Origin of the sequence: Salinisphaera sp. (assembly GCF_002729955.1) — a bacterium.
Lineage (GTDB): Bacteria > Pseudomonadota > Gammaproteobacteria > Nevskiales > Salinisphaeraceae > Salinisphaera.
This window is the reverse complement of record NZ_PBYA01000018.1, coordinates 1-57,671: the sequence shown is the minus strand read 5'-3', so window position 1 is coordinate 57,671 and position 57,671 is coordinate 1. Positions and strand designations below refer to the sequence as shown.

Here is a 57,671-nt window from a genome sequence, read left to right as displayed (position 1 = left end):
CGATGTTGATGGCCTATGTCGTGGCCCTGCTGGTTATTCTTGGCACGTATGTCTCGCTTCATGGCAAGACCAGGCCGTTGTACATGGCCAACGGCATACTCGGCGCGATGACGCTGGCGTTGCTGGTCACCCTGTCCTGGCAGGGCATCATCTGAAAACGCGGGGGAGCAGACGTATTGGCCCGCGCGAATGCCCCGAGCCTTCGCCCCAGGGGTCGATCGCCGATGCGCATGCGCGCGAAAGCGCTTAGCCCTTATCGGGTTGGTCCTCGGCCGCGCTCAGAAGAAGCGCCCGAGCCATGAGCGTCAGATCCTCGACGTGGGCGTCTGCGGCGAGCGTATCCCGGCCCAGGATATGCGCATAGCGCATGCTGCCCCAGACGGTCTGTACGAGGGTGTCGACATGCCGCCGCGACACCGCGCCGGGCCGATCCGGCCAGCCTTGAATGAGCTCGTAGACACAGGCGCTGCATTTTTCGAAGGCGTGCTGCTGGCGCCCGGGGTTGGCCACCAATGATTCCCGGGTGAGCATTTCCCGATCGAAGTACGGGCTATCGGAACTCTGCCCGTAAAGCCGCTGTACGAGCAGCCTCAGGCGCGCCGGCCACGGCCTGTCGGCACTGTCCGTGTCGGCCGCGACCAGCTGCTCACACAAACGATCAATACAGTGCTCGTAGTAGCCGGCCAGCAGCGCCGTTCGGTTGGGGAAATAGTCGTAGATCGTGCCGACGCTATACCCCGTTTCGGCAGCAATGGCGCGCGTGGTTGCAGCCGCAGGGCCGTCCCGGCGCCAAATCCGAACAAAACCGTCGTAAATGGCCTGCACGGTGAATACCGCACGGGGCTGGGTGGGCTTTTTACGTGGCCTGGGGAGGCCCGAGCCTGGTTTGGAAGCATGCATGCTAAAACCGAACCCCCGTATCGCACGCCGTTGCTAGCATTGTGCCTAAAGAAGCTTTGCATAACCTGTGAAGAGGTTATGCAGAGCTTCCCAAGTGTATTCCAGTCGCCGGATGCGCCGGCAAGCAGGGGCCATGACCGACACGATCACGCAGTTGATGACAGACAAAACGGACCTCGGGCGAACCGTCACCCAGGCGGTGCCCCGGCATCGGCCACTCGCCGACGGCGAAGCCGCCCTGGCGATCGAGACCTTTGCCCTGACGGCGAACAACATCACCTACGCCGCCTATGGCGATGCCATGCGCTATTGGGATTTCTTCCCGTCCGGCCACGACGGCTTCGGCATGATGCCGGTGTGGGGCTTTGCCACCGTCACGGAAAGCCGCGTCGACGGGCTGGCCGAAGGCGCACGCCTGTACGGCTACTACCCGATGGCCGAAGAGTTGATCGTACAACCGGTCCATGTTACCGAGCGCGGCTTCTTCGACGGCTCGCCCCACCGCGAGGCACTGCCCACGCCGTACAACCAATACAGCCGCGCCACCGAAGCACTGGGGTATGCGCCGGATCTGGCCGATCACCAGATGCTCATGCGGCCGTTGTTCTTCACCTCTTGGATGCTCGCCGATTTCCTGATCGACAACGACCATTTCAACGCCCGCCAACTCATTCTATCCAGCGCATCGAGCAAGACCGCCTATGGCTGCGCCTTCGCGTTGCAGCAGTCGGGCGTGCGCCTGATCGGCCTCACCTCGCCGTCCAATAAAGACGCGGTCGAAAGCCTCGGCCTGTATGACGAGGTGTTGACCTACGCCGAGGTCGAGAAGGTCGACGCCACCACGCCGAGCGTCTACCTGGATTTCTCCGGCCGCGGTGCGCTGGCCGAAGCACTACATGACCATCTGGGCAGCGAACTCGTCCATCACGCGTCGGTGGGCTCGGCCTCCACCACGGATACCGATGCCGTCAGCGACCAGCTCGAACCCAAACCCACACTCTTCTTCGCACCGGACCAGATCCGCAAGCGCGTCGGCGACTGGGGCTCAGTAAAGCTCTATGCCCGTTATGCCCAGGCCGAGCGCGCGTTTCTCGAACGCGTCAGCGATGCCAACGACCCGTGGATGCAGGTCGAAGAGCACCACGGGCTGGACGCCGCCGCCGGCGTGATTCGCGAGCTGGTGGATCACGGCGGCTCCGCCCGCGCGGGGCATGTGGTGAGGCTGCGCTAGCAACGGCGTCATCCAGGCCAGCCAGCTCGCAGGCTGGCCTGGCGCCGCCCCAGCGTGTTTCCCGCCGACCCGACGTATCTCCACGGCCCGGCCAACAGTACCGAGCATAACAAGGCCTTGCCCATGCGCTGACCTGCCGGCGACTCGCCGCCCCGCTCTACAATGGTGCACCCTGCCGATCCGAACAGGGTGTTAACCAATAAAAACAAAGGAGCGCGAGATGCAGACCACGGTGGGAGAGTTTCTGTTCACACGGCTACGCCAGGCGGGCGTGAGTGACGTCATCGGCGTGCCGGGCGACTTCAACCTGAACCTGCTGGAACAGATCGAAGCCCTGGAGGGCATCCGGTTTGTCGGCGCCTGCAATGAGCTGAATGCCGCCTATGCCGCAGATGGTTATGCACGACGCCGTGGGATCGGTGCCTTGCTGACCACCTACGGCGTGGGCGAACTCAGCGCCCTGTGCGGCATCGCCGGTGCGAACTCCGAACACCTGCCGGTCTTTTCGATCGGCGGCGCGCCGCCGTTGTTTGCCACCCAGAACCGTTTCCAGCTCCACCACTCGCTCGCCGACGGCGACTTCGACAACATGCTGTTGAGCATGGCGCCGTTCACGGCAACCGCCGTGCATATCGACTCCACCAACGCCGTCGAGGAGATCGATCGCGCCCTGCACCTGTGCCTGCGCAAACAGCGCCCGGTGCATGTGCAGGTGCCCTCCGATGTATCGCATCTGCGTATCGAGGCGCCGGACACACCGTTCAACATCCACATGCCGCCCAGCGACGCCGAACGCCTCGACGCCGCGCTTACCCATGTTCAGGCCAAACTCGCATCCGCCAGCCGGCCCGCCATCCTCATCGACATGGACGCCGACCGCCACGGTTTGATCGACGGCCTGCGCGCACTCGCCCACCGCGGCGGTATTCCCTATGCACAGCTGCCCACCGCCAAGGCGCTCCTGGACGAAAATGATCCTTTGTTCCTGGGCACCTATGCCGGCGCCGCCTCGAGCGCCGACGTACGCGAGCGCATCGAATCGGCAGACTTTCTGGTCATCACATCGCCGCGCTTCATCGAAAGCAATTCCGGCAACTTCACGGCAAAGCTGCCCTTCGAATCGGTCGTGGACGTACGCAACCACCGCGTGACGGTCGGCCCGGATTATTACGAAGGCGTGGTCGGGGCCGAACTGCTGGATCGCCTCGTGGACGCCATGCCGCAGCGCCCTGCGGCAGACACCGCTACCGATGCGGTAAAGCCCACCCCGGCCGAGCAAGACACGGGCAAGCCCGACGACGCACTAACCCACGCAAAACTATGGCCTCGAATGGCCCGGTTCATGCGTTCCGGCGACGTGGTGATCGCCGAAGCCGGCACATCGAATATCGGCCTGTCCGCCCAGCGTCTGCCGGCGGATACGGCCTACGTGGCCTCCAACATCTGGGGCGCGATCGGCTACACGCTGCCCGCCCTGTTCGGCAGCCTGCTCGCCGCGCCCGAGCGCCGGCACCTGCTGTTCATCGGCGACGGCTCGTTCCAGCTCACTGCACAAGAGCTGTCATCGATTCTGCGCTACGACCAGCGCCCGATCATCGTGCTCATCGACAATGACGGCTACACCATCGAACGCTATATCCTCGGCATGGACCGCGCCTACAACGACATCGCCGCCTGGGACTACGCCCGCCTGCCCCAGGTGTTCAACGCCGACGCATCGATGGCGTCGTACCACGCCTCCACCCACGGCGAACTCGAAGACGCACTCAGCCTTATCGAGTCTTCCGACCAAGGCGCGTTCTTGATCCTGAAGCTCGACCCGAAAGATGCACCAGCCGGCTTGAAGACCTTCGGCCCGGCCGTCGCAGACTTCGACTACGGGCCCACGGGGCCTCGTAATCCGTGAGCGGGCTGGCCGGCTGGCGGGCTAACAAATTGTCACTGAGGCCAGGTCATGTTCTAAAGAAGCCATGCCTGGCCCAGAAAGGTTAATCGACGGCGCCCGGAACGCGCGTGTTGCGATTTCACTCCGAATCTAGCTGCCTACTCGCGAATTGAATATACAGTCCCCGGGTCGTAGCTACTTACCGTGATGAGATGATCGACCGAGTCGAAGCAGGTATTATCGATTCATGTCGAAAAGCGAGCGCGTTCGCGAACAGATTGCGTATCTCAAGTTCTGGCTCGGGATACTTGCGGCATTGACCATCAGCCTGGTCGGTTGGCTATTGAGCCATTTCGACGTGGCCCCATGGCCTGTGTTAATCGGCGGCGTCGTGGCGTTAGTCTCTTTTGCAGCCGGGATTCACGGATTGCACCAACAAATCGAACGCCGCATCGATCAACTCGAGGACTTATAGCGATGGATATTTTCATGGGCTTGCTTGTTATCGCGGTTGGCGGCTTTTTCAGCTATATGGCTATCTCCGCTTCGCGCCACGATTAGCCCACTAGTTGGTATTCAGCCGCTTTTCTGCCTTACGCGGGAAGCGTATTCACCGCCTTTGGTGCGCTAGTTTCGAAGACGTGGCAGTGCATTTAAGATGGAGCTTGTTGAAAATACCGCGCGCTTTGCCCCCGCCATGTTCATTTACGCGGATTCGCGCAACGGCTGGATACCGGCCGCTCGCAAATAGCGGTACGTTTCGTCGTAGTAGGCGGGCGCCCGTGTCGGATCGTCCGGATCGCCCGGTGGCACGAAGATCGCCATACCTTGGCGAGCGCGCGTAAGTAACACGCGATAGGCATTCAACAAATAACGCTGACGCTCTAGCTTATGGGTTTTGGTCCACCGCGATCCGCGAAAGCCGTGATAGCTCCAGTCGTCATTCACTCGGCGAAGATCCGCGTCCCAAGTCATACAAACCCAATCCAGCTCCAAACCTTGGATATGGAACTCGGTCGCCACGTCTTCTAAGTAATAGCTCGAACGCGTATCACGCGCGTCATTCAAAAACCAATGCACCGGATCGATATTCACTCGAATATCAACTGCGTGCGGTTTCATTCGATGGGCCTGCGATGAGGCAACCAAGCCGAAGCGCTCATTGCCCCGCGCCTTTTCACGAACCCAACGTTTTGCTGCATCGAGATCGCGCGTAACAACGATCGGATACCGTTGCATGAGGGTGTCAGCTAACTCGTGCGCCGCGCTGGGCTCAGAGTCGAGTAACGCTTTGACGAACGCCGAGAGATTCTCGGCGCGAAATGATCGCATCGAAACCGCTAGGTGTAGGCTTTCTTCGGTCAGCAGCACGCGTTGTTCGCCGAGGTTTTCAAGGGCGCCGCCGGCCGCGTACTCACGGTCGGTAAGCTCCGGCGAAATATAGACCTGCCAGTGCGGAAAGCGGTTATAAAGGGATTCGAGCCAGCCGGCGATGCCATCTTCGCCTGTATTAATTTCCTGCCCGCCACCGACGAGACATACGATCACCGCCCAATCGGGGTGGCGGTCCATATAGTCGATCAGAAACTCAGGCTCGGATTGATCAAAGTTCGCAATCCCTTTTCGCCGCGCCATGAAACTGGTGGTTCGATCTTGGTTCCACGCGCGCTGTGCCTCGTCGAAGATTACAACGTGGTCATGCGGCGGCGTTTCGCGATCACGAACGCCTTCATCTCGAAAGTGATGCACGTTCTGTATAAACGGCTTCACCTTCTGTTTCACCGCCCCCTTGCGAACCGGCTCGCCGCGCGCTTTGGCCCGAGCAACCTCGTCGCGGGTGAGCGCTTCTTGCAAAACCATTACGAGCGGGCCGTTGCCCGAAAGGAATACCGCGTGGGTCGGCGCATCGATATCTCGACGCCTTGTTGCCACATCGAGCCCCACAAGCGTTTTGCCCGCACCGGGCACGCCGGTGACGAACACAATCGATTTGGTTCGATTTGCCTGCGACTCCAAAATTATTTGATCTACTCGTCCCGAGGTGTCAGCGAGGTTCTTCGCGCCGGCATCATTACGTGCGATCGCATCTACAGAATGCTGGGCGTATAACGCTTGCGCCGCTTCAATAATGGTCGGCGTGGGTTGATACGCGGAGGCAGCCCAACCGCGTGCGTCTATTGAACCAACGCCTCGGCTCGCAAGTGCGTTATCGATCAAATCAGCTAGGCCATAAACGCCACTGCATGCCGGCGGTCGTACGCCATCAGCGTGCGTCGGCTGCCATGCTTGGTCGCTATGCGCCGCCTTTGTCGCCACGAGAACAGGAAAGATATCCGCCGCGTGGCTACCGGCGTGGAAGTTCTTGAGGTCGAGCCCATAATCCCAAGTCTGATTAATATCGCCACGATGAAAGCGATCAGCGCCGCATTTGAATTCCATTACGAATAATGCGGAATCGATGATGACGACCGCGTCGATACGACTCGCCAACCGTGGCACCGCGAACTCGAGATAAATCGTGCCCTGGCGCGTTTCTAGCAGCGTTTGGAGAATGCCGATCTCTTCGAGATACGCGTTCTTCTGCGTTTCTTCGAGGTCTATGCCCGCCGATGCCAGCTGGCCGAGCACGGCATTCGGCGTCGTTGAACAAAACTCGGGAATGCCCCCGCCGTAATAGGCCGGTATATGGCGCGTGCCACGCGGCATAGAAACTTCCAACTTAGGGTTTCCCAGCACAATACATCGCCCGCTACGGCTCGCAAGCACTTCACACTGACCAGGTCATGCCCAGCCACTTTTCGATACCGTCGAAGTGCTGTTCTTCAGCGATGCTGCCGATAACAGGAAAGACCGAGGGCCATCACCAAACCAAGCGGCACGTTGCCCGCCAAGGTCGGATACATAAAGACTTAGAGGAAGATGTTCGAATGGTTACTCAGTTTGTCGTGCTCGCAGGCACGCTAGCGATCATTTCACCGCCGTTCTTTATAGTGTTCGCGCAACTGCGGTGGAACGAATACCGTGACAAACGAACCGGACGCCGGCACCCGCTTACACGTGGCATGCTTCGTCCGCCCGGACACGAGCTTTCCGAAAAGCGCCGGTCTCATGGGATGGACGCAATGTCCTACTTAGCACTGGGGCCACTCGTTGGCTTCATCGCGTTGGCTACAGCGTTTGGCATTCCATACTTCGCGAATGAGCCGGTGCTCGATTTTATGGTCGCTCTCGCGATTATCACGATATTGGGCTCATCCATCTATTCAGGCTTCAAGCTGCGTCGCATATTTCGCGAGCTACAGGCGTTCCGCCTTGGCTGGGAGGGCGAAGTCGCAACGGCCGAAGAGCTCAACAAGCTCATGCGAGACGGCTTCGAAGTGTTCCACGACCTACCGTGCGGACGATTTAATATCGATCATGTGGTGATTGGGCCTACAGGCGTGTTCGCCGTAGAAACCAAAGCGCGCTCAAAGCAGAAGCGTAGCGAAAATGCCGCGAACGACTACACCGCGACGTTCGACGGCCAAACCATCGACTTCGCCGGTTGGCAGGATCGTAAATGCCTTGAACAAGCGAAGCGGCAAGCGCAATGGCTGAGCGAATGGCTTAGTTCAGCGACGGGCGAACCCACCATCGCAACACCCGCCATAGCGATACCGGGCTGGAAGGTCGATCGCGTGAAGGGCTCAAATCAACAGCCCGTCCGTGTATTCACACCACGCGAAGCAAAGAGCCTAGTACGCACACCAACGGCGCAACCGCTCGACCGCGCTGCGATAAAACGTGTAACGCATCAAGTCGAGCAGAAGTGCCGGCACGAGCTTCCTGATAACACCGGCGGAAAGTAAGGCTTCAGTTGCCGCGCTATGGCATACAAAAAGAATACCCAGTCAGATGGTCTAGCTTTATTAGTTCCGCACTATCCACTCGTAGTCAGAACCTACATCGCATGACCGAGCCGGGCTCTCGCTCTACCCAGAGTGTGCTTCGCCCGGGCGAATTAGCGAATTAAATATATTGTCCCCCGATCCCAGCGACTACATCAGTCGCTGAACTATCAAACGCCCGAAAACTCCGAACGTGAGCTAGCCACTAACCCCTGATCTGGCTGTCCGAAAAAGCCGGGGCATCTCATACTGTTCCCAGGATCCCATACTGTCCCCGAATTTACTCGATAATTTCGAACCTGTTAGCGGTAACTGACATTCCTTCCGTGCTAATCCGTCCGCGGCAATTGATTTTTTCTCCAATAGTTAAACTAGAAACGAGGTTCTTCTTTTCCATGGGCAATATGCAGTCAAAACCAACTACGATTTGATCGCGCGATTCACTCTCAGAGGCTGCAAAACTTACGCGTATTTCTTCACCGCCGTATACGCTATTTCTGACTCTCGCTCGCACGAAAAAACCAGTCCAATTAGCTTCAGTGCCATCGTATTTATTCAGCCTCTCCGATTTTTCCAAACCGTTCTTTGGATCGCTAGTAAATATTTTCATATAATCGGAATAGGAGATACCGGCTTGTTCAATTTCGTTGTGGCGATATGCCGGCCTTCCAAATAGGAACGAGCGCTGCTCGGTCTGCTCGATCGTATTGACACTTAGGCTCCGATTATCGAGATCGCAACCTTTTAAATAGGCCGTGAGCAGCACTGCGATTACAGCAGCGGATATGGTGTATATGCCTGCAACATGAGTTTCATTCATTAGCGCATTAAATCTTCACAGCTCGCACGTAACGTGATTAGGAGCACTTTCGAGACCGCCTTGCACTGCACGACAACACTCGACCTTTGCTGTTGATTGAATATACTGCCACCGGATCATAGGCAAAACTTAAATTTGCGCACGGAATACGAAAACGCAATATCCGAAGACGTTTACTTAGGAACTAAATGTACTAGCACCGTCCGACGCCTGCGGTTATAGCCGGGAAGCCTCCACCTATCCACGCATATCCGCAAACGAGGTCGACTTTCAATCAGCTTCCTCGCTAGTCAACATATAGTGGCGTTCTATATCATCCGGCGCGTCGTAAGCAGAAGTTTCGAGAGCTGAAGTTTTAAAATCAGGCAGTTGCAGCTGAAGACTATCCTTAACCTCTTGAACATCATTCGCTTCAATATAAGTTAGGAACGCCTTAAGCATCTGCTCGCGCATTTCCGCCGTTATAATACCTTCGGTGCCGATTCCTTGAATCTCCGCTCCAAACAAAGCCGCGTACAGAAATGCCCCGATTACGATCCAATTGCCCGTCTTATCTTTGACTCCCAAATAGCTCCATATAGAGCCCTTGGACATGAACTCCGCTTTAGTTGAGAGCTCAAGATTGTTGGATTCCAACAGTAGCTGAAATTCCTTCTGTAGCCCGTCAAGCGTTACAACGCCAAAAGACTCAAAGCTTTTAGTAGCGACCTCAATACTAGTCAAAATATTGAGAAACTGGCTAACTCGATAATTATTTATAGGGTTTTCTTGCACTATACGAGCTGAGAAATGCAGTTTTCCTTCACCAATAAAAATCGGATACAAGGTGTGGTAAACCGCTTGCCAATGTCTGTCGACGCTAAAAACTGTTTGACGCGCGCTTACGCTCCGTTTTAAAGCGGCTGGAAGATTTTTGCGAGGTATAGTCGGCCCCCAATTTACCTCGCGCCTTAGATCGAAGGACATCTCAGTAAAACCCTGCGTAGCCGTTACGCTTCGTATTTGTACTGGACTAGAATCTATATAAGGATGCCCGGTAATACGTCCAATCGAAAGCGTATTCCCGTCAATAGAGAGAATCAGATCGCCGATCGCAATATCGGCAACAAATTTTCGGATTTGCGAATAACGGTTTAGAGCTGATCTCTTCCAGCTATGTGTTCCAGTATGTCTTGCTTGCTCAAGGTAGTCGGTTTTCAGTTGTTTCAAATCTGGGAAATAATAGCCAGCTTCGGAACGCGGGAGCTCAAACCTATTGAGATGACCAATTGCTACAAGTCCTGCCTGTCTAAAATGAGGAATGTAGTTCCCGCCCTGCGCCCTTACGACCCAGACACTTTGAGTTTCCGGCTTTTCTTTTATTGTAATTTGCATAACTTCGGAAATCCAAAAAAAAGCGGGCCAAAGGCCCGCTTTAATGTAACTAAATTAGTCCCAGCTAAGCGCCCCACCCGACTGATATTCAATCACCCGAGTCTCGAAGAAGTTCTTCTCCTTCTTGAGATCCATCATCTCGCTCATCCACGGGAACGGGTTTTCCGCGCCGGGGTATAGCTCGGCCAGGCCGATCTGAGAGCAACGGCGGTTGGCGATGAACTTCATGTACTCGTCGAACATGCTGGCGTTGAGGCCGAGCACGCCGCGGGGCATGGTGTCGTGGGCGTATTCGATTTCCAGGTGCATGGCTTCGTCGATCATGCGACGGGCTTCGTCCTGGAATTCCTGCGTCCAGAGGTTCGGGTTTTCGATCTTGATCTGGTTGATCACGTCGATGCCGAAGTTCAGGTGCATGGACTCGTCGCGCATGATGTACTGCATCTGCTCGGCGGTGCCGGTCATCTTGTTGCGGCGGCCGAAACTCAGGTACTGCACGAAGCCGGCATAGAACCAGATGCCTTCGAAGATCACGTAGAAGGCGATCAGGTCACGCAGGAAGATCTGGTCGTTCTCGTGCGTGCCGGTCTGGAAGTTGGGGTCGTTCAGGCTCTGGGTGTACTGCATGGCCCAGGCGGCCTTGTTGTGCACGCTGGGCAGCTCGCGGTACATGTTGAAGATCTCGCCTTCGTCGAGATTCAGCGATTCCACGATGTACTGGAAGGTATGCCCGTGCACGGCTTCCTCGAAGGCCTGGCGCAGCAGGTACTGGCGGCATTCGGGGTTGGTGAGGTGCTTGTATACGCCCAGCACGATGTTGTTGGCGACCAGCGATTCACTGGAGGCGAAAAAGCCGAAGCCGCGTTTGAGGATCAGGCGCTCGTCTTCGGTGAGGGCGTCCGGGTCCTGCCACATGGCGATATCGGCGGCCATGTTCACTTCCTGCGGCATCCAGTGATTGGCGCAGGCGTTGAGATACTTCTCCCAGGCCCAGGTGTACTTGAAGGGCACGAGCTGGTTGACGTCGGCACGGCAGTTGATGATGCGCTTTTCGTCCACGGAGACACGGCCGGCGCCGAGCTCGACCTGTTCCAGGCCGGTGACGGCTTCTTCCGAGCCGGACTGGTGGGTCTTTTCGGGCTGCTTGTCGAGCGCGAACGGATCGGGCGTGGCACCCGCCGGGTTCGGATTGGCGGTGCTGCCCGGCTTGTGCTCGGGCGTGCCTTGGCGCGGGGTGTCTCCGAAGTCGAGCATGGTGTCGTTCCTTTTGCCTTGCTTCGTTAAAAAGCGGTGTTTTGTTGTATGCGGGCGCTGTCTGAAGAAAACCTATCCACAGATCTACGCAGATTCACACAGATGAAAGAAGGCGCCCCTTGAGCGATCACTTTGATCGGTCTTTCTTTGCGTTCGAACGAATACGAAATACAGCGCCGGGCCGATAGAACTTGCCGCGTTCGCTTTTGGAAAAATCGTATTCGTCTTTCATCGTTGTCGTTCTCGGCTTAGAAGGCGCTCCGCAGGGACGCAGGTTCGAAGGACGACGTGTTGTCTTGTCTTCCATCGGCGTAAATCTGCGTCGATCTGCGGATAACCTTCTTTCGTTCGGCGCTTCGCCCTACTGACAGGCCTCGCAGTCCGGGTCGTCGATGGCACAGGCCATCGGCGCGGTCGGCTTGCCTTCCGGTGCTGGCGCCGCTGCCGAGGCGGTGGGACGAGCCTTGGGCGCGGCGCTGGCGCCGTTGGATGCCGCGTTGACCGTCTGGCCGCCGCCATTGCTGGAGGCACCGCCGGATACCGAGCCGCCCGCGCCGGCACCGCCGCCGGAGCCCTTGCCGCCGTTGCCAACCGCGTTCAGGCGATGATCGGTGATCGTCGACTTCTCGGTATGCGTGGCGCTGGTGGAGCGCAGGTAGTAGGTGGTCTTCAGGCCTTTCTTCCAGGCGAACTTGTAGAGTTCGTCCAGCTTGCGGCCCGAGGGTTCGGCCATGTACAGGTTCAGGCTCTGGGCCTGATCCAGCCATTTCTGGCGGCGCGAACCGGCTTCCACCAGCCAGCGCGGGTCGATCTCGAAGGCGCATTTGTAGAGCACTTTCAGATCGTCCGGGATGCGGTCGATGCCCTGCACGCTGCCGTCGTAGTACTTGAGGTCGTTGGCCATCACCTCGTCCCACAGGCCCAGCGCCTTGAGGTCTTCCACGAGGTAGGGGTTGGCCACGGTGAACTCGCCCGACAGGTTCGATTTGACGTACAGGTTCTGGTACGTCGGCTCGATGGACTGGCTCACGCCCGTGATGTTGGCGATGGTCGCGGTGGGGGCGATGGCCATGCAGTTGGAGTTACGCATGCCCACGCTCTGCACGCGCTCGCGCAGGGTGTCCCAATCCAGCGTCTGAGATTCGTCCTGGTCCAGGTATTCCTCACCGCGGTTTTCACGCAGGATCTTGATCGAGTCGATCGGCAGGATGCCCTGATCCCACAGGCTGCCCTTGAAGCTGCTGTAGGCGCCGCGTTCTTCGGCCAGGTTGGTCGAGGCCTTGATGGCCAGATAGCTGATCTGCTCCATCGAGCGATCGGCGAATTCCACCGCCTCGCTGGATTCGTAGGGCAGCTTGAGCTTGTAGAGGGCGTCCTGGAAGCCCATCAGGCCCATGCCCACCGGGCGATGACGCAGGTTGGAATCCCGCGCGGTCTTCACGCTGTAGTAGTTGTACTCGATGACGTTATCGAGCATGCGCATGGCGGTGTTGATGGTGGCTTCCAGCTTGGCCACGTTCAGTTCACCGTTCTCGATATGCTGCGGCAGGTTCACCGAACCCAGGTTGCAGACCGCGATTTCCTTGCCCGGCGAGGTGTTGAGCGTGATCTCGGTGCACAGGTTGGACGAATGCACCACGCCCTTGTGCTGCTGCGGGCTGCGCAGGTTGCACGGGTCCTTGAAGGTGAACCACGGGTGGCCCGTTTCAAACAGCAGGGACAGCATCTTGCGCCACAGGTTGACGGCCGAGAGCGTCTTGACGTTCTTGATCTCGCCGCGGGCCGCCTTCGCCTCGTAGCCCACATAAGCTTCTTCGAACGCCTTGCCGGTCAGGTCGTGCAGGTCCGGCACATCGTTGGGCGAGAACAGCGTCCACGGCTCGTCGTTGAGCACGCGCTTAACGAACAGATCTGGGATCCAGTTCGCGGTGTTCATGTCGTGGCAGCGACGACGGTCGTCGCCGGTGTTCTTGCGCAGGTCGAGGAATTCCTCGATGTCCTTATGCCAGGTTTCCAGATAGGCACAGACCGCGCCCTTGCGCTTGCCGCCCTGGTTCACGGCCACGGCGGTGTCGTTGACCACTTTCAGGAACGGCACGACGCCCTGGCTCTTGCCGTTGGTGCCCTTGATATGGGCGCCCATGGCACGCACCGGCGTCCAGTCGTTGCCCAGGCCGCCGGCGAATTTCGACAGCAGCGCGTTGTCCTGAACGGCTTCGTAGATGCCGTGCAGATCGTCGGCCACGGTGGTCAGATAGCAGCTCGACAGCTGCGGGCGCAGCGTGCCGGAGTTGAACAGCGTCGGCGTGGACGACATGAAGTCGAAGCTGGAAAGCAGCTTGTAGAACTCGATGGCCTTTTCTTCGCGCTCGATCTCGTTGATCGCCAGGCCCATCGCCACGCGCATGTAGAACGCCTGCGGCAGTTCGAAGCGCTTGGATTCGTGGTGGATGAAGTAGCGGTCGTAGAGTGTCTGCAGGCCCAGATAGGTGAACTGCAGGTCGCGATCGGCAATCAGCGCTTCGCCGAGACGATCCAGGTCGTATTCCATCAGCTCGGGGGCGAGCAGTTCATGGTGTACGCCGCGGGCGATGAAGTCCTTGAAGTAGGACGGATACGCCGTGCGCATCTCGGCGTGGGTCGCGTACTCGACCTGGCCATCGGCCAGGAAGGTCAGCGCTTCGTGGCGCAGCTTGTCCATGAGCAGACGCGCGGCAACCATGCCGTAGTTGGGCTCGGCTTCCAGGCGCTGGCGGGCAGAGAGCACGAGGGCGGTGGACAGCTCGTCTTCGGAGATGCCGTCGAACGCATTCTTGAGCGTGTCCTTGAGCACCTGCTCGGCGGCCACGCCGTCTATGCCGGCACAGGCTTCGTCGATCACGCGGGTCAGGCGGTCGCGATCCAGCGGGCGGGTGGTGCCGTCCTTGAAGGCCACATTGATATCGGCGGCCTGGGCCGGTTCGCCCGCTTCGGCGCCCTTCTCGGCCAGCTTGGCGGCACGCTCGTGGGCGCGCTCTTCGCGATACAGCACGTAGGAGCGGGCCACCTTGTGCTCGCCGCTGCGCATGAGTGCGAGCTCGACGTAGTCCTGAATATCCTCGATATGCACCGCGCCGCCGCCGGGCAGGCTGCGGGTCACGCCCTGCACCACCTGTTCGGTGATGTGCTTGACGGTTTCACGGATGCGCGAGGAGGCCGCGCCCTGCTGGCCTTCCACGTCGATGAAGGCCTTGGTGACAGCCAGCTCGATCTTGGAGGCATCGAACGGGGTGACCTTGCCGTTGCGACGAATGACCTTGTAGCTGCCCGGCGCCGTCGCCTCGATGCTGGCGCCATACGAGCCGGCGGCCGCCGGCTGTTCGCTGCGCGCATTCGCGCGATCGGAAACCTGTGTGTGCTCCATGTCCTTGCCTCTTAAAGCGGCCGCGCCGGGAGAACGACGCTGCGATAAAACGAAACCGGTAGACGCCGCGCCGCGCTGGGGACAACGTCTTGGCAGCGAACTCTACCCCACTAGATACTGTGGTCAAGCACCCCTTTTCGCCGCCAATAGGACTATATGTTGTGGTGGCGCGGTGAACAAGAGGTGGACAACGCTGTGGATAACCCCCGGTACAAATCGCGCAAATGCGCGTTGCGCAAGGCCTCGCGGCCATGGTTACTGGCTCGCCAGCACCGGCTTCGCTTGGGTCGCCCCGCCATCACGCAGGTGTTGCGCCGCGCCCACCGCCAAATCTGCACACATCTCGTGACCGTTCTGTAAAAGACTTGGCGTACAACGTTTTCAGGCAGGCATCCGCGCGAGACGATCCATGAAAACCGCGACGATAAAATTTTTCTTGCCGGCGACGATTTTCGATAGTCGCGAGCCGCATTTTCCCGCCGCGCGTAGTGGCGGTGGTTGCATTCACGGGCGACAATAGCGCCATGGATATCATCGTCATACGTCACGGCATCGCGCTCGACGCCGACAAGGCCCACGGCATGGGCCTGTCCGACGAAGAGCGACCGCTCACGCCGGAAGGCATGCGCCGTACCCGTGCGGCCGCCGCCGGGCTGCGCGCAGCGCTCAAGGATCTGGCGGTGGACGATATCGTCACCAGCCCGCTGGTCCGCGCGGTGCAGACCGCCGAGATCCTGTCCGGCTATCTCGACGATGCCACCATCGAAGAGGCCAACGTGCTCGCCCCGCCGGTGGATATGGCCGCGCTCGATGAATACCTGCACACCCACTTCGGCGATCGTCGTCTGGTGCTGGTGGGTCACGAGCCGGATCTGGCCACCTGGGTATCCTGGAGCCTGACCCGCCGGCGTGATCGGCTCATGGCCTTCAAGAAGGCCGGCGCCGCCCTGCTGGAATTTCCCGGCCCGCCGGACGGCGGCACCGGCACCCTGCGCTGGCTGCTGACCGCCCGCCAGCTGCGCAAGCTCGGTTAAACCCGCGCGCCTGCGCTGATGTACGACTGGCTGATCGTCGGCGGCGGCCTGCACGGCACATTCGCGGCACAAGCGATCACAGCGGCCGCGCCCGCTGCACGGCTCGCGGTACTCGACGACCGCCACCCCCTGGCCGACTGGCAGCGCCGGGCCGACGCCTGCGGCATGATCTATCTGCGCTCTTCCAACGCCCATCACCTGGGCCGGCGTGCCGATGCCCTGCGCGCATTCGCAGCGGAAAACGGTTTCGACAGCGGCCACGAACTCGGCTACTACCGTCGCCCGGCCCGCGCGTTGTTCGAAGCCCATGCCCGCCACGCCCTAGCCGGCCCCGAGCGTATCGCTACGCGCGGCGAGCGCATCGAACGTCTGGCCCGGGGCTGGCGCGTTCACGCCACGAACGGCCGCGCCTACGACACGCGACGGCTGGTATTGGCGCTGGGCCCCAATGCGCCCTACCGGCCCGTGGCGGCGGCGGGCTGCGAACACGTCTACGACGCCGATTTCGCGATCGACCGATATGCATCGGCACGGGTCGCCGTGGTCGGCGGTGGCATCACCGGCGCCCAGCTCGCACTCAAGCTGCAGGAACTCGGACACACGGTGTGCTGGGTCACGCGTACGCCGCCGCGACGGGCCGATTTCGATAGCGACCCCTGCTATGCCGGCCCGCGTTGCCTCACGCCGTTTGCCCGCACGCCGATCGAGGCGCGGACCGCCCTGCTCGCCAATGCCCGCCAGCCCGGCACCCTGCCGCCGGATGTCCTGGCGCGTATCACCGCCGCGTTGGCGGCCGGCGATATCGCCTGGCGGCGGGGCGACGTCGAATCGACGGATGCCAACGGCCTGGTATTAGCGCACGGCCGGCGTATCGATGCCGATCGCGTGATTCTGGCCACCGGCTTCGAAAACCACGCCCGCCCCGACAGCCTGCTCGGCCATACCATCGACGCGCTCGACCTGCGCTGCGACAGCGACGGCCATGTGTTCATCAACGACAATCTCGAAGCCGCGCCGGGCCTGCATCTGCTCGGCCGCCCGGCCAGCCTTCAGCTCGGGCCGATGGCCGGCAATATCAAGGGTGCTCGGTTGGCGGGCACGCGGCTGGCAGCGCTCGCAAAGCGCGGCGCCCGGAACGCCGCTTAGCCGGGGCGTCTTATTTCCGTGCGGCCGGCTGCTCGCGCTGGCGCATGAAATCGCCACTGACGCCGCGCTGCTCAAACCCGCTTCTCCACGGCTCGGCGTCCGGCGCGACCTCGGGCCGACGCATCCCGCGGCTGCGGTTACTCTTGAATACAGCGCCGTTTTCCATGAGCTGCACATCCTCTGGAACAGACCCAGAGTCTATTCCTATAGGGAAGACGACAGCCGCGTTAAAACACGAGCCGGGCAGCAACGAGCTGGGAACAAAACACCGACGTTTGAAGGCGTGCTAAACGGTCGGTTTACGCAAGAACAAATGTGTGAAGAACACGATCCAATCCCCCCCGTATACGACAAGCACCGCAAACAAAACATCTGGTTTGCCAACCGCAGCAGGGAAGCCGTCAAGGCTCGGGTCGACGACACCATTCCAGATATATGTCATGTCTGCGATGAATGCAGACCAGTGGAGGCGAAAAACGCCGATCCCTACGCCCGCTAAAATAACCGCGCCGAACAGATTCAACCGGCGTTTCACGTACTTGCGGTATCCACAATAATTCCGAACGGGCTTGCGCTCCATTAGCCGATGCCATGTCCGTCGCCGCTCGTCGCGGCGCACTTCCAATTCAAAAAGAAGCCGTCGCACCCAGCCAATACGCAAGCCCAGCGCGAGTGCAATCAGTAGATACCAAAGCTGTACTGTCGCCCGCGCCGGATCTACTTCGATGAACTCAATTCGCGCAAGCCAGCGATACGGCAAACCCAGAACAAAGAGAAGCGCGAAGCTCAGAACAATCGGCACCCAATCGCCGTGGAACGGTATTCGCTGAATCTTTCGTATGCGGTGCCCCTTCGCGTCGCGGCCGGAAAGCTGACGATCCAGCCAATCGGCCAGAAAGAGCGGCTCGGGCGGCCCGTGTGGCTCTGGGGCGCCCGAGCGGGGCAAATCTTCCAGCCCCGTGGGGCGGCCGATCCCCACGGACTATGCCATAAGCGGTGGCGCTTCCTTGATGTAGTCGCGACGTTTGTTGGTGGCCTCGCCGGTGAGCGCGAAGCCGATAAGCCGGCCGTCCTCGCTCATGCAGCGGGCTTCGAAATCGGGCATGTCGCCGTCGATTTCCCACTGGCCACCGCTTTCGACGGGCGGCATGACCACCACGGGGCAGACGTGCGTCTTCACGATGATCGGCAGGGTCGGGTATTTCACGCGGCCGGCCGTTTCGCCGTCGCCGCCGGCCAGGGTCTTGCCGAGCGTGCGCGCACACTGCATGAGCGGCCCGACATAGGGCCGCCACTGGCCGTCGACTTCGGCACAGTCGCCGAGCGCATAGATATTCGGGTCGCTGGTGACCAGCGTACGATCGACGACGATGCCCTTGTCGATCTTGAGCCCGGCCTTTTCGGCCAGATCGATACCGGCCCGCAGGCCGACCGCCGACAGCACGGCATCGGCATGAATGCTTTCGTCGTTGTCGAGCAGGATCTGCAGCTGTTTGTTGCTGTGATGCACGCCGGTAGCGGCATGGCCCAGATGCCAGTGCACGCCGGCCTTTGCCAGGCCGCGCTCGACCGCCTCGCCACAGGCCTTGGGCAGCAGCTGCGACAGCGGCCAGTCGGCCGGGTCGGCAATCGATACCTCGTAGCCGGCTTCGACCAGGTCGTTGGCGAACTCGCAGCCGATCAGGCCAGCGCCGAGAATCGCCACATGCTTTGCATCGCCCAGATTCGAGCGAAAACTGCGATAGTCGAACAGGTTGTTGACCTTGTGGATGGCCTGGGTGGCATCACCCGCGAGTTTGAGCACGATGGGATCGGCGCCGAAGGCGAGCACGAGCTTGTGGTAGGTGAGCGTGTCGCCGTTGAGCACGATCTGACGGTTTCCGCGGTCGATGGATTCGACCTGACGATGGGTATGGATTGTGGCGTCGAGCTCTTCGGCCATGGCATCGACGTCTTTCTTGACCAGATCGTCGGGCGTGGCGTTCTTGGCGTGGGCCTCGGACAGATCCGGCTTGTAGTAGTTGGCGCCGTCGTCGCGGGTGATCAGCACCAGCGGGCGCTCCTTGTCGTGCTTGCGAAATTCGCGGGCCGTGCCGTAGCCGGCAAGCCCGGTACCGACGATGATGATCGGATCCATGCGTGCTCTCGAGTGAGATCAAATGACAGGCCGCGCTGCGGCCCGTGCGTGGCGAACGATGGCGACGATCAGTCGACTTCCATCATTTCGAAATCGTCCTTGGGCGCGCCGCAGTCGGGGCAGGTCCAGTCGTCGGGGATGTCTTCCCACTTGGTGCCCGGCTCGATGCCCTCGTCCGGCATGCCTTCGGCTTCGTCGTACTCGAAACCACAGACAATGCATTGCCATTTCTTCATCTGACGTCCTTTATAAACTATTGCGCTAAAGCAAGTTCGGGCGCCGCGATAACGGCGCCCGCTCGGTGGAATTCAAGGCTACCAAAACCGCCGTACGACGGCGATTCCTTGATTACGCAGCGATCGCGCTAGGCAGACGCATCGGCCGAGGTGGCCGGCGGCGGATACTTGGCCAGCAGGCGCTCGCGTTTGCCCGGCTGCAGGTTGGCCCGGCGCAGGTCGCCGTCGTAGTGGGCCACCACCCGCTTGTCCATCACGCGATACCAGAGCGGCGGGAAGTAGGCCAGCACGATCATGCCGGCATAGCCGGTGGGCAGCTGCGGCGCTTCGTCGAAGTGACGCAGCGACTGATAGCGCCGGGTCGGGTGCGCGTGGTGGTCGGAATGGCGCTGCAGATGGAACAGGAAGATGTTGGTCACGATGTGATCGTTGTTCCAGGAATGCTCCGGCTGGCAGCGTTCATAGCGGCCGTTGTCCAGCTTCTTGCGCAGCAGGCCGTAGTGCTCGGCATAGTTCACCGCTTCCAGCAGCGAGGCGCCGATCAGGGCCTGGAGCACAAGGAACGGCAGCAGTTCGATACCGAAGGCCAGCATCAGCGCGCCCCAGAGCACGACCGTCATGCCCCAGGATTGCAGCACTTCGTTGTGCACGCTCCAGAAGCTGCGGTTCTTGCGCGCCATGCGCGTCTTCTCGATGTCGAGCGCCGAGCGCGCGCTGCCGCCGGCGGTACGCACGAGAAAACGCCAGAACGGCTCACCCATGCGGGCACTGGCCGGGTCGTGCGGCGTAGCCACGTTCTTGTGATGGCCGCGATTGTGCTCGGTATAGAAATGCCCGTAGGCCACCGGCGCAAGCGCGATCTTGGCCAGCCAGCTCTCGATGGCGGTGTTCTTGTGGCCGAGCTCGTGGGCGGTGTTGATCGACACGCCGGAGAGCATGCCAATGGTGCTCACAAAGCCCAGCCACTGCCAGAAGGTCAGATCCTGGGTACCGATGATGGCACAAACGGCCACGAACAGAATGAGCTGTACGACCACATAGATATAGGTCGAGTAGCGATAGAAGGGGTCGTCCTCGAGGATATCGAGTACGCGTTCGGGCGGGTTGGTGCTGTCCTTGCCGATGAGCAGGTCGAGCACGGGCACCACGCCATAAACCACGATCGGCCCGGCGAATATGAGCCAGGTCTGGCCCGTCAGCCAGCCGGTCAGGGCCAGGGCAGCCACGATGATGATGATGCCGAAGCCCATCGGCCACAGCCAGCGCTTGCGGTCATGGGCCCGCGCTTCGGCCATTGTCATTGTATTCATGCGATCTCCTCGCGTTAACGGCAGGGACACGACCGGCGGCGCGCTTGCGCCCTACCGATCGGTTTATTACATTGCACGATGTAACTTTATTAATTAATCGACCGGTTAGTCAATAGACTGTGCTAACGTCGGGTTTTAGTTGGTTGGCGACGACAAGGCATGGCACGACCGGTAGACACCGACCCGGGGCAAACCCGCCAACGCATCTGCGATGCGGCATTTCGTGCATTCGGGCGCTTTGGCTACGACGGCGTGTCGATGACCCGTCTGGCCCACGAGGCCGGGGTGACCAAGGCCGCGCTCTACTGGCACTTCGACAGCAAGCAAACGCTTTATGCCGATGCCATGCAGCGCCTGATCGGCATCTTCGAAGCCCACGTATTCGAAACCGTGGCCGACGAAAGCGATCCGGTGGAACAGATATTCGCGATGTTCGCGGGCCTGGAACATCTGGTCGAAGACCCGCGCCTGGCCGAGGGCATTGCCGGCTACTGGCTCAAACCCAGCACGGCCGAAGTCGAAGCCGCCATTGCCGTGCAGGAGGCCTTCGAGGCCCAGGCATCCGAAGCGATCGAACAGCTGCTCGACGAAGCCCGTGCCAGCCAGGCCCTGAGCGTGGAAGGCTCGACGCACGACATGGCGCGCGCCTTCATTTCACTTATCGAGGCAATCGTGTTGCCGCTGGGCCATCGCAGCACCCGCGATCACCGGCGCGTGGTACGCGTACTCGCGCATATCTTCTTCCAGGCCCATGCACGGGCACCGGCGCTGGCCGAGCGCGCGGCCCAACGCCTGGACATGGCGACCGAGTCGTAAGCGCTGCCACTGGCCGCGCTGGCAAGAACCTGACATAACATTCGAATAATGCGAGCAACGCCCCTGCCGTGGGACGTCGAGACAGGAGGATTCACATGAGTACCGCCGTAGAGAACATTGCTGCGGGCGCACCCGCGGAGGCCGACCACGGCCGCACCGAACGGCTGTTAGCGGCCCAGCAGGTCAAGGCCCTGTCGCTGCGGACATCCACCGCGGCCGAGCGCATCGAAAAGATCAAGCGCCTGCGCCAGGCGATGTTCGATCGCAGCGAACAGATCTACAAGGCCTGCCATGCGGACTTCGCAAAACCCGCGCCGGAAGTCGATATCACCGAAATCCTGCCGGTGGTCATGGAAGCCAACCATGCGATCCGCCATCTCAAGGGCTGGATGAAGCCCGAGCGCAAGCGTCCCACGCTGCTCATGTTCGGCACCTCGGCCGAGGTGCGTAACGAACCCAAGGGCGTATGCCTGATCATCTCGCCCTGGAACTACCCCATCAACCTGAGTTTCGGGCCGCTGATCTCGGCACTCGCGGCCGGCAACACGGTCATCCTCAAGCCCTCGGAAATGACGCCGCACTGCGCCCAGCTCATGGACGAGATCGTGGCCGACATCTTCGACGAGGACGAAGTGGCGGTCGTACAGGGGGCGGTGCAGACATCACAGCACCTGCTGGGCCTGCATTTCGACCATATCTTCTTCACCGGCTCGCCGGCGGTCGGCAAGATCGTGATGCGCGCCGCGGCCGAACATCTGACTTCGGTAACGCTCGAACTGGGCGGCAAGTCGCCGGTGATCGTCGACAAGACCGCGGACATCAACAAGTCGGCCAAGAACCTCGCCTGGGGCAAGTTCGCCAACAACGGCCAGACCTGTATCGCGCCCGACTACATGTATGTCCATACCGATATTCTGGACAGCTTCGTCGAGGCCATGCGCAAGGCCATGACCAAGCTCTACGGCGACCAAGCACAGATGGCCTCGAACGGCGACTACTGCCGCATCGTCAACGACAAGCATTATGCCCGGGTAAAAAGCCTCATCGACGACGCCACCGAGCGCGGCGCGCGCGTGTCCATGGGCGGGGTCGAGGCCAACAACGACAACTACATCGCCCCCACCCTGCTCACCGACGTCGACCACGACGCGCGCGTACTCCAGGAAGAGATCTTCGGGCCGGTACTGCCCATCATCCCCTTTACCGACGCCGACCGCGTGATCGACCAGATCAATGCCCAGCCCAAACCCTTGGCGCTCTACGTGTTCGCACGCGACAAGGACTTCATCGACAAGGTGCTGTCCAACACCAGCGCCGGCGGCTCCTGCGTGAATCATTCCATGGTGCAGTTTCTGCACGCCAACCTGCCGTTTGGCGGCGTCAACAATTCGGGGCTGGGCAACTCGCACGGGCACTACGGCTTCAAGGCCTTCAGCCACGAGCGCGCGGTGGTGCGCGAGCGCTTTTCGCTGAGCTTTCTGTTCCTGCCGCCCTACAAGGGCTTCACGCGCTGGTTCATCAAGTTCGCCACGCGCTGGCTGGTCTGACCCGGGGCGTGCATGGCGGCCGGACGGCGTTCGGCCGCCGGTTCGATCCCGTCTTCGGTAACGCTCGGGCACCGCGACCGGCCGGGCTTGCGTTAAGCTGGCGCTCGTCATTCAATCCGATCGTTAGAGCATCATGTCCGCAGCCCAACGCTTTCTTTCCGCGCTCGAAACCGAAAACCCGCTCCAGATCGTGGGGGCCATCAACGCCTATTCCGCGATGCTGGCCGAACACAGCGGCTTCAAGGCGATCTATCTGTCCGGCGGCGGCGTGGCGAACTGGTCCTACGGGCTGCCCGATCTGGGCATGACCACCATGAACGACGTACTCGAAGACGTACGCCGTATCACCTATGCCACCGATGTGCCGCTGCTGGTGGATATCGATACCGGCTGGGGCAGCGCCTTCAATATCGCGCGCACGGTCAAGCTCTTCGAAAGCGCGGGCGCGGCCTGTGTGCATATCGAGGATCAGGTCGCGGCCAAGCGCTGTGGGCATCGGCCGGGCAAGGCGATTGTTTCCAAGGAGGAAATGGCCGAACGCGTGACCGCAGCCGCCGACGCCCGCGACGAGATGCTGATCATGGCGCGTACCGATGCGCTGGCCGTCGAGGGCCTGGACTCGGCCGTCGAACGGGCTGCGGCCTGTGTGGAAGCCGGCGCCGACTTCATCTTCGCCGAGGCCATGACCGACCTGGAAATGTACAAGCGCTTCACCGAGCTGGGCGTGCCGGTACTGGCCAATATCACCGAATTCGGCCAGACCGAGCTCTATACCACCACCGAACTGGCCGACCAGGGTGTGGGCATGGTGCTCTATCCGCTGTCGGCCTCGCGGGCCATGGCCAACGCCGCGCTCGAAGTCTACGGCGCGATTCGTGCCGACGGCACCCAGAAGCACGTGGTCGATCGTATGCAGACCCGTAGCGAGCTCTACGAACATCTGGGCTATCACGAATACGAAGACAAGCTCGACGCCCTGTTCGGCGATAACAAGGATCGCTAAGCCCCACCGGCCCGCCTTCTACAACTGGCCTGAATCCGTCCGGGAGTAACCCAGGAAACGCCCATGAAACCCATCTTCTTCATTACGGTTATCGTTGCGATCTTTCTCGGCCTGGTGATCTTCTGGCTGGCCGGCGGGCCGGGCTACATCACGCCGGACGCGGATCGAACCGAGGTCCAGGGCGATCAGCCCGCGCTGGCCACCCACGACGCCGGCCCCCAGGCCGGCGCCGCCGATCCCGCCGACGACGAAACGGCCCAGGCCGTGGCCGAGCCGCCCGGTTTCTGCGAGCGGGACTTCGACCAGGTCGCCGAGCGCGAGGCCGACGTGCCCGAGCTACAGGAGGCCGGCGGGCTGGTCTATATCTTCGAACGCGAGGCCCGTCTCGACGATCCCTACGGCTGTGCCGATTTCTATCTCGCCCACGGCCTGGATATCGATGCCGCCGACCCGCGCGAAGACAGCGAGAAGCTCACCGGCCTGTTCTATGCCATCCAGCGCAACGACCCGAAGATGCTGCGCTTCATGATCGACCACGGCGCCGACCTGGAACAGCGCGCGGGCAAGAACGACACCCGCGCGATGGGCTATGCCTATTTCCTGGCCATCAAGGACCAGCGTATCGATCGCAATCGCATCATCGGCATGCTCGACAGCGAGCTCACCCGCCAGGCCAGCGCCAACGATGCCCCGGCCGCCGATGCCAGCGCCGCGCAGCGCAGCGACGCGGCCTGATTACGCGCCGCGCGCCTCGAGCTCGCTGACCGGTTGCATGCACAGCACGTCGTCGTTCCAGACCATGTCCTCGATCGCCACATGCTGCAGCGGCACGCGCTTGAGCAGCGCCCGACGCATGAAGTGCTGGTAGATATAGAACTGATAGAAGAACGGCCGCGGGTCGGAGGTATCCAGCACCACGTCGCGGGCCCGCGCGAACTGCCAGGCGAATTTGGCGAGCTTTCTCGGCTTGCGCAGATTGGGCAGGATGCCGAAGGTCACCATCGCCAGGCGTACCTGCGCCGCCTTGAGGCGATCGAACGATAGCTCCACCGGCGTCTTGTTTACATAGGCATCGTAGACTTCGGGAATCTCGGCCAGCAGATGCACGCCTGAGGTCACCCGCGGATTGCATTCGATCGGGCGCACCTTGCCGGTCCGGGCTTCCTGGATGAAGTCGAAGGAAATCTGGCCACTGAAGTTCGTCTTGGCCACGAACGCCTCGATCCACTCGCGACAGCCGCCATGGTCGACCGGCGCGAAATGAATGGATGCCCCCTTACCGGCCGTCCAGTCGCCGTGATAGGCCACGTTGAACAGCAGTTTGCCTTCGTGCGCGAGGGCAAAGGTGTTGACCTGACGCCCGGGCAGGAACTGCTGGTAGACGAGATCGCGCCCGCCGGCGAAGGCCTTGATATCGAACGGCTCGTAACGACCGTCGGAACTGATGATCACTTCGTTGGCAAAGCGGGTGAAGGCGGGTTTGAGCACGAACGGCTGGCCCGAGTTCAGCTGGGCCTTCACGCTTTCGAACTTGTCGGCGATGTTCTGTTCCTTGGTGAACACCTGGGTTTTGGGCGTGCTCATGCCGAGGCTGTCGGCCCACTTCATGAAGTCGCCCTTGTGGTGGAGCCGGCGCAGTTTGTCGATGGGCTCGCACAACAGTTCGCAGTCGCCGAGGAACTGGTCGCGCATCTGGGCGAGGTAGAAAGTTTCCTCGGTACAGGGCACCACCAGATCCACCTTCTGCTCGCGGATGAAGCCCAGCACCGCGTTGGCATATTTTTCCGGCTCGAAGCGCGGCGACGGCACGCGCCGCGACGCCACGATATGCCGCGAATGCTCGCAGATGAACGGCCCGCAGCTGTCCACGGCCACCACGCGCGCGCCGCGGCGAGAGAATATGCGCGCCAGTTCCAGCGCGGCCGGGGCGCGTCCGCCGGTCAGAAGTATCGTTTTGGTCTGCTGTGCCGTCATGGTATTCCTCCTGTTGCACCAGGTATTGATGAAGCGCGAAAAGCTAGGCCGAATCCGTTTTCGTGTTCGTGTTCGTGGTCCTGCCTGTGCCATCGCCGCCGCTCGGCGGTTGCCACTGGCTCAGCCGTAGACGGCCGACGCCGATGTTTGCGGATTTGAGCTGCGACGCCGGTACAGGGCCGCGCGGCGTGAAATAGGCGGCACGCCATTCGATCGGTCTGAATCGGGCCAGGCGCCCGAACGCGCCGCGCTCTGCAGGCGAGGCCGCAGCTGTCGCCGGCTCGGCGCGGCGGGTCGCGACGTCAAAAGCTGACGGATCGGAGCGCGCGCCCTCCACCGGCATCGATCGGCGGGCATGCCGTATCCCGCCGTCGGCGCCGGCAGCGGAGGCCGGCTCGTCCGGATAAACGGGGTTGGAATTCGGCGTGGCAGGATCCTTCAATGGCTCATTACCGGCCGGCAGGTCGTATAGCCGATCGCCCGCGCCGAGTGCGCCCTGCAGGGCCACCCAGGCTGATACCTTTCGATAGCCGGCCACGTCGTACTCGGCCCGTTTGCGGGCAACGTCGGATTCGGCCTCCAGCAATTCCTGAATGCCCAGCTCGCCCACGTCCCATTGTGCGGCGCGCGTACGCCGGGTCGCCTGGGCGCTGTCCAGGCCCAGCCGCGCGGTGCGATAGCGCGACTGGGCGTTGCGATAGTCGGCCACCGCCTTTCTCACCTCGAGCGCGATGCCGGTGCGGGCATCGTCGAGCTGGGCCAGCAGCTTGTTGCGCTCGGCTTCGGCCTGGGCCTTGCGCGCGCTGATCGCGCCGCCGGCAAAGGGCGTCCAGCTCACCTGTAGCGACACGCGATTATCGTTGTCGGGCAGCGCCGGGTCGCCGTCGGCATAGCTGGAGCTGGCCACCGCATCGAGGGTGGGCAGACGCGCCGCCGATACCGCCTGACTGTTCTGGCGCGCGCTTTCGATGCCGGCGTTGAGCGCGGCCAGGTCCTGGCGCTCGGCGAGCGCGGTGTCGACCAGCGCATCGACGCTGCGCGTCAGCGGCGGCGGCTCGAAATCCAGCGCCAGCGCACGCACCGGACGATCCGCCCCGATCGTGCGCGCCAGGTTCGCCTGCGCCAGCGACAGCTGGCTGTCGAATTCGCCCAGGCGCTGCCTTGCCTCGCTCAGGGCATAGCGCACGCTCAGGGCTTCGCTCTTGAGGGCGTTGCCGGTATCGCGCAGCACATCGACCTGGGCGTTACGGCTTTCGAGATTATTGACCAGGGACCGGGCTTCCTTGAGCTGGGCCTCGGCCGAAAGCACGTCGATATAGGCATTGGCCGCATCGACCATGCTCTCGATCCGGCTGCGCTGGGCCAGCCAGTCGGCGGCAGAGACGCGATCCTCGGCCGCGCCCGACAGATAGCGCTGGGTGGCGAGATTGAACAACGGCTGGCGCAGCGCCACGGTCGCACCGCGCTGCTCGCGCTCGCCGCGTACGGTGACCGAATAGCCGTCGCCCACCACCGACGCCGGTATGTCGCCGGCCGGCGTATTCAGCACGATGTCGTTGAAATCGCCCTCGTCGCCGCCGAGGGTATAGCGGGGTTCGTCTTCGCTGCGCGAGTAGTAGCCGTTCACGCTCAGCGTGGGATAACGCGAGATCCGGCGCAGGGCGTCTGCGGCATGACGGGCCGCCTCGGCGTCGTAGGTATCGGCGCGCACGCTCGCGCGTGCGGCGGCACGCCGCAGGCTGGCGGCAAAACCGACCGTGGCCATGGCCTCGCCCTGACCCGGCTCATCCTGGGCAACAGCGGGCGGGGTCACGCTCATGCTCGCCATCCCCAGAGTGAGCGCGGCGATCAGCGCGGTGGTCGCGGTCGAAGGCGAGCGCGGCCAGCGCAGGCGCCAGGCCAGCACCGTCTGGCAGAACGCCGGCAGGGCCATGAGCGTAAGCACCGTGGAGGCAAGCAAGCCGGTGATGATCGACCAGGCCAGCGGCGGCCAGAGCGTGGCGCTGGAAAACGCCAGTGGCAGCAGGCCAACGATGGTGGTGGCCGTGGTCAGCACGATCGGGCGGGTACGCCGCTGTACTGCATCCGCCACCGCCTCGGCGAGCGAGGCGCCCTCGCCCAGGCGCTGGTCGATTACGTCGATCAGCACGATGGCGTTGTTCACCACGATGCCCACCAGCGCGAACAGGCCCAGCATGGGCATGAAGCCGAAAGGAATATCGAGCAGCAGCAGACCCGGAATCACGCCGACGATGGCAAAGGGCACGGTCAGCAGCACCAGCCCGATACGGACGAAGGAGTTGAACTGCATCAGCAGAAACAGCAGCAGCAGACCGATGCCCAACGGCGCCATGCCCAGCACCGCCGCATTGGCATCGCCCGAGGTGGCCGCAAAACCGCGCCAGACCAGACGGGTGCTCGCGGGCAGATCCAGCGCGGCGACCTTGTCCTTCCACGGGCCGATGACCGAGCTGTAGGCCACACCCTCTTTCAGCTCGCCGTAGACCGCGGCATAGCGGGCGCCGTCCTTGCGCCGGATCGCGCCGGGGGCGACTTCGAGCCGCGGCGTGGCGACCTGCATCAGCGGCACGTGCTCGCCGCGATCGTTGTAGACGTTGACCGTCTCTAACGCGGCCGGGTCCGACAGCTCCCCCTCCGGCGAGCGCAGGCGTATGAACATGGGACTGTCGCCGCCGCGATATTCCCCCACGATCAGGCCGTCGCTGTGGCTGCGGATCGAATTCGCCACGTCCACCGGCGAGACCTTGAAGTCCCGGGCGATCGCGCTGTTGATATCGAAATCCAGCCCGGGCACGCCGCTGCCCAGGGTATGGCGAACATTGCGCGTACCGGGCAGGTCGCGCAGCACGCCGTAGATCTTGTCGGTCGCTGCCAGCCGTTCGGCCGCGGTATCGGCATAGATCTCGACTTCCAGCGGCGCGGTAACCAACGGCCCCTGGCTGAGCTTGCGCGCGATGATCTGGGCGCTGGGCAGGTGGGTCTGCTTGTAGTCGTCGAGAAACTCGATGAGCTCCTGATTGCGGGCCAGACCGTCGGTGCGGACCACCAGCCGTGCGAGGTTGGGCGCACGCGGCGTTTTCTGCAGGTTGTAGTAGAACGGCGGGCCACCCGTGCCCACGAAGCTGTAGAGCGCCTTGACGCCTGGGTGGGTCGTCAACACATCGTTGACCTGGCGCGCCGCAGCCGCCGTGCTCGACTGGTGCACCCCGTCAGGCAGCACGACGTCGACTACCACGATGTTCTGGTCGGCCTCGGGAAAGAAGGTTTCGCCCAGAAACGGCTCCAGCGCCATCGCCAGCACGAACGCCCCGACGCTGGCCAGCATCAGCGTGCGCGGCCGAGCCAGGGTGACCCGGGCCAGCCACTCTCCCAGCGCGTTGAGCCGATCACGGCCCTGGCGGGTCTCCGGCTTGAGAAAGCGATGGGCAATCAGCGGCGTGACCGTGACCGCGAACAGATAGCTCGCCGACAGCGACACGATGATGGTGATCGGCAGGGCGCGCACAAAGTCGGTGGTATTGCCCTCGGCAAGCAGCACCGGCACGAAGGCGGCGACCGTGGTCCCGGTAGCCGCGAACAGCGGCCCGGCGAGCGAGCGAATCGCCGCGGCCGCGGCCTGCTGGGGGCTCTGACCGGTATTGAGGCCGTACTGAACCTCCTCGGTCATCACGATGGCGTTATCCACGAGCACGCCGAGCGCCACCACCAGGCCGATCACTGCGACCTGATGCAACACGCCGCCGCCCATGGCATAGACCGCCAGCGCGGAGAGCGTGACCAACGGCAGCAATGTCGCCACCACCAGCCCCATGCGCCAGCCCATGAAGCACACCAGCACCGCCATCACCGCGGCGATCGAGCTCAACAGATTGAGCGAGAGGTTGTGCAGGCGATTCTGGGTGAGCGCCGGCTGATAGAAGACTTCGCCGATTCTAAGCGGGGCGATACGTTCGCCCACTTCGGCCGCCGCTGCCCGCAGCCGCTGGCCCAGTTCGACCTGGTTCTGGCCACGCGCGGCCACCACCTCGACGCCGACCGCGCGCCGGCCGTTGTACCAGAACTCGTCGCGCGGCGGCGATTCGGGCATGAGCGACACATCGGCAATCGAGGCCAGCGGCAATGTCTGCCCCGAGACCATGCGAATAGGCGTTTCGCCGATCTGTTCGACGCTTTGAAAATCCACCTGCGGATTGAGATTGATGGAGGCATCGCCCAGGCGCAGCGAGCCACCGCCCTTGACCTGGTTGCTTTCGTTGATATCGCGGGCAATGCGGGCCAGCGACAGCGCATAGCGATCGATCACCGCATCCTCGATGGCGACCGTGACCTGGCGCCCCGGGTCGCCGTAGAGCGAGGTCGAGGCCACGCCATCCACGTCGAGCAGCGCCTTGCGCAGGGTTCGGGCGCCCTCGGCGAGCTCCATGGGCGAGGCATCGCCGGTCACCGCCAGCATCATCAGGCTCGAATCGATGATGCGGTCGTTGACGCGCGGCTCCAGTACGCCGTCCGGAAAATCGCGCTTGGCGTTGTCCAGCGCCACCCGCAGCCGATCCCACACCTCGGCGGTGTTGTAGACATCGCCGCGCAGCTCGATCGAAAAGACGCCGACATCCTGCTGGGCGATCGCGCCCAGCGTATAGATCTCGTCGATCTCATTGATCTGCGTTTCTGCCGGCTCGAGCACCAGCCGCTCGACGCGCTCGGCGCTGGCGCCGGGAAACGGGATGATCACGATCGCGCCGCGATAGGGAAAGGAGGGGTTCTCCTGGCGATCCATCGTATAGAAGCTGACCGCGCCCGCGATCACCAGCACCCCGACAAGCGCTGCGATCAGGCGCGCGTTCGTGAGAATGCGATAGGGCCAGTCAGTCACCGCCAAGCACCCGGATACGGGCCTGGTCCGCGAGGTTGTCGAGGCCTTCCACCACCACGCGGTCGCCGGCGTTGAGCTCGCCGCGAACCAGCACTTTTCGATCCACGATCTCGAAGGTTTCCACCGGCACGGCATGGGCACGCCCGCCGTCCACCCGATACACGAAGGTCTGGTCGATACCGCCCGGGCGCGCGATGGCATCCGGCGGCACCAGCACGCCGGGCTTGGGCGGCACCGACACGTGCCAGACCACGCTCATGCCCGGCACGATATCGGCCGACCGGTCGATGCCGATCACCGCCTCGAACAACCGCCCCGGCCCGCCGGCCGCATGGGAGACGGCGGTCAGGGTGCCGGTAATCTTGCGATTGTCGAACAACGGCAGGGTGAGCTGGGCCGGCTGTCCGGTTTCCACCGAAGCGAGCAGGCGTTCGGGAATGCCGATCGCCACCTCGATCTTCTGCGCCCCGGACAGGCCCACGATGGGCTGGCCCGGCGGCACCACCTCGCCCGGCTCGAACAGCACCATCTCGATCGTGCCGTCGATCGGCGCGCGCAGCGTTTGCTGGGCCACGCCGCGGCTGGCCTGTTCGAGCTGCGCCTGGGCCCCCCGCAACTGGGCCCGGGCTGCCTCGGCACGGGCGCGGGCGTTCTCCAGGGTCTGCTGGGTGGCGGCATCCCGCGAATACAGGGTTTGTGCACGGTCCAGGTCGCGTTCTGCCTGGTCGCGCTGGGCGCGCGCCTGGGCCACCTGGGAACGGGCCGCGTCTTCACCCTGCTCCAGTCCGGGCTGTTGGAGCCGCGCGATGACGTCGCCCTTCTTGACCTCGCTGCCGACCTGCACCTCGATATCCGAAATCCGGCCACCGATCTGAAAGGCCAGCCTCGCGCGGCTGCCGCCTCGGGTCACGCCCGACAAGGCAAACGTGCGCGGCTCGTCGTTGGGTTCGACCTCGACAACCCGTACCGCCTTGCCCTGGGGCAGTTCGGCCGACGCCTTCTCGGCATGCGATCCACAGCCCGCACACAGCAACACGAGGACGATCGCCAAGACCGCGGCCCAGCTCTGCCTGACGTTCGGGAAAACGCGCATCCCAGACGTCACGCCGACCGTACGCTGTAGCAAGCACAGGCAGTCGCCAGGCGCCTGCCCGCGGCCCGCGCCTGACGCTGCACTGCTATTCGTGCTGGCACGCAGGCCATGTGAACCACAGGCCGTTGCCGTTCGTTATTGAACCATCGCGTGCTGGAAGCGGTCTTTAAGCCCGTGGCAAGACCGCCGATAGACCGGTTGAATCCGCTACGGGGCTGCTGCAGCCGCACGCTGGCCGGGGTCTGGCTGTAGCCACAGTTGCCGGCCCCGGCGCCCGGTTGCATTATGAAGTTATTCATCGCTTACCTTTGCCGGAAGACCGTGTCATGACAGAAATAAGTGCCTCCAAGGCCACGCCCGAACCGGCCCCGCCCAGCAACGCTTTGTTGAGTACCGAGCTGCTGCGCAGCGTGGCCAGTCTTTCGCGGTTCATGCGCGTACATGGCTCATTGCGGAAATCGCTGCCGCGGGGCGAAGGCGATGTCGTACTCGTGCTGCCGGGGCTCGGTGCCGGCGACTGGTCCACCTGGCCGCTGCGCCGGCTGCTCGACCAGATCGGCTATCGCGCCTACGGCTGGGGCCAGGGAACGAACTCCGGGGCCCGCCATCTCTATGCCGGTGCCGCCCAGCGCTACGAGCAGCTGCGCGATACCGTGGGTGGGCCGATCAGCATCATCGGCTGGAGTCTCGGCGGTGTGTATGCGCGCCGGCTTGCCAAGGACTATGCCGCGGATACCCGCTGTGTGATCACCATGGGCTCGCCGTTCGCGCATGCCCCCAGCGGCTCGAACATCGCCCGGCTGTATCGGCGCCTGCATGGGCACTATCCCGGCGGCGACGATCGCGCCAGCCCGCGGATGGTGGCGCCGCCGCCCGTGCCCACGAGCTCCATATTCAGTCGAACCGACGGCGTGGTGCCCTGGCAATCCTGTCAGGAAGTCGCCGGCCCGATCGCCGAGAACATCGAAGTGACCAGCAGCCATTGCGGCCTGGGCCACGACCCGGCGGTAATTTTTGCCGTGGCCGACCGTCTCGCCCAGGCACGCCGGCCGGTCTGGAAACCGTTCAGGGTATCCGGCCGACTGCGTCGAAAACTGGACCTGGGTTTCGCCTGATACCTGACCCGGCGCGCCGCCGAGCTGCCGGGGCGCCCTCGACATGCTCGCGGCGACCGACAGGCGGCGAAAAACGGCGCATGACGCCAGCGGCCGGGAAAGGCTTGCCGGCTCGTTCGATCCGCCTTCTAGCGCTATCACCATTTTCGCGTCTCCCCGCACGATGATGTCTTCGTTGTCGTGTTCGACCGTCCCCGCTTCTTCGACAGGGTTCATCCCATTAGGGCATGTCATCGATAGCACAGCGGCATCTGTATAACTACTGACGTTCTGCGCAATGGACTGATTGCGCAGCATGAAAATCGCCCCTCGAACCGCCGGAAACCCAAAGGGGCATTGGCTTTCGGTGGTTCGAACACAGGCGCGGAACGATAGCCGAATTCACCTCAATTCGACAAGATTTCTTTTCGCACTTGGGAAAAAATTACCCGCCGTGCGCAAAACGCAGGCGGGTATAGGGCAGATTAACGTCGGGGGCGGCGGCCGCCCAACGACCGCCGATCAGTTCAGTCGGAACCTGCGAGACGAGTCCAGGCTTCGCGATACTTGGCGGCCGTGTTGTCGATGATCTGCTGCGGCAGGCGCGGGCCGGGGGCAGTCTTGTCCCAGTCCAGCGTCTCCAGATAATCGCGCACGTACTGCTTGTCGAAGCTCGGCGGGCTCATGCCGGTGGCATAGTCGGATACCGGCCAGAAACGCGAGGAATCCGGGGTGAGTACTTCGTCGATGAGCACGAGCTGCCCGGCCCCGTCGACGCCGAACTCGAACTTGGTATCGGCGATGATGATGCCGCGTTCGCGTGCGTAGGCGGCCGCATTGCGGTAGATCGACAACGTGGCGTCGCGCACCTCGGCCGCGCGCTCAGCGCCGATCAGTCCGACGACCGCCTGGAAATCGATGGCTTCGTCGTGCTCGCCGGCCTCCGCCTTGGTGGAAGGCGTGAAGATGGGTTCCGGCAGCTGCTGTGCCTGTTCGAGTCCGGCCGGCAGCTCGATGCCCGAGACCGTGCCGGTGGCCTGATAGTCCTTCCAGCCGGAACCGATGATATAGCCGCGAGCCACGGCCTCGACCGGCAGGGCATCCAGACGTTTGACCAGCATCGCTCGCGAGCCGACCTGCTCGATTTCGGCGTCGGTCAGCACCTCGGCCAACGGCATGTCGGCCCGATGATTGACGATATCGTTCGCAAAGCGGTCGAACCAGAAATTCGAAACCGCCGTGAGCACCTTGCCCTTGCCCGGAATGGGGTCGGGCAGGATCACGTCGAAGGCCGACAGCCGATCCGTGGCCACGATCAGCAGATGGTCGTCACCCACCGCATAGACATCGCGCACCTTGCCGCGCATGAGCAGCGGCACGCTGTGCAGGTCGGACTCGAATAAGGTATCGGGCATGGGGCTAGGGCCGCTGCGGCGTTGGCTGAATGACGGCCGCGATTCTAGCAGCGCCGCTGCCCCGATCGGCCATCAGGCCAGCCAGTAACGCCCGCCGGTGGCGATCACGACCACGACCAGGCCGAGCACGAGGTTGATCGCCGCGAACAGGCGCAGCTGGCTCATCGCCCGGCTGGCATCGGCCAGCGCGCCGGCCGAAAGCGCCACGCGCACCCGCCGCCAGGGCGAGAAGAACATATGCCCGAACAACAGAAACATCGCCCAGCCCAGCAGCTGCATGAGGTGGATATAAAGCGGCGCGCTGCCCATGCCCCCGAGCATGAAGATCATAGTGTTGCCGGTAACCAGCAGCACGATGATGGCAATCCATACCCACAGAAAGAAACGTCCCATGGCAGTGGACAGCAGCGGCAGCCGATCGGCCAGCGGAACCGATGAGGCCGCCGGGCGCAGGATGCCCACCAGAAAGAACAGCCCACCCACCCAGATCACGGCGGCGAGGGCATGCAAGGATAGAAGAACGCTCATTCAGGCTCGACTGACACAGAACAATCCGCAAAGCGTAAACTAGCGCCGCTATTCGATCCACGGTTTTAAGCCATGCCCCGTTCCTCGCGCGCGCCGCTCATCGCTCCTTCGATTCTCGCGGCCGACCTGGCCGCCCTAGGCGATGAATGCGAAGCCGTCATCGATGCCGGCGCCGACTGGATTCATTTCGATGTGATGGACAACCACTACGTGCCGAACCTGACCTTCGGCCCGCCGGTGGGCGCAGCCCTGGCCAAGCGGCTCAAGGCCCGCCATCCGAACGTGCCCATCGACGTGCACCTGATGGTCAAGCCGGTGGATGCCATGATCAGCGCCTTCGCCGAGGCCGGGGCAAGCTCGATCACCTTCCATCCGGAAGCCAGCGAACACGTCGATCGCAGCCTGCAGCTGGCGCGGGATGCCGGCTGCAAGACCGGGCTGGTATTCAACCCGGCCACCCCGCTGGAATGGCTGAAATACGTGCTCGACAAGGTCGATATCGTGCTGATCATGTCGGTCAACCCGGGCTTTGGCGGCCAGGCCTTCATCGAGGAAGCGATCGGCAAGATCGCCGAAGCGCGCGAGATTATCGACGCCTCGGGCCGCGATATTCGCCTGGAAGTGGATGGCGGCATCAAGACCGACAACATCCGCCGCGTGGCCGAGGCCGGCGCCGATACCTTTGTCGCCGGCTCGGCGATCTTCGGCCAGCCGGATTACGCGAAAGTCATTGCCGACATGCGCGCCGAGCTGGGCTGAGCGGCCCGAGGCGGCACGCCACCCGGCTGCTTGAGGAAGCTCATCACAACCTGTCGCCGTCGCTCCGTCTGTGAGGACTCGAACGCGAACCGAGAGAGGTTATACAGAGCTGCCCTGGTCAAAACCGATAGCCGACCCCGGCGCTGTAGATCATGGCGTTGATTTCGAGCTCGATATCGGCATCGCCCACGGCAATATCCCCGCCGTAGCCGAGCAGGCCGAGCGTATCGGCCAGGGCGGCGTTGTTGAGACGGACGTTCACGTCCGACAAGTGACTTTTCACCGTCGCACCACCGATATAGCGGGCATCCAGAAAGCCGAAGAACCCGCCCTGGGGCGAGCCCACGTCCACCCCGGCCTGCAGGAGATAGCCCGGCGTCGACGACACGTCGAAACCGGGATCGCTCACCTCGGTGAGCACGTCGTTGCTGATCTTTGCGTTGTAGTTGTAGAGATACACCCCGCCCGCACCGATATAGGGGCGCACGAAGGCATCCGGAAACGGATGATAGGTGAGCGTCATCATGATCGGCAGGCTCTTCACGCTGCCGAGTTCCTGCCCGAGCGGCGGGATGCCTGTATCGAGCAGGCCGGTGGCCGAATTCACGGCCGAGCCGAGATCGCCCAGCGTCTGCCCCAGCGCCTGTTCGAGCACGCTGTCGCCGGTCACGAGGTTGGCCAGATCAGCCGTGGGCGCCAGTGAGCGATCGCGAAGCGCGCCCGGCTGGGAGACAAAATCGATATCGATCGGCTTGCCGATGATCGTTTCCAGCGACAGATGTCGCCCCGTACCCGGAATGTTGTAGCCGATACCGACAGTGGCGATCGCCTGGTTCGCGATGGTGGCCTTCGCACCCGCGATGGGGCCGTTGTCCACCGCAAGCGATGCCGGGAACTCGACGCCAGATAGAGTCAGCTCCGTGCTCTTCAGGGCGCTGAAATCCAGATAGGACACCGCCGGCTTGAGATAGAGCCTGTCCTGAATGAATCGATCGTAGAAACCATCGTTCGACGGCTCGCCGCCGTCGCCGCCGCCAATCGAGGGCGCGACTTCCTCATCGCCGGCTCGAGCGATGCGGTGAGGGCCCATTCCGGCAATGGCAACAAGACACAGGGCGATCGCCCATGCCGCGGGGCGAACGTTGATAACAGGCATGACAGTCTCCTCCTGGACATGAGTGCACGGCCTCATTCCTCGCTGCCTGTTATCCCCCACGACGACACGCCATCTTGAAACCGCACAAGCATTTGTTTGTGCACTATTTATTCTGCCGATGACGACCAGCCGACCGGCAGAAACCTATCACCGTCCGTTGTTCGAAAACAATTGTTTTCAAATGCAAAGTCGGCTTTGTGCGGCCAGGACCCTTTGGCTACGCGGTTTTCACGCAAAAACCGCAACGAAAATTTCCCGAATCACGCCGGGGGTGTGCGACCCATTTCGACGATCTGCGCAAAATATTCTTTCTTAACAGCCCTCTCCAGGGGGTGCACGATCGCGGCTACGCCCATCCGTTGACCGCCATGATGAAAGCCCGGCGGCGTCGGCGAGCGAGCGTGCCCCCGCGCTATCGCATCGCGTGCGCCCGCCGCCGTCGCTTTGTGCCGCGCCATCCCGCATCCGCGACCCGGCCGCCGACTTGGCAAGCCCGGCCAGATACGTCAGCATTGGCCCACTACGGCGTATCAGACGCCCGAGACGAACGACGACCGACATGACTTCGAATCGATTCAAGAACACCGCCAACCGCGCCTTCGATGCGGCCTGGCGATGGCGGGAAGGCAACCGGCGGGGCTGAAAAGCCCGGGCATGCCCTCGCGCGTATTCCAACCGGCCACCCGGCCGAGTGAGCGCGCACTTCTTGCGATTTTCGATCGAGTGATTTCATGAACAATTCGTCTTCTTCCAACCGCGAATCCGCCCATTCGCTGCACCACCCGCGCGTGCCGCTGGTGGTCGAGGCTCTGGCCGATCTCGACACCCCGTTGTCGACCTATCTGAAGCTGGCCGATGCGCCCTATTCGTTCCTGCTGGAATCGGTTCAGGGCGGCGAGCGCTGGGGCCGGTATTCGATCATCGGCCTGCCCTGTGCCGAGCGTATTCGCGTACGCGGCCGCAGCCTCGTTCACGAGCGCGACGACGCCATCGTCGAACAGATCGAGACCGATGATCCGCTGGCCTGGATTCAGGCCTTCAACGATGCCCGGCCGCTCCCACGCCTGCCCGAACTGCCACGTCTGACCGGCGGGCTGGTGGGCTATTTCGGCTACGACACCATTCGTTATATCGAGCCGCGCCTGGCCGCGGGCGGCGCCGGCAAGGACGATCCGCTCGATCTGCCGGATATCCTGCTGCTGATCGCCGAAGAGCTGGTCATCTTCGACAATCTCTCGGGCAAGCTCTATTGCGTCGCCCACCATGTCGAGGGCGACAGCGAAGACCGCGAACGCGTGGCCGAACGGCTCGACGCCCTGCTCGACCGGCTCGAACAGCCGCTGACCACCAGCACGACCCGCGCCAAGGCCGGCGACACGGCGGCCGAACTGCTCGACGACAGCCGTTTCGTCTCCGGGCTGACCCAGGCCGGTTACGAAGACGCGGTGCGCCGCATTCGCGACTACACGCAGGCCGGCGACGTGATGCAGGTGGTGCCCAGCCAGCGCCTGTCGGCGCCGTTCAACGCCGAGCCGATGTCGTTGTATCGAGCGCTGCGCAGCCTGAACCCGTCGCCCTATATGTACTACTTCAACTTCGGCGATCACCACGTGGTGGGCGCCTCGCCGGAGATTCTGGTGCGTGCGATGGACGGCGAGGTCACCGTTCGCCCGATCGCGGGCACGCGCAAGCGCGGCGCGAGCGATGCCGAGGACGAAGCGCTGGCCCAGGACCTGCTCGACGACCCGAAAGAGATCGCCGAGCATCTGATGCTCATCGATCTCGGGCGTAACGACGTCGGCCGGGTTTCGCAGCCGGGCAGCGTGAAGCTCACCGAACGCATGGCCATCGAGCGCTATTCGCACGTCATGCATATCGTGTCGAACGTCACCGGCAAGCTGCGCGACGACCTCACGCCCATGGACGCGCTGCGCGCGGCCTTCCCGGCCGGCACGCTTTCGGGCGCGCCCAAGATTCGGGCCATGGAGATCATCGACGAAATCGAGCCGGTCAAACGCGGTGTCTACGGCGGCGCGGTGGGTTATCTGGCCGGCAACGGCAGCATGGACCTGGCGATCGCCATTCGCACCGCCGTGCTCAAGGACGGCGAAATCCATGTTCAGGTCGGCGGCGGCATCGTGGCCGACTCGCAGCCGAACGCGGAATGGGAAGAAACCATGAACAAGGCCAAGGCGGTGATGAGAGCCGCGGCGATCGCCGAGCGCGGCCTAAGCACGCGTGCCCAGGCCAGCACGCCGGGCAACGGGGGTGAACAATGATTCTCATGCTGGATAACTACGACTCGTTCACCTACAACCTAGTGCAGTACCTCGGCGAGCTCGAAGCCGAAGTCCATGTGGTACGCAATGACCAGGTCACGGTCGAGGATATCGAGGAACTCAAGCCTGCCGGTATCGTGGTTTCACCCGGCCCCTGTACGCCGGACGAAGCCGGCGTATCGGTCGAGCTGATCCAGCGTCTGGCCCATCGGCTGCCGATCTTCGGCGTGTGCCTGGGCCATCAGGCACTCGGCCAGGCCTATGGCGGCCAGGTCACCCGTGCCCGCCAGGTCATGCACGGCAAGACATCGGTGATTCGTCATACCGGGCGCGGCGTGTTCGAAAACCTTGATGACCCGCTCACCGCCACCCGTTATCACTCGCTCATCGTTGCCCGCGACGGGCTGCCGGACGACTTCGAGATCACCGCCTGGACCGAAACCGAAGACGGCGAAATGGACGAAATCATGGGCCTGATCCATACGCCCACGGGCGCCGAAGGCGTGCAGTTCCATCCCGAGTCGATTCTGTCCGAACACGGCCATGAAATGCTGCGCACCTTTCTCAAACGCTGTGGCGAAGGCCGGCCGCATACGGGAGATGCCCAGTGATCGACAAGGAATTGATGAACCACATCGTCGCCGGCCGCGATCTCTCGGCCGAGCGCATGCACCAGGCGATGACCGCGATCATGACCGGTCAGGCCACCGAGGCCCAGATCGGCGGCTTTCTGGTCGCCATGCGCATGAAAGGCGAAACGGTGCCGGAAATCGCGGCGGCCACCGCCGTGATGCGCGAACTGGCCACCGATGTGCCGGTCGACCCGGCGTTGACCGACCAGCTGGTGGATACCTGCGGCACGGGCGGCGATGCCGCCGGGCTGTTCAACGTCTCCACGGCGGCGGCGTTCGCGGTGGCCGCAGCCGGCGGGCATGTCGCCAAACACGGCAATCGTTCGGTATCGAGTTCGTCGGGCAGTTCGGACCTGCTCGAAGCCGCCGGCGTGTCCATCGACACCTCGCCGGAACAGGTCGCCGAATGCATTCGCCGGCTCGGGGTCGGCTTCATGTTCGCCCCGGCCCACCACGGCGCCATGAAATATGCCGTCGGCCCGCGCCGCGAGCTGGGCGTACGCACCATCTTCAACATCATCGGCCCGCTCACCAACCCGGCCGGCGCCCGCAATCAGGTGATGGGCGTGTTCAACGGTCATCTGTGCGAGCCGTTGGCCCAGGTGCTGCAGCGGCTGGGCAGCCGCCACGTCATGATCGTGCACGGCGAGGACGGCCTCGATGAACTCTCGATCAACGCCCCCAGCCGGGTCGCCGAGCTGAAGGACGGCCAGATCACCACCTACAAGATCGCCCCCGAGGACGTGGGCCTGGAGCGCGGCTCGCTGGACGGGCTTCGCGTGAAGTCGGCCGAGGAAAGCCTGGCGATCGTACGCGACGTGCTCGCCGGCAAGGCCGGCCTGGCCCTGGACATGGTCGCCTTCAATGCCGGTGCCGCGCTGTATGTATCCGGCAACGCGCCCGATATCGCGGCCGGCGTGGCCAGGGCGCGCGAAGTGCTGCTCAGCGGCGCCGCCGGCGAACGCATGGCTGCGCTGTCCGAACTCACCCAGACGATGACCGGCCGGGCCGGCATGGTGAACGCATGAGCATTCGTACCACCGATACGATTCTCGATCGCATCCTTGCCCGCAAGCGCGAAGAGATCGACGACTTTCGTGCCCGGACCTCGGCGGCCGAGCTGAAGGATGCAGTCGCGCGTGCCCCGGCACCGCGCGGCTTCGCCAAAGCGCTCGAGGCCAAGGCGCCGCGGGCGGTGATTGCCGAGATCAAGAAGGCCTCACCCAGCAAGGGGTTGATTCGCGAGGATTTTGACGTTGCCTGGCTGGCCGAACGCTATGCCGCCGGCGGGGCCGCCTGCCTGTCGGTGCTCACCGACCGGGACTTCTTCCAGGGCGACGACGACTTCCTGGCCCTGGCACGACAGGCCTGCGAGCTGCCCGTGCTGCGCAAGGACTTCATCATCGACACCATTCAGGTCGACCAGGCCCGGTCCATGGGCGCCGACTGTATTCTGCTGATCGCCGCGGCGCTGAATACCGAACTCATGGCCGAACTGGCCGCTCGCGCCTTCGAACTGGGCATGGACGTGCTCGCCGAAGTGCACGACAGCGAAGAGCTCGAACGCGCGCTGGAACTGCCCGAACGCACGATTCTCGGCATCAACAACCGCGATCTGCATACCTTCGAGACCACGCTGGATACCAGCATCGACCTGCGCGACACCATCCCGGCCGGTCGGCCCGTGGTCAGCGAAAGCGGCATCCATACGCCGGCCGATCTGGCCCGCCTGAGCAATGCCGGCTTCGGCGCGTTCTTGATCGGCGAATCCTTCATGCGCGAACCCGACCCCGGCGAGGCACTGGCCGCGTTGCTCAAGCCCGCGCAGTAACGGCTCGCGCCAGCGTTCAGCGCACAAGGCGGGAGACCCGCGCAGGCGCGGAGCGCCGCCGTGTCGGCGCGCGGCGCACTTTTTTCTGACAGCAACCGACCCCATGGTCGGGCTACCGTATCGACCATCACGATCTCGAATGAAAGCAACCATCGATTGGCAGGGCCAGCTACAGTTTTCCGGTACCGCCGACAGCGGCCACCAGGTCACCATCGACGGGCCGCCGGATATCGGCGGCGAGAACGCCGGCTTCCGGCCCATGGAAATGATCCTGCTGGGCGTGGGCGGCTGCAGCGCGATGGACGTGATGCATATCCTCAAAAAGTCCCGCCAGGACGTCACCGGCTGCCGGATCGAGGTGGATGGCACCCGTGCCAGCACCGAGCCGAAGGTGTTCACCGACATGCACCTGCAGTTTTTCGTCTCCGGTCGCAACCTCAACGAAAAGCACGTCGCCCGGGCGGTCCAGCTGTCAGCCGAGAAATACTGCTCGGCTTCGATCATGCTGCAGTCGAGCGTGAACATCACCCACGACTACACGATCGAAACCGTCTGAGGCGCCGATGCGCGGGCGTTACGCTTGACGTACGCGCTCGGGCGCGGATACTGCGCCATTTCATCGCCCATCGAACCCGGTCGACCACGCAACGTCTGGACAGGCAGCCGACATGATCGGCGCCGTGCTCCGTGATCGGTTCATGCAGCCCGCGTTGCGCCCCGGCCGGCCAGGCCCACACCCTATCCCGAATTCGCCATGGAAAAACTGCGCCTGCACGGCTTCAACAATCTGACCAAGTCGCTGTCGTTCAATATCTACGACATCTGCCATGCGCGTACGCAGGAGCAGAAGAAGGCCTATGTCGCCTATCTCGACGACATGTTCAGCGCCGATCGCCTGACCCAGATCCTGACCGAAGTTTCCGACATCATCGGTGCGCATATCCTCAATATCGCGCGTCAGGACTACGAGCCGGAAGGCGCGAGCGTGACCATCCTCATCGCCGAGGAAGCCGCCTACGACGGGCCCAAGCCCGATGCGGTGGTCGGCCATCTCGACAAGAGCCATATCACGGTGCATACCTATCCGGAGTTTCATCCGGACAACGGCATCTCGACCTTCCGCGCGGATATCGACGTGTCGACCTGTGGCCTCATCTCGCCGCTCAAGGCGCTTGATCACCTCATTCACAGCTTCGAATCGGACGTGGTCTCGATCGACTACCGGGTGCGCGGCTTTACCCGCGACGTCGACGGCGTAAAGCACTTCATCGATCACGAAATCAACTCGATTCAGGACTACATCCCCGAAGACATCTGCAATCGGTACCAGATGATCGACGTGAACGTGCTGGCCGAGCGTATCTTCCATACCAAGATGCGGCTGACCGAATTCTCGCTCGACGAATACCTGTTCGCAGAGAAGGCCGAAGACCTGTCGGAAGAAGAGGCGGCCGAACTCACCGACCGCATCGAGGCGGAAGTCAACGAGATTTTCTACGGCCGCAATTTCGCCAACGACGCCCAGGACAGCGAATAGCGGCAACGCGCCATGGCATGGCGCGTATCGTGCATGTCGACACAGGCACGATGCGTAGGTTTTTCAGTGATCGGCCGTAGCCTGTCAACGAGGTAGAACCGTGGAGTTGCGTCCCGACCAGTTCCAGCGCCAGGTCGAAACCCAGCCGCTGGCCCGCTGCTATCTGCTGGCCGGCGACGAACCCCTGCAGGTACTCGAGGCCGCGGATGCGCTGCGCGCGGCCGCGCGTCGCCGGGGCTTCGACGAACGCGAGGTTCTACACGCCGAGCCCGGCTTCGACTGGGGCCAGCTCGCAAGCGCCGGCGCAAGCCTGTCGCTGTTTTCAGAAAAACGGCTGCTGGAGCTGCATCTGACCGACAAGGGCCCCGGCAAGCCCGGCAGCGCGGCGATCAGCGACTACGCGAAGAACGCACCGGACTCCACGCTGCTGTTGATTCTGGCCACGCCGCTGGCCGCGAGTGCGCGCAAAAGCGCCTGGTACAAGGCCATCAGCAAGGCCGGCGTGGCGATGTATGCCTGGCCCTTGCCCGGCTCGCGCATGGCGCAGTGGGTAGAGCAGCGCGCGCGTAGCAACGGCCTCACACTCGATCGCGACGCGGTGGCCCTGCTGGCCGAACAGACCGAAGGCAACCTGCTGGCCGCCGCCCAGGAAATCGACCGGCTCGCGCTGCTGCATCCGAACGAAAGCATTGGCGCGGCCGAAATCGAAGCCGCAGCAAGCGACCACAGCCGCTTCGGCATCTTCGACCTGCCTGCCAAGGCACTCGCCGGCGATAGCGCCAGCGCCCTGAAAACGCTGGCCAAACTGCGCGCCGAAGGGGTGGACGCGGTGCCCATCACCTGGGCGCTGGTGCGTGAAATCCGCATGCTCTACCAGGCCGCGCTGGCCGCGCGCGCCAATCGCCTGGATGCCATGCTCGGCAAGATCTTCATGCCGCCGGCGCGCAAACGCCAGCTCGGCGAGGCCGCCACCCGGGCCGACCCGGCCATGCTGGCCGAGCTGCTGCGCCGTGCGGCCCGTCTCGATCAGGTCAACAAGGGGGCAGCCGTCGGGCGTGCCTGGGATGAACTGGTAACATTGACCCTCGGTCTGGCAGGACAGCCGCCACGCGCGTCCTGCCTCGTATCCAATCGTTTTCAGTAACCAGAACTCATGAGCGCCAATCTAAGCGATCGCGAAAACCAGGACAGCAGTCCGCAAAGCCGTGTCGAACGGCAGATGCAGGGCATGGGCAAGCGCGCCCGTGCCGCCGCCCGGCATATGGCGGCCGCCGAGCCAGGGGCCAAGAATGCCGCCCTGTTCGCGATTGCCGAAGCCCTGATCTCGTCACGCAGCAGCATTCTCGCCGCCAACGCCCGCGACATGCGCGAAGGCCGCGACGAGCTCGATACGGCCCTGCTCGAACGCCTGGAACTCAACGACAAGCGTCTCGAACAGATGGCCGAAGGCCTGCGCCAGGTGGCAGCCCTGCCCGACCCGGTCGGCGGCATCACCGATCTCAACTATCGGCCCTCCGGCATTCAGGTCGGGCGCATGCGCGTGCCGCTGGGCGTGATCGGCATCATCTATGAATCGCGCCCCAATGTGACCGCCGACGCGGCGGCGCTGTGCCTGAAATCCGGCAACGCCGCGATTCTGCGCGGCGGCTCGGAGGCCACGCACAGCAATCAGGCGATCGCCGCCTGCATCAGCCGCGGGCTCACCGATGCCGGCCTGCCGGCCGATGCGGTACAGGTGGTCGAAACCACCGACCGCGCGGCGGTCGGCGCGCTGCTGGACATGCCCGAATACGTGGACGTGATCGTGCCGCGCGGCGGCAAGGGGCTGATCGAGTTCGTCTCCGACAACGCACGCATGCCGGTCATCAAGCATCTCGACGGCGTCTGCCATGTCTATATCGACGACCATGCCGATATCGACAAGGCCATCGCGATCGCGGTGAATGCCAAGACCCAGCGCTATGGCACCTGCAACACCATGGAAACGCTGCTGGTGGCCGATTCGATTGCCGAACGCGTGCTCAAGCCACTGTCTCAGGATCTGCGTCAGGCAGGCGTCGAGCTGCGTGGCTGCCAGCGCACGCGCAAGTTGCTGGGCAGCGGCGTCAAGCCGGCCTCCGACGCCGACTGGGCCGAGGAATATCTGGCCCCGGTGCTGGCAATTCGCATCGTCGACGACATGGACCAGGCGATCGACCATATCGAGACCTGGGGTTCGCACCATACCGATGCGATCGTCACCGAGAGCGTGACGCGCGCACGGGCATTCATGCGCGCTGTGGATTCGTCCTCGGTGATGGTCAACGCCTCGACGCGCTTCGCCGACGGCTTCGAATACGGCCTGGGCGCCGAGATCGGCATTTCCACCGACAAGCTGCACGCCCGTGGCCCGGTCGGTCTGGAAGGGCTGACCTCACTCAAATACGTCGTATTCGGCGACGGGCACGTGCGCTGATGCCGTTTCTGACCGCGCCCGGAGAATCATCTTGAGTTCGGCCCCTGTCGGTGTCCTGGGAGGCACGTTCGATCCGGTCCACAACGGGCATCTGCGCCTGGCCATGGAACTGGCCAGCGCGCTCGATCTGGCCCATGTGCGCCTGGTGCCCTGTGCACGTCCACCGCACCGGAATGCGCCCACGGCATCGCCCGGCCAGCGTTCGAAATGGATTCGCGTGGCCGTGAGCACCGAGCCGCGGCTGCGCCTGGACGACCGGGAACTGCTGCGCGACGGCCCGTCCTATACCGTCGACACGCTGGCCTCGATGCGAGCAGAAATGCCGGATACGCCGCTATGCCTGATCATGGGCCGCGACGTGTTCGCCAAACTGCCGCGCTGGCACGAATGGGAGCGCATCTTCGACAGCGCTCATATCGTGCTCATCGACCGCCCCGGTATCGACGTCGAACTCGACGGTGCGGCCGCCGACGCCCTGGCCGAGCGTGCCACCGATAGCCACGAAACGTTGCATCGCACGCTCTGTGGCCATATCTACACCTATATGCCGCCACCGCTGGTCATTTCGGCGAGCTATATCCGCGAGCTGCTCGAACGCGGTGAAAGTCCGCGCTACCTCTTGCCGACGGCCGTGCTCGACGACATTATGGATGCAGGCGTCTATCAGTCCCAACCGGCCACGGCCGCGAGTCAATGAATCTACAAAACAAGCCCGAAACCGCCCGCAACAGCGATCCCAAGATCAACGCCCTGCTCGAACTGGCCATCGAAGCCGTCGACGAGCTCAAGGGTGAATCGGTGCAGGTGCTCGATGTCGCGGATTTGACCACCATCGCCGATCACATGGTGATCTGCAGCGGCCGATCGGCCCGCCACGTCAAGCGCCTCGGCGAAACGGTGATCGCCCATGCCAAGGACGCCGGCATCCAGCCGCGCGTGGAAGGCCTGAGCCAGGCCGAGTGGGTGCTCATCGATCTCAACGGCGTGGTGGTGCACATCATGCAACCGGTCACGCGTGCCTATTACCAGCTGGAAAAACTCTGGGATATGGACGCGATCGCCGCCGAAAGCTCCACGACGCACTAGTTCCTCGCGGCGTAGGTCATGCGAATACGCCTGCTGGCGGTCGGCCGGCGCATGCCCGCCTGGGTCACCAGCGCCTACGACGACTACGCGAGACGCCTGCCGCATGAATGCCGGCTGGAACTCACCGAAATCGCACCCGGCAATCGCAAGGGCGGCAAACCCGAACGCGCCATTGCCGACGAAGACCGGCGTATCTGCGATACGCTCTCGCCCGATCTGGACGTGATCGCGCTGGCCGTGGACGGCAAACCCTGGTCGACCGAACAGCTGGCCGGGCAAATGCGCGAATGGCTGGCCGACGGCCGCGATCGCGCCCTGCTGGTGGGCGGGCCGGACGGGCTCGGGCCAAACAGCCTGGCCCGGGCGAACCGGCGCTGGTCGCTGTCGCCGTTAACCCTGCCGCACCCGCTGGTACGCGTGATCCTGGCCGAACAGCTGTTTCGTGCCCACAGCATTCTCACCGGTCATCCCTACCATCGCGGCTGAGCAGGCATACAGGCGCCGATCGGGGCAGCGCTTGCAGAGGCATACGCTGTGCGCAGACAATCGAACGCATGGCATCGAATTCCCATAACCCGTTAATCCCATGCGCACTTCGACGCAGGCCACGGTGAGCGCCTCGCGTCTGAACGAGGCCGATCTGGAAGCCACGCGTATCGAGATCCTGGTCAACGTCTCCAAGGGTGAAACCCGCGCGGCCCATCTGGAAAACGGGGTCCTGCAGGAAATCTACATCCAGCGCGATGCGACCGGCAGCGTGGTTGGCAACATCTATCTGGGCAAGGTCCAGCGCGTGCTCGCCGGCATGCAGGCGGCCTTTATCGATATCGGCCTGCCGCGGGCGGCCTTTCTGCAAATTTCGGACATGGTGCGCCGCCCGGCCGAAACCCAGGACGTGGCACCGCGTATCCAGAACCGGCTCAACCAGGGCGATCGGGTGCTGGTGCAGGTCTCCAAGGATGCGATGAGCAGCAAGGGCGCACGCCTGACCACGGATCTCGCGATCCCGTCGCGGTTTCTGGTCTATATGCCCTACAACCCGCGTATCGGCATCTCGGCGCGTATCGAAAACGAAGACGAACGCAACCGGCTGCACAGCGCCGTGACCGGCATTCGCGAAGAGCTGGGCCTGGCCGGCGGCTTCATCGTACGCACGGTCGGCGACGGCGCGCCCCATCATGCGCTGGCCGCGGATATGCGTTTTCTGGCCACGGTCTGGAACGACATCCTCCAGCAAAGCCGTACCGTGGCCCCGGAAACCCTGCTCTACGGCGACCTGGCCCTGCCGATTCGCATGCTGCGCGACATGCTCACACCCGAAGTGGCCGCCATCACCATCGACGACGAAGCCGCCTGGCAGGAAATGACCGGCTTCACCCAGCGCTTTGCCCCCGAGTTCACCGAACGCACCTGTCACTACACCAAGCCCGTGCCGCTGTTTTCGCAATACGGCATCGAAGAAGCCATCGAACGCGCGCTGGCGCCGAAGGTGCCGCTGCGTTCCGGCGGTTTTCTGATCATCGAACAGACCGAGGCCATGGTCACGGTGGACGTGAATACCGGCGGCTATGTGGGCACCCGCAGCCTGGAACAGACGGTGCTGCGCACCAATATCGAGGCCGCCAATACGGTCGCCCGGCAGCTGCGCCTGCGCAATCTCGGCGGCATCATCGTGATCGACTTCATCGACATGGTCGATGCCGAGCACAAGGCCCAGGTGCTGACCGCCCTGCGCGCCGCCCTCGACGCCGATCCGGCCAAGACCAGCGTGGGCGCGATCTCGCCGCTCGGGCTGGTGGAAGTCACCCGCAAGCGCACCCGCGAGTCGTTGCAGCAGCTCATGTGCCACCCCTGCGAAAGCTGCCAGGGCCGCGGCTTCGTCAAGACCGGCGAGACCGTCTGCTTTTCGCTGTTTCGTGAAATGAGCCGGCTGGCCCGCGGCCAGCACGTCGAAGAACTGCTGATTCTGGCCGCCCCCGATATCATCGGGCTGTTGCTGGATGAACTGGCCAGCGCCTTTCACGACGTCTGTGCCGATACCGGGCTATCGGTACGTCTTCAATCCGAATCGCTCTACACCGCCGAACAGTTCGATCTGGTGGTGATGTAAGCTGTGAGGCGCTGCCACGCCTGCGAACGCCCCGGCCTTGCCGCAGGCGGCTCGCGACGTGGGCGACAACCCTGCGCGGCGACAGCCCGGCCCAGGCCGCGGCGTAACCGACAATTCTTCGCGAACCCCAACCGCGCGGGCATGTCGAAACACCAACGCTGCCGCCCGATCGCCGCCCGACACATTCATGCCCGCTAAGCGCTCCGCCAACATTTCGTCACGCCGGCCGTTCGTGCCGCGTTTGTATCGTGGCCACGCTCAGCCCCTGTCGACCCGGCGCTCGACCAACGCGCATGGCTAGTACGACGCTGCTCAAACGCGCGCTCGTCATCACCCTGGCCAGCGTCGTGATCCTTGCCGGCCTGCTGGTCGGCGGCGTACGCCTGATCGATCATCTCGTGCCCGGCTATCGCGAAGCGCTGGCCGAGCGCATCGGCCGGCGTATCGACGCCGATATCGATATCCAGGCCATCGAACTGCGCTGGCAATGGAACGGCCCCCTGCTGGAGCTGGCCGACGTGCGCGTGACCCGTCACGGCTTCGATCAGCCGGCGGTCACGCTCGACAGTCTGGGCCTGCATTTCTCCTTTACCGATCTCGTCAACGGCAAACGCCTGCCGGACGGGCTGACGCTCGAGCATCCCACGCTCACGCTGCGCCGCGGCGACGACGGCCGCCCGCGGCTGGCGCACTGGTCGCGACCGGGCGACGCGCCCCTGGACTGGGATACGGTCAACGAACGCATGGCCATGCTGCGTTCGGCTACGATCAGCGATGCCGACATCACCCTGCTCGACGAGCGCCTGCCTGACGGGCGCGGTCGTATCGAACGCCTGGATGCGCATATCGCACGCGGCGAGAACGGCGGCTACGGCCTGCAGTTCAACCTCGACGGCCTGAACTGGCTCGAGCACGCCCAGGGCCAGGCCCGTTTCGCCGGACGCCTGCCCACCGTCGACACGGCCGAGTTCGAATTCAGCGTAGAGGGCCTGGATACGCCCGCGCTCGCGCGCAGCACCCGGCTTATCGAGCCCGCGCTGCGCGAGCGGCTTACCGGCGGGCGCCTGGCGGCAACCGTCGACGGGCGTTGGCAGCAGGGGCAGCTGATCAACGCCGAGGCCCAGATCGACCTGGCAGCGATTGCCGACACGGCCACGGACGCCGACTTGCTGCCGGCGCTGTCGGCCACCTTCGAGGCCGCCGGCATCGACCCGCCAGCCGAGGCCGATGCCGGCGGCGACGATATTCGCCTGGCGATGACCGCCTTCGACGGCGACGCGCCCGGGCTCGATCGCTTTACCCTGACCGGGGCGATCGACGTCGACGAGCCGCGCCTGCGTATCGACGCCCGCCATGTGCCGGTCGCCATTGCCACGCGCCTGGCCAGGCTGCGTATCGAGCGTCTTGCCGATACCACCCTCGATGCCCGGGTCGACGATCTGGCCCTGACCGTCGGTGCGGATACGCCGATGCAGCTGGCCGTGGATTTCAAAGACCTCTCGATAGACGACCCGGCGATCACGGCCGGCCCGCTGGCGGGCAGCTATTACCAGCAGGGCGACAACCACATCCTGAAGTTCAACAACGCCGGCGGCACGCTCAGCGCCCGCCGCTATCTGCGCGGCGAGCTGGCGGTGGACGATGTGGACGGCGAAATCGCCTGGCAGCGCCACGAGGGCGGCTGGCAGATCGATGCCCGCAGGCTCGAACTCGCCAGCGCCGAGGCCCGGCTCACCAGCAGCGGCCGTATTCAGCTGCGCCCGGGCCAGGCGCCGGTCGTGGACCTGCATGCAAGCGCGAGCGCGCCGCAGGTCGCACGTCTGCTGGCACGCATTCCCCAGGCCGACGACCTGCCCAACGAAAAGCTGCGGGACTGGCTGCCCAAGGCCATTACCGCCGGCACGCTCGATAACGCCACACTCGACGTACGCGGCCCCATGGACCGGTTCCCGTTCGCAAAGCCACGCGGCGACGAACGCTTTCATCTGGAGCTCACCGGCCACGACGTCGACGTGACCTACAAGGAGGACTGGCCGCCGCTGCAGGCCGCGCGCGGCAAGCTCGTGCTCGACGGCGACGACCTGCGCGTGGACGTGGCTGCCGCGCGCATGCTGGACGTGGACCTCGGCCCGGCGACCGGGCGCGTGGAAAACGTGCGCGAGCCGGTGCTCGTGCTCGACGGCAAGGCACGCAACGCCCGGGCCGAGAAGATGCTGGCATTTCTGGTGCGCTCGCCGCTGCGCGATCGCTTCGCGAAGATCGTCGACGCGCTCAAGGTGACCGGCCCCGCGGATCTGTCGCTCGATCTGCGCATACCGCTCAAGTCCGAACTGGGCGAGCCGAGCGTGGCCGGCGATGTGGTCGGCCGCGGCGCCACCCTGCGTACGGCAGCCCTGCCGGGCCCGATCACCGACATTACCGGCACCCTGCACTTCGACGACGAACGCGGGCTGAGCGCGCGCGGACTTCAGGGCAATCTGCTCGGCGTGGCCCTGAACGCCGACGTGGTGCCCGTGGCCGGCCAGCGCCAGCGTATCGTCAGCCGGGCCCGGCTACAGCTGCCACAGGACGGTGCCGCCGTGGCCCATTATCTGCCGGAGTCCTGGCTGCGCTACGGCCGCGGCGCAAGCGATTTCAGCGTCGCCTTCGAGGTGGCACGCAACGGCCAGGTTTCGGATATCGACCTGAAGAGCGACCTGCGCGGTCTCGCGCTCGATCTGCCCGAGCCACTGAACAAGCCGGCCGATCGGGCCGCGCCGCTGGCGATCACGGTGGCCGGCGATGCCAGCCGCGTACACGTCGGCTACGACGGCCGCGTCGATACTACCCTGCGCCTGCGCGACGGCGCGGTCACCCGTATTCAGGCACTGCTTAACGACCGCAGCCTCACCCCGCCCGATCAGGACGGCATCTGGATCGGCGGGCAGGCCGATCACGTCGACGGGCTGGGCTGGTTCACGGTGGTAAGCGATCAGGTCGAGGCCGCGACCCGCGCCGCAGCCGAATCGGGCAGCAGCGCGCCGGCGCTGGATTTCATTGGCGGCGACATGAAAGTGGGCGCACTGGCCTTCGACAACCGCTACTTCCAGAACACCCACCTGCGGGCGCAGACGATGAACGCACGCCCGGGCTGGCGGATCGATTTCGAAGGCCCGGATACCCAAGGCCAGGTCACCTGGACCCAGCCCACGGGCGGCAATATCAATATCGCCGGCAATCTCGCTCGGCTTGCGCTCAGGACACGACCGAGCGAACCGGCCACCGAACCCGTCGATACCAGCCCGATCATCTGGCAGGACATCGACCCGGCCGACCTGCCCCATCTCGATGTGTTCGTGGCCAATTTCGAAGTGGACGACACCGACTTCGGCCAGGCCGAGGTCATGGCCCGTGCCCAGCCCGACGGCTGGCAGCTCGATCGCTTTCAGCTCAAGAACGGGGCCATGGCCGGCTGGGCCACCGGCCGCTGGGTTCACCAGAACGGCCAGACCGAGGCCAGCGCCCAGACCCGCTTCGAAGGCGCCGGCATGGCCGGGCTGCTGCGCACGCTTGGCTACCCGGCCAGCGTGAACGCCGAGTCCACCCGCCTGCATGCCCGCCTGCACATCGCCCCGAATCCGGCCGGACTCGATCTGCGCGCGCTCGACGGCCACGTGGAACTCGCCCTCGATAACGGCACCTTCACCGCGGTGGAGCCGGGCGCAGCGCGGGTGCTGGGGTTGGTGAACCTCTACGTGCTGCCGCGCCGGCTGCGCCTGGATTTTCGCGACGTGGTCGACGAGGGCCTGGCCTTCGACAAGGTACGCGCGAATTTCAGAATCGAAAACGGCGACGCCTACAGCGACAATGTGCGTATCGACACGCCGTCCTCCCAGATTCGCATGAGCGGGCGCATCGGCCTGGCCGCACGCGACTACGACGAACGCGTGACCATCGTGCCCAAGGTGGGCAGCGGCGTAACCGTGGCCAGTACCGTGCTGGGCGGCCCGCTGGTGGGCGCGGCGGTATTCGCCATGCAGGAGCTGTTCAAGAAACCGATCAAGAAATTCTCGAGCATCGCGTATACCCTGAAAGGCAGCTGGGACAACCCGCGCATCGAGCAGCCCAGCGCCGAAGAATAGCCCGACCGAAGAAGCCGCCATGACCGCCGATTCCGACCTGCCCCGTATTGCCGCCATCCAGATGAACTCGCGCGGCGAAGTCGCGCCCAATCTGGCCTGTGCCGACGGCCTGCTCGCCGATGCCGCCCGCCGCGGCGCCCGGCTGGCCGTATTGCCGGAGAATTTCGCCCTGATGGGCGCACACGAAACCGACAAGCTCGGCGTGGCCGAGGCGGACGGCGCCGGCAACGGCCATACGCCCATTCAGGATTTTCTGGCCGAGGCGGCACGTAAATACGGGCTGTGGATCGTGGGCGGCACGATCCCGCTGGCAAGCGACGAGGCCGACCGCGTCTACCCCACCTGTCCGGTGTATGCCGACAGCGGCGAACGCGTGGCCCGCTACGACAAGATCCACCTGTTCGACGTGGGTGTACCGGATTCGCCCGAGTCGTATCGCGAATCCGCCACCTTCGTGGCCGGCCCGCCCACGCCGCACGTGGTGGATACGCCGATCGGCCGACTCGGCCTGAGCGTGTGCTACGACCTGCGCTTCCCCGAGCTCTATCGCGCGATGGCCGCCGACGGTGCGGAAATCGTGGTGGCGCCGTCGGCGTTCACCCATACCACCGGCAGCGCGCACTGGCATGTGCTGACCCGGGCGCGCGCCATCGAAAACCTGGTCACCATGGTGGCACCCAATCAGGCCGGACATCATGCCAGCGGGCGCCGCACCTTCGGACACAGCGTGATCGTCGACCCCTGGGGCCAGATCAAGGCCGAAGCCGGCAGCGACGCCAACGAAGTGATCATCGCCCCCATCGATCGGGCCCGTATCGCCAGCCTGCGCGAAGGCTTTCCCTGTCTGTCGCATCGACGTCTGTTCTAGAGGCTGCTAGAAATAGCGCATTGATTTACTGCGCTGTTTTCAAAGGAGCGTGCCATGGCTCGTCAGATCCAGTTCACCCAAACCGGCGGCCCCGAAGTTCTCGAACTCGTCGATGTCGAGCCGCGCGCGCCCGGCCCCGGCGAAATCCGGATCGCCAACCGTGCGGTCGGCCTGAACTTCATCGATATCTACGTACGCAGCGGGCTTTACCCGTCGCAGCCGCCAAGCGGGCTGGGCACCGAAGGTGCCGGCGTGGTCGATGCCGTAGGTGACGGCGTCGAGGATTTTGCCGAGGGCGATCGGGTGGCCTATGCCCAGGGCCCGCTCGGCGCATACGCCGAATTCATCACCATGGACGCCGACAAGGCGATCGCCCTGCCCGAGGGCATCGATTTCGACACCGCGGCCGCCGGCATGCTCAAGGGCCTGACGGCGCAGTACCTGCTGCACCAGACCTATGCCATCGGCGAAGGCGATACCATCCTGTTCCATGCCGCGGCCGGCGGCGTGGGTTCGATTGCCTGCCAGTGGGCGCATGCGCTGGGCACGCACGTGATCGGCACGGTCTCCAACGAGGACAAGGCCGGCATCGCCCAACGCAACGGCGCCTGGATGACCATCGACTACACCCGCGAATCGGTGCCCGAACGGGTACGCGAACTCACCGACGGCGCGATGGTGCCGGTGGTCTACGACTCCGTGGGTAAAGACACCTGGAAGGACTCGCTGGCCTGTTTGGCCAAGCGCGGCCTGATGGTGAGCTTCGGCAATGCCTCCGGGCCCGTCGAAGGCGTGAATCTGGCCGAACTCAACAAGGGCGGCTCGCTGTTCGTCACCCGCCCCAGCCTGGGCGGCTATGCCGACACCCGCGAGCGCTTCGAAATGATGTGCGCCGATTTCTTTGCCGTGCTCGAATCCGGCGATGTGCGGATCAACATCGGCCAGCGTTTTGCCCTGGAAGACGCCGCCGACGCCCATCGCGCGCTGGCCAACCGTGAAACCACGGGCTCGACGATTCTCACCCTTTGAGCACGCCGTGGCGGCCCAATGACGCGCCGCGCGGTGTTAATGTGACGTGATGAAAAACGCTATCGATATCGCTTCCGATACCCTGCTCGGCCGGGCCGGCATCGACGCGGGCCAGCTACAGGCCGCCCTCGGCGGGCTGATGGCGCCGGGCGTGGACTATGCCGACCTGTATTTCCAGATTCTGCGCAACGAATCCTGGCTGCTCGAGGACGGCGTGGTACGCAGTGCCGGCGCTTCCACGTCGCAGGGCATCGGCGTGCGCGCGCTGGCCGGCGAACAGACCGGCTTTGCCTATGCCGACGAGCTGGCGTTTCCGGCCCTGGCCCAGGCATCGAAGGTCGCCGCCGCCATCGCCCGCGACGGCAAGACCGCCAGCGCGAACGCGCTGAGCCGGCGCGACAGCGGCGCGGCGACGCGCTATGCGCCGATCGACCCGGCCGGCACCCTCGATGCCGACGCCAAGGTGGCGCTGCTGCACCATGCCGACAAGATCGCCCGCGATGCGGATGATCGCGTGGTGCGGGTGACGGTATCGCTGGCCGGTTCTTCCGACACCATGCTGGTGGCCGCCTCCGACGGCACGCTGGCCGGCGACGTACGCCCGCTGGTGCGAGTGAACGTGTCGGTACAGGTCGAGGAAAACGGCGTACGGGAATCCGCCAGCGCCGGCGGCGGGGCCCGCATGGGCTACGACTATTTCGGCGCGGCGACCGGCGACGGCGCCGATCGCGTGGCCGGCTATGCCCGCGAGGCCGTGCGCCGCGCGCTGGTACGCCTGCACGCCGAAGCCGCGCCGGCCGGCAGCCTGCCGGTGGTGCTCGGCGCCGGCTGGCCGGGCGTGCTGCTGCACGAAGCCGTGGGCCACGGCCTGGAAGGCGACTTCAACCGCCGTGGCTCGTCGAACTACTCCAACCGTATCGGCGAGAAGGTGGCCTCGGATCTGTGCACGATCGTCGATGACGGCACGCTCGACGGGCGCCGCGGCTCGCTGGCCATCGACGACGAGGGCAGCCTCGCGGCCTGTAATACGCTGATCGAAAACGGCCGTCTCGTGGGCTATATGCAGGACAAGCACAATGCCCGCCTGATGGGCATGGCGCCCACCGGCAACGCCCGCCGCGAATCCTATGCGCATACTATCATGCCGCGCATGACCAATACCTATATGCGCGCCGGTCACAGCGTGCCTGAAGACATCATCGCCTCGGTCGACCACGGCATCTATGCGGTGAATTTCTCCGGCGGCTCGGTGGATATCACCTCCGGCAACTTCGTGTTCTCGGCCGACGAGGCCTATCGCATCGAAAACGGCAAGGTCGGTGCGCCGATCAAGGGCGCCACGCTCATCGGCAACGGCCCGCAGGTGCTCGAACGCATCTCCATGGTCGGCAACGACCTCGCCCTCGACGAAGGCATCGGCGTCTGCGGCAAGAACGGCCAGAGCGTGCCGGTGGGCGTGGGCCAGCCCACGCTCAAGGTGGATGCGATCACCGTTGGCGGCACCCAGCAGGGGTGAACGCGCGGCCGGCCTGCGCCTGAGCGTGGCGCGCAAAGCACCCAGACGCGGCAGCAGCCAGGCGCCGGGCCGTTCGATTCGTATCATCGGCGGCGCATGGCGCGGGCGTCGTCTGCCCGTCGCCGTGGCCGAAGGCCTGCGCCCCACGCCGGATCGCGTACGCGAGACGCTGTTCAACTGGCTCGCCCCGCGTATCGAGGGGGCGCGCTGTCTGGATCTGTTCGCCGGCACCGGCGCGCTCGGTCTGGAAGCACTGTCGCGCGGGGCCGCTCACGTACAGTTCGTCGAACGCGATCGCCAGGCCATCGCCTCGCTGCGGGCCGCGCTCGATACGCTGGTCGCCGGCGCCCGTGCCACGCTGGTGCAAGGCGACGCGCTCGCCCTGACCCTGTCGCCGCCGGCCCCGGATATCGTGTTCATCGATCCGCCGTTTGCTGCCGAACTGCACGGCCCGGCCCTGGATCGGGTGCTGGCCGCGCTGCCCGGCCATGCCCAGATCTATGTCGAATACCCGGCCCAGGACAGCGATGCCATTCAGGCACTGCTTGCCGAGCGCGTGGCCATCCGCCGCGCCAAGCGGGCCGGCGAGGTCGGCTACTGCCTTGCACAGCCGCGCCCTGCCGGCGAAGATGACCGCGCATCATTGATTTCGTAATCCACGCTCGCGCTGCGCGCACGCGCACGCCCGCGAGAAACGCCGAGGAGAATCACGTGCGGTCAGCGCAACATAATCGGGGCCAGGAACACCGCGGAGCGAGCGACAGATGAGTAGCGCACCCAACATCCGTGCGGCTTATACCGGCACCTTCGACCCGATCACCAACGGCCATGCCGACGTCATTCGACGCGCGGCGGGGATGTTCGACGAGCTGATCGTGGCGGTGGCCAGCAACGCCAGCAAGAAATCGATCTTCGACCACCAGGAACGCGTCGAACTGGCCAAGCAGGTGCTGGCCGATGTCGACAACGTGATCGTCATGCCGGTGAGCGGGCTGGTGGTCGATTTCGCCCGCAAGCACGGGGTGAGCGTGCTGGTACGCGGCGTGCGCGGCGTGGGCGACTACGAATACGAAAAACAGATGGCGGTGATGAACCGGCATCTCGCCCCGCAGGTGGATACCATCTTTCTGGCCCCCTCGCCCGAATATGCCCACATCTCCTCCACGCTGGTCCGCGAGATCGCCTTCCTCGACGGGCGTATCAGCGGCCTGGTGCCCAGCCTTGTAGCCGACAAGCTCCACGAGAAGACCGGCGGCTAGAGCTCGGCGACTACAGGCGGTATCGTGATGATCCGCCTTTCGTTTTTCGCGG

General features: G+C 63.7%; 47 protein-coding genes and 1 pseudogene (1 of these 48 running past the window's edge). 31 read left to right on the top strand and 17 right to left on the bottom strand.

Annotation, left to right across the window (positions count from 1 at the left end):
• On the top strand, window positions 1-155 hold the end of the coding sequence (locus CMN27_RS05085; protein WP_293624547.1) for a hypothetical protein. The gene continues 166 nt to the left of window position 1, outside the view; the window shows 155 of its 321 coding nt (coding positions 167-321); the start codon falls outside the window, past its left edge; it ends in the stop codon at window positions 153-155.
• 91 nt (window positions 156-246) lie between these two features.
• Here CMN27_RS05085 and CMN27_RS05080 read toward each other — a convergent pair whose 3' ends face one another.
• Window positions 247-900, bottom strand: coding sequence for a TetR/AcrR family transcriptional regulator (locus CMN27_RS05080; RefSeq protein WP_293624546.1), 654 nt, complete (start codon window positions 898-900; stop codon window positions 247-249).
• Window positions 901-1,057: 157 nt separating this feature from the next.
• Between CMN27_RS05080 and CMN27_RS05075 the strand changes: the two genes are divergently transcribed.
• The 3 genes from CMN27_RS05075 (at window position 1,058) to CMN27_RS05065 (ending at window position 4,491) form a co-directional block, all read left to right on the top strand.
• Window positions 1,058-2,131 carry a DUF2855 family protein gene (locus CMN27_RS05075; protein ID WP_293624544.1) on the top strand — a complete coding sequence of 358 codons (1,074 nt, stop codon included), beginning with the start codon at window positions 1,058-1,060 and terminating at the stop codon, window positions 2,129-2,131.
• A 220-nt stretch (window positions 2,132-2,351) separates the two neighbouring features.
• A complete protein-coding gene (locus tag CMN27_RS05070) occupies window positions 2,352-4,037 on the top strand; it encodes a thiamine pyrophosphate-binding protein (RefSeq protein ID WP_293624542.1) in 1,686 nt (561 codons plus the stop codon).
• A gap of 226 nt (window positions 4,038-4,263) precedes the next feature.
• Complete coding sequence (locus tag CMN27_RS05065; RefSeq protein WP_293624540.1) at window positions 4,264-4,491, top strand: hypothetical protein; 228 nt, start codon at window positions 4,264-4,266, stop codon at window positions 4,489-4,491.
• Between the two features lie 230 nt (window positions 4,492-4,721).
• Here CMN27_RS05065 and CMN27_RS05060 read toward each other — a convergent pair whose 3' ends face one another.
• Window positions 4,722-6,722: a DUF2075 domain-containing protein gene (locus CMN27_RS05060; RefSeq protein WP_293624538.1), complete on the bottom strand. Its 2,001-nt coding sequence runs from the start codon at window positions 6,720-6,722 to the stop codon at window positions 4,722-4,724.
• 77 nt (window positions 6,723-6,799) lie between these two features.
• Here CMN27_RS05060 and CMN27_RS05055 point away from each other — a divergent pair, with 77 nt between their 5' ends.
• On the top strand, window positions 6,800-7,864 hold the full coding sequence (locus tag CMN27_RS05055; protein WP_293624536.1) for a nuclease-related domain-containing protein: 1,065 nt from the start codon (window positions 6,800-6,802) through the stop codon (window positions 7,862-7,864).
• Between the two features lie 319 nt (window positions 7,865-8,183).
• On the opposite strand, the gene CMN27_RS05050 is transcribed toward CMN27_RS05055, so the two are convergent.
• From CMN27_RS05050 to CMN27_RS05035, 4 genes and pseudogenes are all read right to left on the bottom strand, one after another.
• Window positions 8,184-8,723, bottom strand: a complete 540-nt coding sequence (locus CMN27_RS05050; RefSeq protein WP_293624534.1) for a hypothetical protein — start codon at window positions 8,721-8,723, stop codon at window positions 8,184-8,186.
• Window positions 8,724-8,993: 270 nt separating this feature from the next.
• Window positions 8,994-10,097 carry a hypothetical protein gene (locus CMN27_RS05045; protein ID WP_293624532.1) on the bottom strand — a complete coding sequence of 368 codons (1,104 nt, stop codon included), beginning with the start codon at window positions 10,095-10,097 and terminating at the stop codon, window positions 8,994-8,996.
• 54 nt (window positions 10,098-10,151) lie between these two features.
• Window positions 10,152-11,282, bottom strand: a pseudogene (locus CMN27_RS05040) (ribonucleotide-diphosphate reductase subunit beta); the annotation flags it as partial.
• Window positions 11,283-11,712: 430 nt separating this feature from the next.
• The gene (locus CMN27_RS05035; protein WP_293624528.1) at window positions 11,713-14,754 is read right to left on the bottom strand and encodes a ribonucleoside-diphosphate reductase subunit alpha; all 3,042 of its coding nucleotides are present in this window, start codon (window positions 14,752-14,754) and stop codon (window positions 11,713-11,715) included.
• 524 nt (window positions 14,755-15,278) lie between these two features.
• On the opposite strand from CMN27_RS05035, the gene sixA reads away from it, so the two are divergent.
• A complete protein-coding gene (gene sixA, locus CMN27_RS05030) occupies window positions 15,279-15,788 on the top strand; it encodes a phosphohistidine phosphatase SixA (RefSeq protein WP_293624526.1) in 510 nt (169 codons plus the stop codon).
• An 18-nt stretch (window positions 15,789-15,806) separates the two neighbouring features.
• Window positions 15,807-16,934 (top strand): FAD-dependent oxidoreductase, encoded by a 1,128-nt coding sequence (locus CMN27_RS05025; RefSeq protein ID WP_293624524.1) that lies wholly within the window; start codon window positions 15,807-15,809, stop codon window positions 16,932-16,934.
• A gap of 10 nt (window positions 16,935-16,944) precedes the next feature.
• Here CMN27_RS05025 and CMN27_RS05020 read toward each other — a convergent pair whose 3' ends face one another.
• The 5 genes from CMN27_RS05020 to CMN27_RS05000 all read right to left on the bottom strand — a co-directional run bounded on the left by CMN27_RS05020 (window position 16,945) and on the right by CMN27_RS05000 (window position 20,617).
• On the bottom strand, window positions 16,945-17,100 hold the full coding sequence (locus CMN27_RS05020) for a hypothetical protein (protein WP_293624522.1): 156 nt from the start codon (window positions 17,098-17,100) through the stop codon (window positions 16,945-16,947).
• Between the two features lie 120 nt (window positions 17,101-17,220).
• Window positions 17,221-17,913 (bottom strand): hypothetical protein, encoded by a 693-nt coding sequence (locus CMN27_RS05015; RefSeq protein ID WP_293624520.1) that lies wholly within the window; start codon window positions 17,911-17,913, stop codon window positions 17,221-17,223.
• A 3-nt stretch (window positions 17,914-17,916) separates the two neighbouring features.
• Window positions 17,917-19,071, bottom strand: coding sequence for an FAD-dependent oxidoreductase (locus CMN27_RS05010; protein WP_293624518.1), 1,155 nt, complete (start codon window positions 19,069-19,071; stop codon window positions 17,917-17,919).
• Between the two features lie 68 nt (window positions 19,072-19,139).
• Window positions 19,140-19,307, bottom strand: coding sequence for a rubredoxin (locus CMN27_RS05005; protein WP_037335711.1), 168 nt, complete (start codon window positions 19,305-19,307; stop codon window positions 19,140-19,142).
• Window positions 19,308-19,435: 128 nt separating this feature from the next.
• Window positions 19,436-20,617 carry an alkane 1-monooxygenase gene (locus tag CMN27_RS05000; protein ID WP_293624516.1) on the bottom strand — a complete coding sequence of 394 codons (1,182 nt, stop codon included), beginning with the start codon at window positions 20,615-20,617 and terminating at the stop codon, window positions 19,436-19,438.
• A gap of 159 nt (window positions 20,618-20,776) precedes the next feature.
• Between CMN27_RS05000 and CMN27_RS04995 the strand changes: the two genes are divergently transcribed.
• From CMN27_RS04995 to CMN27_RS04980, 4 genes are all read left to right on the top strand, one after another.
• The gene (locus tag CMN27_RS04995; RefSeq protein WP_293624514.1) at window positions 20,777-21,433 is read left to right on the top strand and encodes a TetR family transcriptional regulator; all 657 of its coding nucleotides are present in this window, start codon (window positions 20,777-20,779) and stop codon (window positions 21,431-21,433) included.
• Window positions 21,434-21,528: 95 nt separating this feature from the next.
• Complete coding sequence (locus tag CMN27_RS04990) at window positions 21,529-22,980, top strand: aldehyde dehydrogenase family protein (protein WP_293624512.1); 1,452 nt, start codon at window positions 21,529-21,531, stop codon at window positions 22,978-22,980.
• 133 nt (window positions 22,981-23,113) lie between these two features.
• The gene (gene prpB, locus CMN27_RS04985) at window positions 23,114-23,983 is read left to right on the top strand and encodes a methylisocitrate lyase (protein WP_293624510.1); all 870 of its coding nucleotides are present in this window, start codon (window positions 23,114-23,116) and stop codon (window positions 23,981-23,983) included.
• Between the two features lie 63 nt (window positions 23,984-24,046).
• Window positions 24,047-24,718 (top strand): ankyrin repeat domain-containing protein, encoded by a 672-nt coding sequence (locus tag CMN27_RS04980; protein WP_293624508.1) that lies wholly within the window; start codon window positions 24,047-24,049, stop codon window positions 24,716-24,718.
• Here CMN27_RS04980 and CMN27_RS04975 read toward each other — a convergent pair whose 3' ends face one another.
• The 3 genes from CMN27_RS04975 to CMN27_RS04965 are packed head-to-tail and all read right to left on the bottom strand — an operon-like array spanning window position 24,719 to window position 31,902.
• Window positions 24,719-25,957: a hypothetical protein gene (locus CMN27_RS04975; protein ID WP_293624506.1), complete on the bottom strand. Its 1,239-nt coding sequence runs from the start codon at window positions 25,955-25,957 to the stop codon at window positions 24,719-24,721. It abuts the gene before it with no gap.
• A 43-nt stretch (window positions 25,958-26,000) separates the two neighbouring features.
• A complete protein-coding gene (locus CMN27_RS04970) occupies window positions 26,001-30,851 on the bottom strand; it encodes an efflux RND transporter permease subunit (RefSeq protein ID WP_293624504.1) in 4,851 nt (1,616 codons plus the stop codon).
• On the bottom strand, window positions 30,844-31,902 hold the full coding sequence (locus tag CMN27_RS04965; RefSeq protein ID WP_293624502.1) for an efflux RND transporter periplasmic adaptor subunit: 1,059 nt from the start codon (window positions 31,900-31,902) through the stop codon (window positions 30,844-30,846). The genes CMN27_RS04970 and CMN27_RS04965 overlap by 8 nt, the downstream gene beginning before the upstream one ends.
• Before the next feature lie 368 nt (window positions 31,903-32,270).
• On the opposite strand from CMN27_RS04965, the gene CMN27_RS04960 reads away from it, so the two are divergent.
• Entirely contained in the window at window positions 32,271-33,059 is a 789-nt protein-coding gene (locus CMN27_RS04960) for an alpha/beta hydrolase (protein ID WP_293624500.1), read from the top strand.
• A gap of 506 nt (window positions 33,060-33,565) precedes the next feature.
• On the opposite strand, the gene CMN27_RS04955 is transcribed toward CMN27_RS04960, so the two are convergent.
• Both CMN27_RS04955 and CMN27_RS04950 read right to left on the bottom strand, forming a co-directional pair.
• Window positions 33,566-34,453 (bottom strand): phosphoribosylaminoimidazolesuccinocarboxamide synthase, encoded by an 888-nt coding sequence (locus CMN27_RS04955; protein ID WP_293624498.1) that lies wholly within the window; start codon window positions 34,451-34,453, stop codon window positions 33,566-33,568.
• A gap of 72 nt (window positions 34,454-34,525) precedes the next feature.
• Window positions 34,526-34,981, bottom strand: coding sequence for a CopD family protein (locus CMN27_RS04950; RefSeq protein WP_293624496.1), 456 nt, complete (start codon window positions 34,979-34,981; stop codon window positions 34,526-34,528).
• Between the two features lie 72 nt (window positions 34,982-35,053).
• Here CMN27_RS04950 and rpe point away from each other — a divergent pair, with 72 nt between their 5' ends.
• Window positions 35,054-35,740, top strand: coding sequence for a ribulose-phosphate 3-epimerase (gene rpe / locus CMN27_RS04945; RefSeq protein WP_293624494.1), 687 nt, complete (start codon window positions 35,054-35,056; stop codon window positions 35,738-35,740).
• A 118-nt stretch (window positions 35,741-35,858) separates the two neighbouring features.
• Here rpe and CMN27_RS04940 read toward each other — a convergent pair whose 3' ends face one another.
• Window positions 35,859-36,896, bottom strand: a complete 1,038-nt coding sequence (locus CMN27_RS04940; protein ID WP_293624492.1) for an OmpW family outer membrane protein — start codon at window positions 36,894-36,896, stop codon at window positions 35,859-35,861.
• A 731-nt stretch (window positions 36,897-37,627) separates the two neighbouring features.
• Here CMN27_RS04940 and trpE point away from each other — a divergent pair.
• The 18 genes from trpE (at window position 37,628) to coaD (ending at window position 57,619) form a co-directional block, all read left to right on the top strand.
• Window positions 37,628-39,175, top strand: coding sequence for an anthranilate synthase component I (trpE, locus tag CMN27_RS04935; protein ID WP_293624490.1), 1,548 nt, complete (start codon window positions 37,628-37,630; stop codon window positions 39,173-39,175).
• Complete coding sequence (locus CMN27_RS04930; RefSeq protein WP_293624488.1) at window positions 39,172-39,786, top strand: aminodeoxychorismate/anthranilate synthase component II; 615 nt, start codon at window positions 39,172-39,174, stop codon at window positions 39,784-39,786. The genes trpE and CMN27_RS04930 overlap by 4 nt, the downstream gene beginning before the upstream one ends.
• Window positions 39,787-39,800: 14 nt before the next feature.
• Window positions 39,801-40,835, top strand: a complete 1,035-nt coding sequence (trpD, locus tag CMN27_RS04925) for an anthranilate phosphoribosyltransferase (RefSeq protein WP_366515402.1) — start codon at window positions 39,801-39,803, stop codon at window positions 40,833-40,835.
• Entirely contained in the window at window positions 40,832-41,638 is an 807-nt protein-coding gene (trpC, locus tag CMN27_RS04920) for an indole-3-glycerol phosphate synthase TrpC (RefSeq protein WP_293624484.1), read from the top strand. The genes trpD and trpC overlap by 4 nt, the downstream gene beginning before the upstream one ends.
• Window positions 41,639-41,777: 139 nt before the next feature.
• The gene (locus CMN27_RS04915; protein WP_293624482.1) at window positions 41,778-42,194 is read left to right on the top strand and encodes an OsmC family protein; all 417 of its coding nucleotides are present in this window, start codon (window positions 41,778-41,780) and stop codon (window positions 42,192-42,194) included.
• A gap of 198 nt (window positions 42,195-42,392) precedes the next feature.
• On the top strand, window positions 42,393-43,175 hold the full coding sequence (gene speD, locus CMN27_RS04910) for an adenosylmethionine decarboxylase (RefSeq protein WP_293624480.1): 783 nt from the start codon (window positions 42,393-42,395) through the stop codon (window positions 43,173-43,175).
• A 100-nt stretch (window positions 43,176-43,275) separates the two neighbouring features.
• Window positions 43,276-44,319, top strand: coding sequence for a DNA polymerase III subunit delta (gene holA / locus CMN27_RS04905; protein WP_293624478.1), 1,044 nt, complete (start codon window positions 43,276-43,278; stop codon window positions 44,317-44,319).
• A 9-nt stretch (window positions 44,320-44,328) separates the two neighbouring features.
• Window positions 44,329-45,630: a glutamate-5-semialdehyde dehydrogenase gene (locus tag CMN27_RS04900; RefSeq protein WP_293624476.1), complete on the top strand. Its 1,302-nt coding sequence runs from the start codon at window positions 44,329-44,331 to the stop codon at window positions 45,628-45,630.
• A 31-nt stretch (window positions 45,631-45,661) separates the two neighbouring features.
• A complete protein-coding gene (nadD, locus tag CMN27_RS04895) occupies window positions 45,662-46,327 on the top strand; it encodes a nicotinate-nucleotide adenylyltransferase (RefSeq protein WP_293624475.1) in 666 nt (221 codons plus the stop codon).
• The gene (gene rsfS / locus CMN27_RS04890) at window positions 46,324-46,716 is read left to right on the top strand and encodes a ribosome silencing factor (RefSeq protein WP_293624474.1); all 393 of its coding nucleotides are present in this window, start codon (window positions 46,324-46,326) and stop codon (window positions 46,714-46,716) included. The genes nadD and rsfS overlap by 4 nt, the downstream gene beginning before the upstream one ends.
• 18 nt (window positions 46,717-46,734) lie before the next feature.
• Window positions 46,735-47,202 (top strand): 23S rRNA (pseudouridine(1915)-N(3))-methyltransferase RlmH, encoded by a 468-nt coding sequence (gene rlmH, locus CMN27_RS04885; protein ID WP_293624472.1) that lies wholly within the window; start codon window positions 46,735-46,737, stop codon window positions 47,200-47,202.
• 100 nt (window positions 47,203-47,302) lie between these two features.
• Window positions 47,303-48,826: an Rne/Rng family ribonuclease gene (locus CMN27_RS04880; protein WP_293624470.1), complete on the top strand. Its 1,524-nt coding sequence runs from the start codon at window positions 47,303-47,305 to the stop codon at window positions 48,824-48,826.
• 293 nt (window positions 48,827-49,119) lie between these two features.
• Entirely contained in the window at window positions 49,120-52,947 is a 3,828-nt protein-coding gene (locus CMN27_RS04875) for a YhdP family protein (protein WP_293624468.1), read from the top strand.
• Between the two features lie 19 nt (window positions 52,948-52,966).
• A complete protein-coding gene (locus tag CMN27_RS04870; protein WP_293624466.1) occupies window positions 52,967-53,815 on the top strand; it encodes a carbon-nitrogen hydrolase family protein in 849 nt (282 codons plus the stop codon).
• Window positions 53,816-53,869: 54 nt separating this feature from the next.
• Entirely contained in the window at window positions 53,870-54,844 is a 975-nt protein-coding gene (locus tag CMN27_RS04865) for a quinone oxidoreductase (RefSeq protein ID WP_293624464.1), read from the top strand.
• A 46-nt stretch (window positions 54,845-54,890) separates the two neighbouring features.
• Window positions 54,891-56,360: a metalloprotease TldD gene (tldD, locus tag CMN27_RS04860; RefSeq protein WP_366515399.1), complete on the top strand. Its 1,470-nt coding sequence runs from the start codon at window positions 54,891-54,893 to the stop codon at window positions 56,358-56,360.
• A 25-nt stretch (window positions 56,361-56,385) separates the two neighbouring features.
• Window positions 56,386-57,015, top strand: a complete 630-nt coding sequence (rsmD, locus tag CMN27_RS04855; protein WP_366515401.1) for a 16S rRNA (guanine(966)-N(2))-methyltransferase RsmD — start codon at window positions 56,386-56,388, stop codon at window positions 57,013-57,015.
• Window positions 57,016-57,124: 109 nt separating this feature from the next.
• The gene (gene coaD / locus CMN27_RS04850) at window positions 57,125-57,619 is read left to right on the top strand and encodes a pantetheine-phosphate adenylyltransferase (RefSeq protein ID WP_293624458.1); all 495 of its coding nucleotides are present in this window, start codon (window positions 57,125-57,127) and stop codon (window positions 57,617-57,619) included.
• Window positions 57,620-57,671 lie beyond the last annotated feature (52 nt).

Coding starts and splice junctions, on each gene's coding strand:
- speD (WP_293624480.1), top strand. CDS start 42,393: ATGGAAAAACTGCGCCTGCACGGCTTCAACAATCTGACCAAGTCGCTG.
- trpD (WP_366515402.1), top strand. CDS start 39,801: ATGAACCACATCGTCGCCGGCCGCGATCTCTCGGCCGAGCGCATGCAC.
- CMN27_RS05050 (WP_293624534.1), bottom strand. CDS start 8,723: ATGAATGAAACTCATGTTGCAGGCATATACACCATATCCGCTGCTGTA.
- CMN27_RS05080 (WP_293624546.1), bottom strand. CDS start 900: ATGCATGCTTCCAAACCAGGCTCGGGCCTCCCCAGGCCACGTAAAAAG.
- rsfS (WP_293624474.1), top strand. CDS start 46,324: ATGAATCTACAAAACAAGCCCGAAACCGCCCGCAACAGCGATCCCAAG.
- CMN27_RS04960 (WP_293624500.1), top strand. CDS start 32,271: ATGACAGAAATAAGTGCCTCCAAGGCCACGCCCGAACCGGCCCCGCCC.
- CMN27_RS04865 (WP_293624464.1), top strand. CDS start 53,870: ATGGCTCGTCAGATCCAGTTCACCCAAACCGGCGGCCCCGAAGTTCTC.
- CMN27_RS04955 (WP_293624498.1), bottom strand. CDS start 34,453: ATGCCCGATACCTTATTCGAGTCCGACCTGCACAGCGTGCCGCTGCTC.
- CMN27_RS04940 (WP_293624492.1), bottom strand. CDS start 36,896: ATGCCTGTTATCAACGTTCGCCCCGCGGCATGGGCGATCGCCCTGTGT.
- CMN27_RS05000 (WP_293624516.1), bottom strand. CDS start 20,617: ATGAATACAATGACAATGGCCGAAGCGCGGGCCCATGACCGCAAGCGC.
- CMN27_RS04975 (WP_293624506.1), bottom strand. CDS start 25,957: ATGACGGCACAGCAGACCAAAACGATACTTCTGACCGGCGGACGCGCC.
- CMN27_RS05045 (WP_293624532.1), bottom strand. CDS start 10,097: ATGCAAATTACAATAAAAGAAAAGCCGGAAACTCAAAGTGTCTGGGTC.
- CMN27_RS05005 (WP_037335711.1), bottom strand. CDS start 19,307: ATGAAGAAATGGCAATGCATTGTCTGTGGTTTCGAGTACGACGAAGCC.
- rpe (WP_293624494.1), top strand. CDS start 35,054: ATGCCCCGTTCCTCGCGCGCGCCGCTCATCGCTCCTTCGATTCTCGCG.
- trpE (WP_293624490.1), top strand. CDS start 37,628: ATGAACAATTCGTCTTCTTCCAACCGCGAATCCGCCCATTCGCTGCAC.
- CMN27_RS05010 (WP_293624518.1), bottom strand. CDS start 19,071: ATGGATCCGATCATCATCGTCGGTACCGGGCTTGCCGGCTACGGCACG.
- CMN27_RS04980 (WP_293624508.1), top strand. CDS start 24,047: ATGAAACCCATCTTCTTCATTACGGTTATCGTTGCGATCTTTCTCGGC.
- CMN27_RS05070 (WP_293624542.1), top strand. CDS start 2,352: ATGCAGACCACGGTGGGAGAGTTTCTGTTCACACGGCTACGCCAGGCG.
- trpC (WP_293624484.1), top strand. CDS start 40,832: ATGAGCATTCGTACCACCGATACGATTCTCGATCGCATCCTTGCCCGC.
- CMN27_RS05055 (WP_293624536.1), top strand. CDS start 6,800: ATGCCCAGCCACTTTTCGATACCGTCGAAGTGCTGTTCTTCAGCGATG.
- CMN27_RS05060 (WP_293624538.1), bottom strand. CDS start 6,722: ATGCCGCGTGGCACGCGCCATATACCGGCCTATTACGGCGGGGGCATT.
- CMN27_RS05035 (WP_293624528.1), bottom strand. CDS start 14,754: ATGGAGCACACACAGGTTTCCGATCGCGCGAATGCGCGCAGCGAACAG.
- CMN27_RS04950 (WP_293624496.1), bottom strand. CDS start 34,981: ATGAGCGTTCTTCTATCCTTGCATGCCCTCGCCGCCGTGATCTGGGTG.
- CMN27_RS05020 (WP_293624522.1), bottom strand. CDS start 17,100: ATGGAAAACGGCGCTGTATTCAAGAGTAACCGCAGCCGCGGGATGCGT.
- CMN27_RS04915 (WP_293624482.1), top strand. CDS start 41,778: ATGAAAGCAACCATCGATTGGCAGGGCCAGCTACAGTTTTCCGGTACC.
- CMN27_RS04990 (WP_293624512.1), top strand. CDS start 21,529: ATGAGTACCGCCGTAGAGAACATTGCTGCGGGCGCACCCGCGGAGGCC.
- CMN27_RS04870 (WP_293624466.1), top strand. CDS start 52,967: ATGACCGCCGATTCCGACCTGCCCCGTATTGCCGCCATCCAGATGAAC.
- prpB (WP_293624510.1), top strand. CDS start 23,114: ATGTCCGCAGCCCAACGCTTTCTTTCCGCGCTCGAAACCGAAAACCCG.
- CMN27_RS05025 (WP_293624524.1), top strand. CDS start 15,807: ATGTACGACTGGCTGATCGTCGGCGGCGGCCTGCACGGCACATTCGCG.
- CMN27_RS05075 (WP_293624544.1), top strand. CDS start 1,058: ATGACAGACAAAACGGACCTCGGGCGAACCGTCACCCAGGCGGTGCCC.
- CMN27_RS04875 (WP_293624468.1), top strand. CDS start 49,120: ATGGCTAGTACGACGCTGCTCAAACGCGCGCTCGTCATCACCCTGGCC.
- rlmH (WP_293624472.1), top strand. CDS start 46,735: ATGCGAATACGCCTGCTGGCGGTCGGCCGGCGCATGCCCGCCTGGGTC.
- coaD (WP_293624458.1), top strand. CDS start 57,125: ATGAGTAGCGCACCCAACATCCGTGCGGCTTATACCGGCACCTTCGAC.
- CMN27_RS04880 (WP_293624470.1), top strand. CDS start 47,303: ATGCGCACTTCGACGCAGGCCACGGTGAGCGCCTCGCGTCTGAACGAG.
- sixA (WP_293624526.1), top strand. CDS start 15,279: ATGGATATCATCGTCATACGTCACGGCATCGCGCTCGACGCCGACAAG.
- CMN27_RS04930 (WP_293624488.1), top strand. CDS start 39,172: ATGATTCTCATGCTGGATAACTACGACTCGTTCACCTACAACCTAGTG.
- CMN27_RS05065 (WP_293624540.1), top strand. CDS start 4,264: ATGTCGAAAAGCGAGCGCGTTCGCGAACAGATTGCGTATCTCAAGTTC.
- CMN27_RS04900 (WP_293624476.1), top strand. CDS start 44,329: ATGAGCGCCAATCTAAGCGATCGCGAAAACCAGGACAGCAGTCCGCAA.
- CMN27_RS04995 (WP_293624514.1), top strand. CDS start 20,777: ATGGCACGACCGGTAGACACCGACCCGGGGCAAACCCGCCAACGCATC.